General features: G+C 66.7%; 48 protein-coding genes, 2 pseudogenes and 2 riboswitches (1 of these 52 running past the window's edge). Of the genes and pseudogenes, 27 read left to right on the top strand and 23 right to left on the bottom strand.

Going from position 1 to position 57671, the window contains the following annotated elements; translation table 11 throughout:
- Positions 1–88, top strand: partial view of an alkaline phosphatase family protein gene (locus ACO6D6_RS09500; RefSeq protein ID WP_484785019.1) — the 3' portion only. It extends 932 nt beyond the left edge of the window; the window shows 88 of its 1020 coding nt (coding positions 933–1020); its start codon lies beyond the left edge, outside the window; the stop codon is at positions 86–88.
- Positions 82–1413: a glycoside hydrolase family 125 protein gene (locus ACO6D6_RS09495; RefSeq protein WP_484785018.1), complete on the top strand. Its 1332-nt coding sequence runs from the start codon at positions 82–84 to the stop codon at positions 1411–1413. The genes ACO6D6_RS09500 and ACO6D6_RS09495 overlap by 7 nt, the downstream gene beginning before the upstream one ends.
- Here ACO6D6_RS09495 and ACO6D6_RS09490 read toward each other — a convergent pair.
- The 5 genes from ACO6D6_RS09490 to ACO6D6_RS09470 all read right to left on the bottom strand — a co-directional run bounded on the left by ACO6D6_RS09490 (position 1397) and on the right by ACO6D6_RS09470 (position 6415).
- Positions 1397–2788 carry a right-handed parallel beta-helix repeat-containing protein gene (locus ACO6D6_RS09490; RefSeq protein ID WP_484785017.1) on the bottom strand — a complete coding sequence of 464 codons (1392 nt, stop codon included), beginning with the start codon at positions 2786–2788 and terminating at the stop codon, positions 1397–1399. The genes ACO6D6_RS09495 and ACO6D6_RS09490 overlap by 17 nt on opposite strands.
- A gap of 259 nt (positions 2789–3047) precedes the next feature.
- Positions 3048–4637 (bottom strand): chaperonin GroEL, encoded by a 1590-nt coding sequence (gene groL / locus ACO6D6_RS09485; protein WP_484785016.1) that lies wholly within the window; start codon positions 4635–4637, stop codon positions 3048–3050.
- Between the two features lie 15 nt (positions 4638–4652).
- Positions 4653–4949: a co-chaperone GroES gene (gene groES / locus ACO6D6_RS09480; RefSeq protein ID WP_014847141.1), complete on the bottom strand. Its 297-nt coding sequence runs from the start codon at positions 4947–4949 to the stop codon at positions 4653–4655.
- 178 nt (positions 4950–5127) lie between these two features.
- Positions 5128–5274, bottom strand: coding sequence for a hypothetical protein (locus tag ACO6D6_RS09475; protein ID WP_484785015.1), 147 nt, complete (start codon positions 5272–5274; stop codon positions 5128–5130).
- Positions 5275–5287: 13 nt separating this feature from the next.
- Complete coding sequence (locus ACO6D6_RS09470; protein ID WP_484785014.1) at positions 5288–6415, bottom strand: class I SAM-dependent methyltransferase; 1128 nt, start codon at positions 6413–6415, stop codon at positions 5288–5290.
- A 175-nt stretch (positions 6416–6590) separates the two neighbouring features.
- Between ACO6D6_RS09470 and ACO6D6_RS09465 the strand changes: the two genes are divergently transcribed.
- Positions 6591–6950, top strand: a complete 360-nt coding sequence (locus ACO6D6_RS09465) for an RNA-binding S4 domain-containing protein (protein WP_484785013.1) — start codon at positions 6591–6593, stop codon at positions 6948–6950.
- A gap of 39 nt (positions 6951–6989) precedes the next feature.
- Here ACO6D6_RS09465 and ACO6D6_RS09460 read toward each other — a convergent pair whose 3' ends face one another.
- The 9 genes from ACO6D6_RS09460 to ACO6D6_RS09420 form a co-directional block, all read right to left on the bottom strand.
- On the bottom strand, positions 6990–8750 hold the full coding sequence (locus ACO6D6_RS09460) for an ABC transporter ATP-binding protein (protein ID WP_484785012.1): 1761 nt from the start codon (positions 8748–8750) through the stop codon (positions 6990–6992).
- A 14-nt stretch (positions 8751–8764) separates the two neighbouring features.
- Positions 8765–9793, bottom strand: a complete 1029-nt coding sequence (locus ACO6D6_RS09455) for an ABC transporter permease (protein ID WP_484785011.1) — start codon at positions 9791–9793, stop codon at positions 8765–8767.
- Positions 9790–11310 (bottom strand): ABC transporter permease, encoded by a 1521-nt coding sequence (locus tag ACO6D6_RS09450; protein ID WP_484785010.1) that lies wholly within the window; start codon positions 11308–11310, stop codon positions 9790–9792. The genes ACO6D6_RS09455 and ACO6D6_RS09450 overlap by 4 nt, the downstream gene beginning before the upstream one ends.
- A gap of 196 nt (positions 11311–11506) precedes the next feature.
- On the bottom strand, positions 11507–13333 hold the full coding sequence (locus ACO6D6_RS09445; RefSeq protein WP_484785009.1) for an ABC transporter substrate-binding protein: 1827 nt from the start codon (positions 13331–13333) through the stop codon (positions 11507–11509).
- Between the two features lie 142 nt (positions 13334–13475).
- Positions 13476–14519 carry a tRNA (adenosine(37)-N6)-threonylcarbamoyltransferase complex transferase subunit TsaD gene (gene tsaD, locus ACO6D6_RS09440; protein WP_484785008.1) on the bottom strand — a complete coding sequence of 348 codons (1044 nt, stop codon included), beginning with the start codon at positions 14517–14519 and terminating at the stop codon, positions 13476–13478.
- Entirely contained in the window at positions 14516–14971 is a 456-nt protein-coding gene (locus ACO6D6_RS09435; protein ID WP_484785007.1) for a GNAT family N-acetyltransferase, read from the bottom strand. The genes tsaD and ACO6D6_RS09435 overlap by 4 nt, the downstream gene beginning before the upstream one ends.
- Positions 14968–15588: a tRNA (adenosine(37)-N6)-threonylcarbamoyltransferase complex dimerization subunit type 1 TsaB gene (tsaB, locus tag ACO6D6_RS09430; protein ID WP_484785006.1), complete on the bottom strand. Its 621-nt coding sequence runs from the start codon at positions 15586–15588 to the stop codon at positions 14968–14970. Before tsaB ends, ACO6D6_RS09435 begins: the two co-directional genes overlap by 4 nt.
- Positions 15585–16502 (bottom strand): tRNA (adenosine(37)-N6)-threonylcarbamoyltransferase complex ATPase subunit type 1 TsaE, encoded by a 918-nt coding sequence (gene tsaE, locus ACO6D6_RS09425; protein WP_484785005.1) that lies wholly within the window; start codon positions 16500–16502, stop codon positions 15585–15587. The genes tsaB and tsaE overlap by 4 nt, the downstream gene beginning before the upstream one ends.
- 12 nt (positions 16503–16514) lie before the next feature.
- The gene (locus tag ACO6D6_RS09420) at positions 16515–17864 is read right to left on the bottom strand and encodes a DEAD/DEAH box helicase (RefSeq protein WP_484785138.1); all 1350 of its coding nucleotides are present in this window, start codon (positions 17862–17864) and stop codon (positions 16515–16517) included.
- A 1524-nt stretch (positions 17865–19388) separates the two neighbouring features.
- On the opposite strand from ACO6D6_RS09420, the gene ACO6D6_RS09415 reads away from it, so the two are divergent.
- The 5 genes and pseudogenes from ACO6D6_RS09415 (at position 19389) to ACO6D6_RS09395 (ending at position 23864) form a co-directional block, all read left to right on the top strand.
- Positions 19389–20378 carry a Gfo/Idh/MocA family oxidoreductase gene (locus tag ACO6D6_RS09415; RefSeq protein ID WP_484785004.1) on the top strand — a complete coding sequence of 330 codons (990 nt, stop codon included), beginning with the start codon at positions 19389–19391 and terminating at the stop codon, positions 20376–20378.
- Positions 20375–21040: pseudogene (locus ACO6D6_RS09410) on the top strand (thioesterase II family protein); the annotation flags it as partial. The gene ACO6D6_RS09415 and the pseudogene ACO6D6_RS09410, both read left to right, overlap by 4 nt.
- Positions 21041–21221: 181 nt before the next feature.
- Positions 21222–21800 (top strand): MptD family putative ECF transporter S component, encoded by a 579-nt coding sequence (locus ACO6D6_RS09405; RefSeq protein ID WP_484785003.1) that lies wholly within the window; start codon positions 21222–21224, stop codon positions 21798–21800.
- Positions 21793–22485, top strand: coding sequence for an energy-coupling factor transporter transmembrane component T (locus ACO6D6_RS09400; protein WP_484785002.1), 693 nt, complete (start codon positions 21793–21795; stop codon positions 22483–22485). The genes ACO6D6_RS09405 and ACO6D6_RS09400 overlap by 8 nt, the downstream gene beginning before the upstream one ends.
- The gene (locus tag ACO6D6_RS09395; protein WP_484785000.1) at positions 22482–23864 is read left to right on the top strand and encodes an ABC transporter ATP-binding protein; all 1383 of its coding nucleotides are present in this window, start codon (positions 22482–22484) and stop codon (positions 23862–23864) included. The genes ACO6D6_RS09400 and ACO6D6_RS09395 overlap by 4 nt, the downstream gene beginning before the upstream one ends.
- Before the next feature lie 60 nt (positions 23865–23924).
- On the opposite strand, the gene ACO6D6_RS09390 is transcribed toward ACO6D6_RS09395, so the two are convergent.
- On the bottom strand, positions 23925–24590 hold the full coding sequence (locus tag ACO6D6_RS09390; protein ID WP_484784999.1) for a TetR/AcrR family transcriptional regulator: 666 nt from the start codon (positions 24588–24590) through the stop codon (positions 23925–23927).
- The gene (locus tag ACO6D6_RS09385; RefSeq protein ID WP_484784998.1) at positions 24590–25843 is read right to left on the bottom strand and encodes an MFS transporter; all 1254 of its coding nucleotides are present in this window, start codon (positions 25841–25843) and stop codon (positions 24590–24592) included. The genes ACO6D6_RS09390 and ACO6D6_RS09385 overlap by 1 nt, the downstream gene beginning before the upstream one ends.
- A 719-nt stretch (positions 25844–26562) precedes the next feature.
- On the opposite strand from ACO6D6_RS09385, the gene ACO6D6_RS09380 reads away from it, so the two are divergent.
- Positions 26563–27108 (top strand): DUF2087 domain-containing protein, encoded by a 546-nt coding sequence (locus ACO6D6_RS09380; protein WP_484784997.1) that lies wholly within the window; start codon positions 26563–26565, stop codon positions 27106–27108.
- 144 nt (positions 27109–27252) lie between these two features.
- On the opposite strand, the pseudogene ACO6D6_RS09375 reads toward ACO6D6_RS09380, so the two are convergent.
- The 3 genes and pseudogenes from ACO6D6_RS09375 to glmS form a co-directional block, all read right to left on the bottom strand.
- Positions 27253–28014, bottom strand: a pseudogene (locus tag ACO6D6_RS09375) (ADP-dependent NAD(P)H-hydrate dehydratase); the annotation flags it as partial.
- A 20-nt stretch (positions 28015–28034) separates the two neighbouring features.
- Positions 28035–28385, bottom strand: coding sequence for a holo-ACP synthase (locus ACO6D6_RS09370; protein WP_484784996.1), 351 nt, complete (start codon positions 28383–28385; stop codon positions 28035–28037).
- Positions 28386–28399: 14 nt separating this feature from the next.
- Complete coding sequence (gene glmS / locus ACO6D6_RS09365) at positions 28400–30229, bottom strand: glutamine--fructose-6-phosphate transaminase (isomerizing) (protein ID WP_484784995.1); 1830 nt, start codon at positions 30227–30229, stop codon at positions 28400–28402.
- Positions 30230–30415: 186 nt separating this feature from the next.
- Between glmS and ACO6D6_RS09360 the strand changes: the two genes are divergently transcribed.
- The gene (locus ACO6D6_RS09360) at positions 30416–32476 is read left to right on the top strand and encodes an NAD(+) synthase (protein WP_484784994.1); all 2061 of its coding nucleotides are present in this window, start codon (positions 30416–30418) and stop codon (positions 32474–32476) included.
- A 75-nt stretch (positions 32477–32551) separates the two neighbouring features.
- On the top strand, positions 32552–33484 hold the full coding sequence (gene coaA / locus ACO6D6_RS09355; protein WP_484784993.1) for a type I pantothenate kinase: 933 nt from the start codon (positions 32552–32554) through the stop codon (positions 33482–33484).
- Positions 33485–33494: 10 nt separating this feature from the next.
- On the opposite strand, the gene glmM is transcribed toward coaA, so the two are convergent.
- The 4 genes from glmM to ACO6D6_RS09335 form a co-directional block, all read right to left on the bottom strand.
- On the bottom strand, positions 33495–34847 hold the full coding sequence (gene glmM / locus ACO6D6_RS09350; protein WP_484784992.1) for a phosphoglucosamine mutase: 1353 nt from the start codon (positions 34845–34847) through the stop codon (positions 33495–33497).
- A 157-nt stretch (positions 34848–35004) separates the two neighbouring features.
- Entirely contained in the window at positions 35005–36354 is a 1350-nt protein-coding gene (locus tag ACO6D6_RS09345) for an ABC transporter permease (RefSeq protein ID WP_484784991.1), read from the bottom strand.
- Between the two features lie 3 nt (positions 36355–36357).
- Positions 36358–37485 carry a COG1361 family protein gene (locus ACO6D6_RS09340; RefSeq protein WP_484784990.1) on the bottom strand — a complete coding sequence of 376 codons (1128 nt, stop codon included), beginning with the start codon at positions 37483–37485 and terminating at the stop codon, positions 36358–36360.
- A complete protein-coding gene (locus ACO6D6_RS09335; RefSeq protein ID WP_484784989.1) occupies positions 37482–38213 on the bottom strand; it encodes an ABC transporter ATP-binding protein in 732 nt (243 codons plus the stop codon). Before ACO6D6_RS09335 ends, ACO6D6_RS09340 begins: the two co-directional genes overlap by 4 nt.
- 278 nt (positions 38214–38491) lie before the next feature.
- A riboswitch (cobalamin riboswitch) is annotated at positions 38492–38645 on the top strand.
- A gap of 1185 nt (positions 38646–39830) precedes the next feature.
- Between ACO6D6_RS09335 and ACO6D6_RS09330 the strand changes: the two genes are divergently transcribed.
- The 16 genes from ACO6D6_RS09330 to ACO6D6_RS09255 all read left to right on the top strand — a co-directional run bounded on the left by ACO6D6_RS09330 (position 39831) and on the right by ACO6D6_RS09255 (position 57567).
- Positions 39831–40763, top strand: a complete 933-nt coding sequence (locus ACO6D6_RS09330; RefSeq protein WP_484784988.1) for a hypothetical protein — start codon at positions 39831–39833, stop codon at positions 40761–40763.
- Positions 40760–41536, top strand: a complete 777-nt coding sequence (locus ACO6D6_RS09325; protein ID WP_484784987.1) for a hypothetical protein — start codon at positions 40760–40762, stop codon at positions 41534–41536. Before ACO6D6_RS09330 ends, ACO6D6_RS09325 begins: the two co-directional genes overlap by 4 nt.
- Positions 41529–42938 (top strand): ATP-binding cassette domain-containing protein, encoded by a 1410-nt coding sequence (locus ACO6D6_RS09320; protein ID WP_484784986.1) that lies wholly within the window; start codon positions 41529–41531, stop codon positions 42936–42938. The genes ACO6D6_RS09325 and ACO6D6_RS09320 overlap by 8 nt, the downstream gene beginning before the upstream one ends.
- Positions 42935–43825 (top strand): hypothetical protein, encoded by an 891-nt coding sequence (locus ACO6D6_RS09315; RefSeq protein WP_484784985.1) that lies wholly within the window; start codon positions 42935–42937, stop codon positions 43823–43825. Before ACO6D6_RS09320 ends, ACO6D6_RS09315 begins: the two co-directional genes overlap by 4 nt.
- Entirely contained in the window at positions 43822–44811 is a 990-nt protein-coding gene (locus ACO6D6_RS09310; protein WP_484784984.1) for an AAA family ATPase, read from the top strand. Before ACO6D6_RS09315 ends, ACO6D6_RS09310 begins: the two co-directional genes overlap by 4 nt.
- On the top strand, positions 44811–45692 hold the full coding sequence (locus ACO6D6_RS09305; protein WP_126378799.1) for a DUF58 domain-containing protein: 882 nt from the start codon (positions 44811–44813) through the stop codon (positions 45690–45692). The genes ACO6D6_RS09310 and ACO6D6_RS09305 overlap by 1 nt, the downstream gene beginning before the upstream one ends.
- Complete coding sequence (locus ACO6D6_RS09300) at positions 45682–46140, top strand: hypothetical protein (protein WP_484784983.1); 459 nt, start codon at positions 45682–45684, stop codon at positions 46138–46140. The genes ACO6D6_RS09305 and ACO6D6_RS09300 overlap by 11 nt, the downstream gene beginning before the upstream one ends.
- Positions 46131–47099, top strand: a complete 969-nt coding sequence (locus ACO6D6_RS09295; protein WP_126378803.1) for a vWA domain-containing protein — start codon at positions 46131–46133, stop codon at positions 47097–47099. Before ACO6D6_RS09300 ends, ACO6D6_RS09295 begins: the two co-directional genes overlap by 10 nt.
- Positions 47096–48040 (top strand): vWA domain-containing protein, encoded by a 945-nt coding sequence (locus ACO6D6_RS09290; protein WP_484784982.1) that lies wholly within the window; start codon positions 47096–47098, stop codon positions 48038–48040. The genes ACO6D6_RS09295 and ACO6D6_RS09290 overlap by 4 nt, the downstream gene beginning before the upstream one ends.
- Positions 48037–48693: a hypothetical protein gene (locus ACO6D6_RS09285; RefSeq protein ID WP_484784981.1), complete on the top strand. Its 657-nt coding sequence runs from the start codon at positions 48037–48039 to the stop codon at positions 48691–48693. The genes ACO6D6_RS09290 and ACO6D6_RS09285 overlap by 4 nt, the downstream gene beginning before the upstream one ends.
- Before the next feature lie 41 nt (positions 48694–48734).
- Positions 48735–48866: riboswitch (cobalamin riboswitch) on the top strand.
- A 77-nt stretch (positions 48867–48943) separates the two neighbouring features.
- Positions 48944–51727 (top strand): hypothetical protein, encoded by a 2784-nt coding sequence (locus ACO6D6_RS09280; RefSeq protein ID WP_484784980.1) that lies wholly within the window; start codon positions 48944–48946, stop codon positions 51725–51727.
- 599 nt (positions 51728–52326) lie between these two features.
- Positions 52327–53313: a prenyltransferase/squalene oxidase repeat-containing protein gene (locus tag ACO6D6_RS09275; protein ID WP_484784979.1), complete on the top strand. Its 987-nt coding sequence runs from the start codon at positions 52327–52329 to the stop codon at positions 53311–53313.
- Positions 53314–53445: 132 nt separating this feature from the next.
- Positions 53446–54153, top strand: coding sequence for a hypothetical protein (locus ACO6D6_RS09270; RefSeq protein ID WP_484784978.1), 708 nt, complete (start codon positions 53446–53448; stop codon positions 54151–54153).
- Entirely contained in the window at positions 54153–55226 is a 1074-nt protein-coding gene (locus tag ACO6D6_RS09265) for an energy-coupling factor transporter transmembrane component T family protein (protein WP_484784977.1), read from the top strand. Before ACO6D6_RS09270 ends, ACO6D6_RS09265 begins: the two co-directional genes overlap by 1 nt.
- The gene (locus tag ACO6D6_RS09260; protein WP_484784976.1) at positions 55223–56824 is read left to right on the top strand and encodes an ABC transporter ATP-binding protein; all 1602 of its coding nucleotides are present in this window, start codon (positions 55223–55225) and stop codon (positions 56822–56824) included. The genes ACO6D6_RS09265 and ACO6D6_RS09260 overlap by 4 nt, the downstream gene beginning before the upstream one ends.
- Complete coding sequence (locus tag ACO6D6_RS09255; protein ID WP_428839638.1) at positions 56794–57567, top strand: ECF transporter S component; 774 nt, start codon at positions 56794–56796, stop codon at positions 57565–57567. Before ACO6D6_RS09260 ends, ACO6D6_RS09255 begins: the two co-directional genes overlap by 31 nt.
- The last annotated feature ends 104 nt before the right edge of the window (positions 57568–57671 follow it).

The raw sequence follows: 57671 nt of genomic DNA, 5'->3' as shown, positions 1-57671 counted from the left end.
CGGTTCGTGGCGGCCGGAACACGAGGTGGGGCTCGCCGCCGACATCCCCTCGGCAGGCCCGACGAGGAACCCGGCCTTCGAGTGGTGACCTGGGGTGCGCCCGTCGGGGAACCGACACGGCACCCGCTGGTGTTGCCCGGATGGCTGCTCACCGAGGTCCGGGAGCAGGTCTCGGACGCGGCAGGCGAGGACCGCGCGGGCGAGATGACCGCCCGGCTGCTGGTCAACATCGCCACCACCACGATCGATCTGGGCGAGGATGGCGAGGAGACCTGGGTGATCACCGGCGACATCCCCGCCATGTGGTTGCGGGATTCCTGTCTGCAGCTGACCCCGCTGCTGCGCCTCGCCCCGCGTCACCCGGAACTGATCGGGGTGGCCGCCGGTCTGCTCCGGCGCCACTGGCGGATGATCCTGCTCGATCCCTACGCCAACGCCTTCAACCGGCGGCCGAACGGCAACCGCTGGGACGAGGACGTACCGCGGCAGGGGCCGTGGGTGTGGGAACGCAAGTGGGAACTCGACTCGCTGACCTTTCCCCTCCACCTGGCGCTCCGCCTGGCCGGGCTCGGTTGCCGAGACTGGCTGAACACCGACTTCCACGACGCCCTGGACGTCATCCTCACCGTCGCAGGCACCGAGCAGCAACATGAGACGCTGAGCCCCTACCGGTTCACCCGTCCCGGGGCGCCCGCCTCGGACACCCTGACACGCGCCGGGCGCGGCCCGGAGACCCGGGAGTGCGGGTTGGTCTTCCAGGCTTTCCGGCCCAGCGACGACGCCTGCCGGTTCGGCTTCAACATTCCCGGGAACGCCTTCTTCGCCAGCACCCTGCGCCGCCTGGCGCCTCTCCTGGAAGGCGACCGGCGCGCCCGGGCGGAACACCTGGCCGCCGGGATCGAGGAGGGCATCCGCTGTTTCGGGGTGATCGAGGACCCGGAACCCCACCTGGCCTACGAGGTGGACGGCATGGGTGGCCGGTTGTTCATGGACGACGCGAACCTGCCGTCGCTGCTCGGGCTGCCCTATCTGGGGGTGTTGGCGGCCGACGATCCCGTGTACCTGGCCACCCGCCGCAGGGTCCTGTCAACCGCGAATCCGTGTTTCGTCGACGGCACCCGGCTGCGCGGCGTCGGTTCCCCGCACACCCCACCCGGCCACGTCTGGCCGATCGCGGTCGCGGTCGCTGGCCTGACCGCGACCGGCCGGGCGGAGAAACTGGCCTGTCTGCGCATGCTGATGGACGGCACCGGAGGCACCGGGTGGATGCACGAAGGGGTCGACGCCGATGATCCGTCGCGTTTCACCCGCCCCTGGTTCTCCTGGGCGAACGCGATGTTCTGCGAGCTGGCGCTGGCGATCGCGTCCCTCCCAGGAGACGATTCCGGGGAACCAGTCAGTCGGCGACGGTGAAGGTGCTGTTCGCGTCGAACCCGGTGGCCTGCGACCATGCCGCGTGCTGTTCGATGGCCTCGGAACGCTGCTGCTGGAGTTTCTGGCCCGCGGCGAGCTGGATCACGTTCCGGTCGATCGCAATACGGGACCTGTGCTCCGGGGAACGGTACATGTAGGCGTTCTTCGCTTTGATGAACTGGTTACCGGTGATGGACAGTTCGATGGGCAGGTTCTCGGCGTAGGACAGCAGGTGCACGCCCCCTTCCTCCGGGTTGGGACGCACTTCCTGACCCCAGCTGCCGATGCCGGCGTCCTCGCAGTGGTTGTCGGTGAAGGAGCAATTGCGGACCCCGGCCTCCGCGCTGGTGGTATCGGCCCAGCTCTCGCCCTCGGGACCCGAAACCCAGATCTCGAAGGACTGGCTGCAGCGGGTGATGTAGTTCTTCCTGAAGTGCACGTTGCTGCTGCCGAGGCGAAGCACCGGTGCCTCCCCGCTGGTTCTCAGGACCTGATTTCCCTGGATGGTGGCCGCCACGTCGTAGACGTCGTGGATGATGTTGTCCTCCACCAGCACGTCGCTGCCACCGAGATACACCTCGACGCCATTGCCGTAACGGGTGGTTCCATAGAGGGTGCTGCCCCCGATGTGGCGGATACGGTTGCGGAGCACCTCCACATCGGTGACGTCGCGGACCTGGATGCCGTGTCCACCGCACCCGATGAGGTCGAGGTCCTTGATGGTCATGTTCGAGACGGCCTGGAAGATCCGTCCGTTCACGGCGATCCGCAGATCACCACGGGTGGACGGGTTTGCCTCGCTGCAGACGGTGAGCACCCTGCTCCCCTCATCAGCTTGGAACTCCAGGTCATTGCCCAGCTCGCCGACCGAGAACTTCTTCACCCCGTGGAATACGCCGTCGAGGAGAAGGAAACCGACGTTCGCGTCCTCCGTGGACGTGTTTCCGGTGTAATTTCCCTCGACCAGTTTGATCTGCCACCGGTTACCGCCGATGTTCTTCCAGGCCTCGGGTCTGTCGAGGACCTGGTATCCCATGATCCTGGGTTTCTCGCCGCTCCCGTAGGCGCCGAAGGTGATCCGCCCCTCACCCTGCAGACCCGACAGGTCGGTGAACTGCCCGTAGAAGGTCTGGCCGCACTTGAACAAGATGGTGTCCCCCCGGACGACCTGCCCGGCGTTGATGGCCGCGATGACCTTGTTGACGGACTGCCAGGGTGCGCTCTCGGATGTCCCCGAGGCCTTGTCGTCACCGTCCTCGGCAATGTAGTAGGTCGTTCCCGTGGCGGCGAAGGCGTCGTGGACACCCCCCAGGAGTGTCACTGCGGGAAGGGCTGCGACGGCCGTTGCGAGGACGGCGCGACGACTGATGGACATTCTATGCTCCGCTCAGTTGAAGAAAGATGCTGCCAACTTGCGACAGGGCCGCATATCGGCTAGTCAGAGCAAACTTATGGCCACCTTCTCGCGCCACAAAGTCGTCCGGATGGCCGACGGAAATTCCCGGAGCCGATCCCCTTCAGCGGGCTGTCCCGGATTTCACCGTCCCCACCCGCTCCCGGGCGCCGCTTCACTTCCCACACATGATGAGGAGCCCCGGAACCGTGTGGTCCCGGGGCTCCTCGCGTGAGTCAGCTCACTTGTCCTCTTCGTCTTCCTTCTTCTCCACCACGAGGGTTTCGGTGGTGAGCAGCAGGGAGGCGATGGATGCGGCGTTGGCCAGCGCGGAGCGGGTGACCTTCACCGGGTCGATGACGCCGGCCTCGATGAGGTTCTCGTAGGCACCGGTGCGGGCGTTGTAGCCGTGGCCCGGCTCCAGGTCAGCGACCTTGGAGGTGATGACGTAGCCCGCCTCGCCGCCGTTCTCGGCGATCCAGCGCAGCGGCTCCACCACCGACTTGCGGACGATGGCCACACCGACGCGCTCGTCGCCGGCCAGGCCCAGGTCGCCGTCGAGCACCTTGGCGGCGTGGATGAGGGCCGAGCCGCCACCGGCGACGATGCCCTCCTCGATGGCCGCGCGGGTGGCCGAGACGGCGTCCTCGATGCGGTGCTTCTTCTCCTTCAGCTCCACCTCGGTGGCGGCACCGACCTTGATGACGCACACGCCACCGGCGAGTTTCGCGACCCGCTCCTGGAGCTTCTCGCGATCCCAGTCGGAATCGGTGCGCTCGATCTCGGCGCGCAGCTGGGCGACGCGGCCCGCAACCTCGGACTGCTCACCAGCGCCGTCGACGATGGTGGTGTTGTCCTTGGTGACGACGATGCGACGGGCGCGGCCGAGGACCTCAAGGCCGACCTGGTCCAGTTTGAGACCCACCTCGGGGGCGACGACCTGGCCGCCGGTGAGGATGGCGATGTCCTCGAGCATGGCCTTGCGGCGGTCACCGAAGGCGGGGGCCTTGACGGCCACGGAGGTGAAGGTGCCACGGATCTTGTTGACGACCAGCGTGGACAGGGCCTCACCGTCGACGTCCTCCGCCACCACGAACAGGGTGCCCTTGGCGGCGATGACCTTCTCCAGCAGCGGGAGCAGGTCGTTCATGGAGGAGATCTTGCCGGAGTTGATGAGGATGTAGGGATCCTCCAGGACGGCCTCCATGCGGTCGGCGTCCGTGACGAAGTAGGGCGACAGGTAGCCCTTGTCGAACTGCATGCCCTCGGTGAACTCCAGCTCGGTGCCGAAGGTCTGGGACTCGTCGACGGTGATGACACCGTCCTTGCCGACCTTGTCGAAGGCCTCGGCGATCAGCTCACCGATCTGCTCGTCGCGCGAGGAGATGGTGGCAACGTTGGCCATGTCGGCGGTGGTGTCGACGGAACGGGAGTTCTCGTGGAGCCGCTCGACGACGGCCTCAACGGCCTTGTCGATGCCGCGCTTCAACCCGACGGGATTGGCCCCGGAGGCCACGGCGCGCAGGCCCTCGTGAACCAGCGCCTGGGCCAGCACCGTGGCGGTGGTGGTGCCGTCGCCGGCGACGTCGTTGGTCTTGGTGGCGACCTCCTTGGCGAGCTGGGCGCCGAGATCCTCGTAGGGATCCTCGAGCTCGACCTCCTTGGCGACGGTCACGCCGTCGTTGGTGATGGTGGGGGCGCCCCATTTCTTGTCGAGCACGACGTAGCGGCCCTTGGGGCCGAGGGTCACCTTGACGGTGTTGGCGAGGGTGTCGACGCCGCGCTCAAGCGAACGCCGCGCCTCCTCGTTGAACTGCAGAGTCTTTGCCATGGGTCACGCCTCGATTCAGCGGGAGACGACGGCGAGGATGTCGCGGGCGTTGAGCAGCAGGTACTCGGAGCCGTCGTACTTGACCTCGGTGCCCCCGTACTTGCTGAAGATGACGACATCGCCCTCGGCGACGTCGAGCGGGACGCGGTTGCCCTTGTCGTCGATGCGGCCGGGACCGGTGGCCACGACGCGGCCCTCCTGCGGCTTCTCCTTGGCGGTGTCGGGGATGACCAGCCCGGAAGCGGTGGTCTGCTCGGCCTCGAGCGGCTGGACGAGGACGCGGTCCTCGAGCGGCTTGATCGTGGTTGCCACGACAAACCCCTTTCTGTAGTTGTCCGGCGAGAGCCGGATTCAGTTCGGTGTCCGGTCCGGGCGTCGTCGCGGGTGCCACCCGGGTTGGCACCCGGGCCTACCGAGTGCCAGAAAAAGGCTATACCCCCGTTAGCACTCAATCAAGCCGAGTGCCAAGAAAGTGTCGGATCCTAACACCTCACAGCGGGACCGCCTCCTCCAGCACCCGCTGCCTGAGGCCAGGGCGCAGCGTGCTTTCAGGAACCAGATCCACTTCGGCGTCCACGAGCTCGGCGATGCGCGCATCCAGACACCCAGGAGCGGACAGTCCCAGCGGCCGCCTCATCTCGAAAAGCAGGTCAGCCCACCCGTTCGACCACGCAGGCCCGGGCTCCGTCGACGGTCCGGGCCAGCAGCAGGGTCGCCGACCCGTCGCCCCTCGGCTTCAGCTGTCTCCGCAGGGCGGCGGGATCGACGTCGATGGCTCGGCGTTTGATCTCCAAGCTCCCGACCCTGTGGGTCTTCACCCAGCGTTTGAGGATGGGCAGGTCGTAGTCGAGGACCTCGAGAACCCGGAAGTCGGTCACGAAGGGACTGGCGATCGGGGCATCGGAGGTTACGTAGGCGACCCCCGGGGCCAGGAGTCGGGCGGCGGGGGCGGCTTCCGCGACGAGCCCCGCCCGGATCACCGCGTTGTCCGGTTCGTGGATCCAGTCCCCCAGCGACCCCACCGGCAGCGGATCTGCCCCGGACCTCAGGGTGTGCACCATACCGCTGTGCATCACGACGGCTCGGGGCCCGGCTTCCAGGAAGTTCCACAGCGATGCCTCGACGACGTCACCGTCCACCGAGACCCACGCCGCCGCCACATGCTCCGGGATGAGTTCCTTCGGCAGGCCCGGGCCGAGCTTGACCGCGGTGCGCCAATCGCCGCGCAGATGGTTCTCCACCAGGGACCAGGGCGGGGTGAACTGGTTCACGTCCCAGGTGCGCCCCCGGGTGGTGCGGCGGGCGGGGTCGAGGAAGATTCCCGCCCCGGGCGGCACCTCGACGTCCTCGGCGCGCCCCTCGACGACCCTGGCATCCAGTTCGCGGAGGTTTGCCGTCGCGAAGGCGGCGGTCGTCGGGTCGGCCTCGACGGCATGCACCCTCAGCCCTGCCTGGGCGAAGGCCATCGCATCCACCCCCAGGCCGCAGCCCAGGTCCCACAGCTCAGTGACCCCGGCCTCCTTGAACAGGGCGGCCCGCCACTGGGCCACCACCCAGCGGGTCGTCTGCTCCAGACCGTCGGGGGTGAAGAACATCCGGTCCGCCATCGGCAGCTTTCCCCGGGCCCGTCGCCTCAGGGCCACCTGGGTCAGGGCGGCGGCGGCCAGCTCCGGCGGGAAACGCCGCCGCATCCGCTCGGCGGCACCGAGCGAATCCGGATCGGCCTCCGCGGCCGCCATCTCCAGGGCCAGGGCGCCGTCGTCGCTCAGAATGTCCACGAGTGCAGCCTAGAGGCTCCCCACCCGAAGCCGGTTGAACCGGCCTGCGAGCGCACCCTCCCCAAAGTTGGTTGAGCCGGCCTGCGAGCGTCAGCGAGCAGGCCGTGTCGAAACCACCCGGTTCGCGGAAAGCCTGTCGGTCGGTGCTCATCCGCGAGCCTCCTAGAATCTCCGCATGACCCGAATCGACGTGTGGTTGTGGAGCGTCCGGCTTTTCAAGACCCGTTCGCTGGCGACGAAGGCCGTCTCCGGAGGGCACGTCCGGCTCAACGGCGACCCCGTCAAACCGGCGCACGCGGTCAGGCCCGGGGATCGCGTCACCGTGAAGGAGCCCGGCTGGACGCGGGAGTTCGAGGTGGTGGAGTTGCTGAACAAACGCGTCGGCGCTCCCATCGCGCGGAAGGCCTACGTGGACCACTCCCCCGAACGTCCAGCGTTCCTCAACGTCCCGGTGGCCAAACGCGACCGGGGCGCCGGTCGCCCGACGAAGAAGGACCGCAGGGCCATCGACAAGCTGATGGGCTCGGGGGGCTGAGGGTCTCCCCCGAGCCGACCGGCCCGGACCGGGAAACCCCTACTGATCCAGTTCGCGGGTGTCGAGTTCCACGACCTCGTCGCCCAGCGCCTTCAGCAGGCGATGACGTTCCTCGCGGCGCCTGCGCTGCTCGATCGGGTCCGGGACGGGCGCGGCCGCCAGGAGACGCTTGGTGTACTCCTCCTGCGGATCGAGCAGCACCTGCTGCCGGGCTCCCTTCTCGACGATCTTTCCGTGCTGCATCACGACGACCCGGTGGGCGAGGGAGTCGATCACGGCCAGGTCGTGGCTGATGAACAGGCACGCGAAGCCGAAGTCGCGCTGCAGGTCGGTCAGCATTCCCAGCACCTGGGCCTGCACCGAGACGTCGAGGGCCGAGGTGGGCTCGTCAGCGACCAGCAGGTCCGGGCCCAGTGAAAGCGCGCGGGCGATCGAGACGCGCTGCCGCTGACCGCCGGACAGCTCGTGCGGGTAGCGGTTGAAGGCGCTCCTCGGGAGCTCGACGGCCTCCAGCAGCTCGTAGACCCGCTTCTGCCGCGACGCCTTGTTGCCGATCCTGTGCACCTCCAGGGGTTCGGAGATCACGTCGCCGATGGGCAGCCGCGGGTTGAGGGATGCGGCAGGGTCCTGGAAGATCACCCCGACGCGGCGCCGCAGACCCTTCAGGCCCTTGCCCCGCGAGGCTCTCCTGCGACCGTGTCCCTTGACCAGTTCCTGGCCGAGCACCTTCACGTTTCCCCCGGCCGACGGGATCAACCCCAGCAGGGCCCGGCCGATGGTCGACTTGCCGGAACCCGACTCGCCCACCAGGCCGACGATCTCGCCGCGTTTCACGTCGAAGGTGACGCCGTCGACGGCCCGGAACGGTCTGCGGCCCGCGCGTTTGTACTCCACCACCAGTTCGTTGACCTCAAGGGCCGATTCGGCATCCTCGGCCACGTCGTGCGGGGCGGAGCCGAACTGGCCGTGCCCCGACCCGAGGTGGGGAACCGCGGCCAGCAGTTTCTTCGTGTAGGGGTGCTGCGGCTTGAGCAGCACCTCCTCCACGGTGCCGCGCTCGACGATGTTGCCCTTGAACATCACCGCGACCCGGTCCGCCATGTCAGCCACCACACCCATGTTGTGGGTGATGAGCAGGATTCCGGTGTTCAGCTTGTCCTTCAGCGACCGCAGCAGGTCCAGGATGTCGGCCTGCACGGTGACGTCGAGGGCCGTGGTGGGTTCGTCGGCGATGATCACCTCGGGATCGCAGGCCAGCGCCATGGCGATCACCACGCGCTGCCGCATGCCGCCCGACAGCTCGTGGGGGTACTGCTTGACGCGCCGCTCCGCGTTCGGGATGCCGACGGCGTTGAGCAGGTCGATGGCCTTCTGCCACGCCTCCGCGCCGTGGGCGACGTTGTGCACCTCCATTGACTCGGTGAGTTGTTCACCGATCTTGATGACCGGGTTGAGGGCGGTCATCGGTTCCTGGAAGACCATGGCCACACGGTTGCCGCGCAGGCCACGCAGCTGCCGCGGGCTGAGTTTCGAGATGGCCTTGTCGGCCACCATCGTTTCTCCCGTGATACGGGCGGTCTTCGGCAGCAGCCCGAGGGCCGTGGTCGCGGTGACCGACTTGCCGGAACCGGATTCACCCACCAGGGCGACCACCTCGCCGGGCTTGACCGCCAGGGTGACGCCCTTGACTGCGTGGACCCGCCCGAACTCGGTACGGAAGTTGACATCCAGTTCCTTGAACTGGAGCACCGACTCGGTTTCCTGGGTGGGGGGGATTGTCTCGTTCACTTCAGTGCTCATTTGTTTCTTTCCCCTCAATCCATCTGCTGCCGCGGGTCGAAGGCGTCACGCAGACCGTCGCCGATGAAGTTGACGCACAGGGCGATGGTCAGGATGAACAGGCCCGGCCACCAGAACAGCCAGGGCCGGGTGTCCATGGCCTCCTGGTTCTGGGAGATCAGCAGACCCAGCGACGACTCCGGGGCCCGCACACCGAATCCCAGGTAGGACAGCGCGGTCTCCAGCAGAATCGCCGAGGCGATCAGCAGCGTCGAGTTCACCACGATGGTGCCGATGCAGTTCGGCAGGATGTGCCGGAAGATGATGCGCCAGTCGGATGTGCCGATGGCCTTGGCGGCGTGCACGAACTCGCGTTCGCGCAGCGATAGCACCTCGCCGCGCACCAGGCGCGCCATGCCGGTCCACACCACGACACCCAGCACCCCGGCGAGGACGTAGATGTTGGCCCCGTCGACCATGCGTCCCAGCACCGCGGCCAGCACCAGCAGCGGAATGATGATCACCAGGTCGGTGGCCCGCATCAGGATGGACTCGATGCGGCCCCGGAAATAACCGGCCGCACCGCCGATGAGGGTTCCGATCACGGTGGCGATCAGACCGACCATGAAGGCGATGATCACGGATTTCTGGGTGCCCTGCATCACCAGGGCGAAGTAGTCCTTGCCGATGGTGTTCTGCCCGAAGGGATGCTCGCCCAGGGTGAACGGCCAGAACCGCAAGGTGGGTTCTCCGTTGGGGCTGCCCTGGGGGAAGGGGTAGAGGTCGACGTGGTTCTTCGGCCACCATCCCGGCAGGGAACCCACACCCATGGAGGTGAAGGCCAGCAGGATCACCAGGATCAGGATGGCGCTGGCGACCATCGCTCCCTTGTGGTGCAGGAAGCGGCGCCACACCAGCGAGCCCTGCGAATAGGACTTACCACCCGCTTTGTCGAGGTCCTCGTCGAGGTCGTAGTTGGCCGTTTCCGGGGCGTTCTGCTCCGGGGTGGTCTGCTCGGACGTGGTCTGATCGGACATTTTTTCCTCGGATTCTTTGGCGCTCATCGGGAGATCCTCGGGTCGAGGAAGGCATAGGCGAGGTCGGCCAGCATGTTCATCACCACGGCGGCCGTTCCGGTGACCAGGAAGAAGCCCATCACCCGCATCGGGTCGGCTGCCTGCAGGCCCTCCTTGAACAGGGTGCCCATGCCCTGCCAGGCGAAGACCGTCTCCGTGATGACGGCGCCGCCGATGAGGTTGGCGAAGTCGAAGGCCACGATGGTGGCGAGCGGGATCAGGGCATTGCGCAGCGCGTGCCGGGTGATGACCTTGCGTTCGGAAACGCCCTTGGAACGCGCGGTGCGGATGTAGTCCTGGTTCAGGACCTCCAGCATCGAGGCCCGCGTGTAACGGGTGTAAGAGGCGATCGATATCAGGGTCAGGGCGATGGTGGGCAGCAGCAGGTGGGTGAGGCCGTCGATCGTCTCACCCCACCACGTGGTTTCCAGGTTCGGCGTGGACGCCCCGATGGTCGAGATCGGGCGACTCACCTTGGCCAGGTAGGCCGCCCAGTTGCTGAGCAGGAGATCAATCAACGCCGCCAGGGATGCGAGCAGCCCCGTGATCGCCGAGGCGAAACTGGCCTGGCGCTTGGAGAAACCTCCCAACAGTTGGCCCGCCACGATCCCGACCACGATGGCGACGGCCAGCAGGCCGAGCAGCAGCGGAATGGAGGGAGTCTTCATCAGGACCCCACGCAGCACGGAATAGCCGACGATGCTCACCAGGGCGGTGGCTCCCACCGAGTTGCGCACCTTCTTGTTCTCGAAACCGCTGGTGAGCACGATCATCAGGGCACCGATGCCGATCACCAACAGGATGTAGACCGGGATGCCGACCGCGGGGCGGCGGAACCAGCGCACCGCGTCGAAGTAGACCATGATTCCGGCGAAGCTCACGGCCAGGATCCCGAAGGTGATCAGGCGCCGCTTCCACGCACCGCCGACGATCGCTGCGATGATGAAGGCCAGCACCAGGGCTGTGACCACTATCGCCAACGGCGTGAAGCGAGCCTTCTCTATCCAGTTGTTGAACTCGATGGCGGCGTACTGCTTCAGCAGCACCGCGAACCAGAACACCGGGAGGGAGAAGAACACGAAGGCCATCATCGTGATGGCGTAGTCGAATCCGCTGTACTGCCGGATCGCGGTCAGGATACCCAGGGTGACACCGGTGACGATGGCCAGGCAGGTGGCCAGGATCACCAACCGGACCGAGACCCCGGCCGCCGAGGCGATCAGGGCGTTGACGGATTGACCGTTCGACGCGGTGCCGAGGTCGCACTGCCCGTACAGGCACTTGGCGGCTCCTCCGAGCCAGTTCAGGTAGCGCTCGTACCAGGGTTTGTCGAGCCCCAGCAGGAGCGTGCGCTGACGAATCAGGTTGTCCCTGTTGGGCGAGTTCGATTCACGCAGGTCCGCCAGCGGGTCGCCGGCGTTGATCACCAGGATGAACATCAACAAGGAGCCCAGCAGGAGAACCAACAACGAGATTCCCAAGCGTTTGGCAATGTACTTGATCACGAGAGTTCCTTTTCAGGAGGCTGCCGGGCCAACGCCTGGCTGACCCATAGCGCCAGATAATAGAGCACTTCCGGGCAACCCCGCTCAGGTCGCGGTCCAGGTTTTGGGACACTCAGTCCCGCTTCAACGGCCGAGGGGGTGGATGGCCGCGGCCATCCACCCCCTCGGTTCAGGTTCGGGGCAGATCAGTTCTGCATCAGCGCATCTGCCACTGGAAGGCGTTCCAGGACACCGTGGACTGGGTCGCGGTGACCCTCACGTTGCGCACCTTGGAGTTCCACGCCACCACCCCGGGGTGGGAGTAGAGCGGGATGTTGAACATCGTGTCCCAGAGCTCCTTCTCAATGACCGTGACCTGTTCCACCTGCTCCTTGGCATCGAGGGTGCTGGTCAGCTTGTTCCAGGCCTCGTCGACCTTTTCGTTGGAGTACTGGCCGTAGTTCTGGGGCCTGCCGGTGGCCTGGATGTTCTGACCGGTGGTGATGAGACCGGAACCGGCCCAGGCGTACAGCGCGACCTCGTAGTCGCCCTTCACGATCGCGTTCTCGAAGAAGTCCTGGGCGGCTGCGTCCACAATCTCGAAACCGGCGTCCTTGCAGGAGGACTGGATGGCCGCGACGGTTTCCGTGCGCCGCTGGTTGCCGGCCTTGTAGCCGATGCGGACCTTGATCGGGGTCTGGATGCCGCTCTCCGCGACCAGCTGCTTGGCCTTCTCGATGTCGACCTGGTCGAAGCGACCGTCGTAGGTCTTGGAGGTGACCTCCTGGTAGTTCTTCTGGAAGGGCAGGACCTCGCGGGCGTTCATCAGCTGCGCGTCCTCCTTGATCGGCTTGATGAGCCGGTCGAGGATGGTCTGGCGCGGCACGCAGTAGGCGAAGGCCTCACGCAGCTTCTTGCCGCCCTGGGCGTCGGAGAAGACGTTGGTGTCGCGGAAGTTGAAGTCCAGGTGCTCCCAGGTCATCTCCGAGGTGGTCGCCACCTGGACGGAGGAACCGATCCCCTGCAACCGTTTGACGGTGTCGACGGTGGCCTGCGGGCGAATCACATCCAGGTCGCCGTTCTGCAGCGACTGGGACATCTGGTTGTCGGCCACGTAGGAGAACACCAGGTTCTTGGTTCCGGCCGGGGTACCCCAGTAGTTCGGGTTCGCCTCGAGGGTGAGGGTGGTGTCCTTCCAGCCACCCTGCTTCAGCTGGTAGCGGTTCGAGGACGGGATGAGGGAGGCATCGGGAAGCTGACCGGGCTGGAAGATCCATCCCTCGTTCCAGAACTTGGCCGCCTTTTTAACGGTCTCCACGTCACGGTTCAGGATGGCATTGGCCAGGGCGTCGGGCTCCAGCCCGGACTGCTTGGCCACGATGTGCGCCGGAAGGGGGCCGGACAGGGCCGCCTTGTAGTCCGGGTACTGCCCCTTGAACTTGATGGTGAACGTCTTGGAACCCACCTCACCCTGCGGTCCCTCGGGGACATGCTCGGAGAAGGTCGTGGAGACGTGGTTGAACACGGCTTCCGCGTCCTTGTTCTGACCGTTCGCCAGGCCCGGTACGAGGAACTCGGGGTTCTGGGCCGCCCAGTCCAGCAGGTAGTCGTTGATGGTGATCGGGGTGCCGTCGGACCACTTCGCGTTGTCGGCGATGGTGTACTTCACCTCGAGCGGATCCTGGCTCACCACCTCGGATGTGCCGAATTCCTTGTCCTCGCAGACGGTGCCGTCGGTTCCGAAGTACCAGAAATTGCCGAACATCTGGTCGGCGACCACCAAGTTGTAGGTGGAGTAGGTGGCGTTGGTTACGTTGTTGTACCCGCTCCAGTTGCCGGGACCGGGGCTGTAGACCACCTGGCCGTCGGCGGTTTCCTTGATGCCCGCGTCGCGAATGCAGGGGTCACCGCCTCCGACGACGGTCTCGGCTGCTCCGGGGGCGCTGTTCTCGGCATCGGGATCCTCGCCGCTGGTGCAGGCGCCGAGCATCAGTGCTCCGCTCACCAGCACAGCCAGGGCCGCCTTGGTTCCCCTGAACTTCATGTTTTCTCCTTGTCGTGAGCCGACACCTGGTCCCACCATGGGACCAGTTGGCATCGGACCTTAGTAGTAGCCGAAGCCGCTGAAAACCCCGGGGTGCAGTTGTGAGACGGATTGTTACCTATCTGATACGTGGGAGCTCCCGTCAGACCACGATCCGATTGACGGGCAGCCCAGTCAGCGCGGAGAAGTCCAGCGACGACGGGGGCAGTCCCGCGCGCACGGCCGTCAACCCGACGGCGGCGATCATCGCTCCGTTGTCGGTGCACAACCCCGGTCTCGGGCGCCGCACCGCGACACCCTCGTCGGCGGCCCGTTCCTCCAGCAGCCCACGCAGCCGCGAGTTGGCGGCCACTCCCCCACCGAGCAGGATCGTCCCCACACCGATCTCCCGGGCGGCGTCGAGGGTCTTGGCCACCAGCACGTCGGCGACGGCCTCCTGGAAGCTGGCGCACACGTCACCCACGGGAACCTCCCGGCCCTCCAACCGGGCGGTCTCCACCCAGCGCGCCACCGCCGTCTTCAAACCGGAGAAGGAGAAATCGAAGCGGTGCTTCTCGAGGTCGTGGCGCGCCGTCAGGCCACGCGGGAAACGAATGGCCGCGGGGTCACCGCCGGCCGCGGCGCGGTCGATGACGGGACCGCCCGGATAGGGCAGGCCGAGCAGCCGCGCCACCTTGTCGTAAGCCTCACCCGCGGCGTCGTCGATGGTGGAGCCCAGTTCCTTGATGTCACGGGCCAGGTCGCGGACGTGCAGCAGGGAGGTGTGGCCTCCGGAGACCAGCAGGGCCAGGGCGGGCATCGGGAGGGGACCGTGGTCGAGGAGGTCGACGGCAATGTGCCCGACGAGGTGGTTCACCCCGTACAGCGGTTTGCCGAGGTACGCGGCGAGGGCCTTGGCGGCCGAGATTCCCACCAGCAGCGCCCCCATCAGGCCGGGCCCCGCGGTGACGGCGATGGCGTCGACCTCGGTCAGGTCCACATCGGCCGCGGCGACGGCGCGTTGCAGGGTGGGGACGAAGGCCGACAGGTGCGCCCGGGATGCGATCTCCGGCACCACTCCCCCGAAACGCACGTGGAGGTCGACGGAGCTTGCGACCTCGTTGGCCAGCAGCTGATCGCCACGGATGATGCCGACGCCCGTTTCGTCGCAGGAGGACTCGATTCCCAGGATCAGCGGTTCGCTCATTGACTCTCCTCCACCTTCATCCTCTTCTCCATGACCACGGCGTCGACGCCCCGCCCGTAGTAGTTCCCGCGCCGGTTCACCGGGACGAATCCGTTCGCGGCGTAAAATTCGATGGCCGCGATGTTGTCGGAGGCCACCTCCAGCAGCACGTTTCCGGACCGCTTTCCCAAGGCCCAGGCGATCCCGCGCCCCAGCAGTCTTCCCGCGATGCCCCGGCGGCGGTGCTCCCCCGCGACGACGATCCGGTCCAGGTCGGCGGTGTCGCCCGCGTGACGCCAGGACGCACAGGCGATCACTCCATCGACCGCAGTCTCGGCCACCTCCACGAGGCGGCCGTCAGCGCCGATCTCCTCCAGCCAGGAGGCCTCCGACCAGCGTTGCCGCGCCGGGAAAACCTGTTCCAGCCGGGCCAGCGCGGGGGCGTCGGCGGGCACGGCGGTGCGGATGATCATCGGGGTGCCCTGATGCGGGGCAGCGCCGACTTGCGGGTCCTAGGCACCGCGGCATCCGCGGCCCGCAGGTAGAAGGGTTCCCCGTCGACGGCCGGCAGATCGGCCCAGCGTGCCGCCAGCACCGCCGCGTCCAAGAAACGCGGCCCGGCCGGGTCGTCGAGGACCGGGCCGGCCGCGGGCAGGTCCGGGATGGCCCCGGGGGCGCTCACCCGGGGTTCGCCGACGCGGATCCCGTCGCGGTAGAGCGCCCAGTAGAACTCCTTGCGCCGGGCGTCGGAGACCACCACGAACTCGTCCGGCGCGTCCTGCCACTGGGCGGCGATCACGTCGAGGGAACACACCCCGTGCAGGGCTCTGCCCGCCACCGCGGCCAAGGTGCGGGCGGTCACGATCCCGACTCGCAACCCCGTGAACGGTCCCGGTCCCATGCCGACGGCGTAGGCCTCGATCCCGGTCATGGCAATCCCGGCCGAGGCGCACAGACGCTGGATCAGCGGGGTCAGGGTCTCGCCGTGGGCGCGGGTGTCGGCCACCACCTCGGATGCGACGGGCTCCCCGTCGCGGGCAAGACCGACGGCCACGTGGTGGGAGGTGTCGATCCCCAATATCCAGGTCATGGGTTCCTCCTCAAGGATTCCAGGGCACCGGCCCAGCGGGGCCCGGTGCCGGTCAGGGTCACACGCCGGGCCTCGTCACCGACCTCTCGGTCGATGTCGATCTCCAACCGATCGTCGGAGAGCCACTCGGCGATCCCCTCACCCCATTCGACGAGGGTCACCGCCCCGGGCAGCGTGGCGTCGAGGTCGATGTCGGCCAGCTCGTCGGCGCCGGCCATGCGGTAGGCGTCCACGTGCACCAGGTCCGGGCCGTCGCCGCGGGAGGGGTGGATGCGCGAGAGCACGAAGGTGGGTGAGATCACGGGACCCTCGACGTCGAGTCCCTCCCCGATGCCCCGGGCCAGGGTGGTCTTGCCGGCCCCGAGCTCCCCGGTGGCGATGATCACGTCGCCCGCGCGGAGCAGACCCGCCAGCTCCACACCCAGCGAGTGCATCGCACCCGGGGTGGGGACGGTGACGGCCACGGGCAGGTCGCGGCCGAGCACGATCCCGGAGACGTTCTCCCGGAGCGGAGCGAAACCGTGTTTCCCCCACCAGCCCGCGAGCTCGGGGAACTCGCGGCGGCACAGCACCTCGACCCGTTTCAGACCCGCGTCCACCGCGAGCGAGACGGCCCCGCCGATCATGGCCTTCGCGATCCCCCGCCGGATCTCGGTGGGCAGCACGGAGACCCGGCGCAGCGTGGCGGCCTCCCCGTCGTGGGCGACCAGCAGACAGCCGACCATGCGGTCGCCGTCGAGGGCGCACACCCCCCAGCCCTCGGCCAGGGCACGCTCCACATCGGCGAGGGTGTCGGAAAGGGCCTCGGCGGGCGGGTCGACGGGGCGGCGAGCGGCGAAAGCGGTCCGGCTGACGCGCAGCATCCCGGGGGCGTCTGCTGCGGTGGCCAGCCGCACCTGGATGGTCTCGGTCATGGCGGGCAGATTCTAACCCCGCTCCCCCCGGTGGCCGCGATCCCGGCGATCGCCACGCCGCCAGGGACCGCGACCACGACCTCCGCCGGGACGGCGCCGCTGCTGGGGCCTGGGGGCGATCAACGCCTGGTAGTCGGTCTCCGTAACGGGAGCACCCAGGCAGGGACGGGCACCCGTGAGCGCAGCGAGTTCGTCGCTGCCCGCGGTCACCTCGACCGGTTCGGTCCTGACCCCGGCCTGACCCACGATCCGGCGCATCTGTTTGCGCTGGTGTGGCAGGACGATGCTGACCACGGCCCCCTCCTCGCCGGCGCGGGCGGTGCGTCCGGCGCGGTGGAGGTAGTCCTTGTTGGTCTTGGGCGGATCCACCTGGAGCACCAGGGAGATGTCGTCGACGTGGATGCCGCGAGCGGCGACGTCGGTGGCGACCAGCACGGGCACCTCTCCGCGCTTGAAGGCCGCGAGGATGCGGGCGCGGGCGCCCTGGGTGAGGCCTCCGTGCAGTGCCCCGGCCATCACCCCGGCCTCGCGCAGCTGCCTCGCGATGCGGTCGGTTCCCATCTGGGTGCGGGCGAAGACCACGGTCCTGCCCTCCCGGTTCGCGATCTCGGCCGTGACCTGGTTCTTGTGGTGCGGGACCACGTGCAGCACGTGATGGGTCATGGTGGTCACCGACGCCTTGCCGGAGTCCACCTCATGGGTGACCGGATCGGCGAGGTAGCGCCTGACCAGTTCGTCCACCGCGCCGTCGAGGGTGGCGGAGAACAGGAGCCGTTGCCCGTCCGCGGGAACGGCGTCGAGGATGGTGGTGACGGCCGGGAGGAACCCGAGATCGCTCATGTGGTCGGCCTCGTCGAGAACCACCACCTCCACCCGGCTGAGGTCGGCCACCCCCTGCTCCAGGAGGTCGATCAGCCTGCCGGGCGTGGCCACCGCCACGTCCACGCCGCGTTCGAAGGCCTTGATCTGGGGGCCGTAGGCCATGCCGCCCGCCACCAGGTGCAAGCGGAGTCCCATCACGGTTGCCAGCGGGGACAGGTTGTCGGCGATCTGCAGGGCCAGCTCGCGGGTGGGGGTCAGTATCACTGCGCGCGGGGTGCCGGTGGGCTCGTCAACGGCCAGGCGGGTCAGCAGCGGCAACCCGAATGCCAGGGTCTTGCCGGAGCCGGTGCGGCCACGGCCGAGCACGTCGCGACCGGCGATGGCGTCGGCGATGGTGGCTCGCTGGATCGGGAACGGCTCCGTGATGCCCTGCTTCTTCAGGGCCGCCACCATGGGGGTGGCCACGCCGAGTTCGGCGAAACCGGAGCTCGCGTCGTCACTGGTGACCTCCACCTCGACGGTGGCGGCCTCCCAGCTCATCTGATCCTGCTCGACGGGATCGAAATCACGGGATTCCCGGAAGTGGCCGCGTCCCTCCCCGGATCGGTGGTCGTAGTGGCCGCGACGCTCGCGGTCGCGACGGCCGTACGGATGCTCCTGGCGGTCCCGCCGGGAGCCGCGGAAACCCCTCGGACGGTCGTCGCGACGGAAGTCCCGGTCGAAGTCGCGGTCTCGGCGCCTCCGGTCCTGCCTGCCGTCACGGTCGTCACGGCGATGTTCACCGTCGCGGCCACGGAAATCGTCACGGCGACGCGCGAACCGGTCTTCCCGGTCTCCGCCCCACCCCCGTGAATCGTCCCGGTCCTCACGCCACCCGTAACGCGAACGGGAACCTCCCCACCGCTGCTCGGACCCGCGGTCATCACGCCAACCGCGGTCATCACGGCGACCGCGATCCCTGTCGCGGTTCCCCTCACGACCGAAACCACGGTCCTCGTACCCCGGGCCGCGGTCGTCACGACCCCGGGCGCGATCGTCCCGGTCGAAACGACCGGAGCGTGCCTCCGGGTTGCGCACCCCACCCGAGCGGCGGGGTTTGTGGCCGCGGGCGGCGCGCTCGGCGGCGCTCCAGCGTTTCTTGGGGGTGCCGTCCGACTTGAACGACTTGGGTTTCTTCCTGGGCATGGCCATGGCAGGTCCTGTTCACGGTGCTCGTCTCGGGCCCGGCGGATGATCCCGCGGGCAGCGGCGCGTCTCGTCACATACGAAAAGATCCGGAACACAAGACGGCCGTTGGCGCGCTCGGCGCGAAGCTGACAGCCGGGAAATCCGGCGTCGGGGAACCGGAGATGGGTCAGCGACATTCCCCGGGGAAGCCTTTGCGGCTAGCGCGTCATCTTATCCCAAAACCCCAGAGGCGGCAATTACGCGGGGCGTCGCGCACGAAGGACCCGGCAGGACGGGGTCCCGGTAAACGCCCGGCGCGGTTTCCCGGTTGCAAGCAGGCCCTCCGACCAGCCCCCGAGCGGATCCGGACCCGCTCAGTTTTCACGTTTTCGGTGAAGCATCACCATGGCCCACAAGATCTCCTGTCACGAGATTCTCCGCACGTCACTCACACACCAACCGTTTCATCTTCGCCCCGGAGACAAAGAAACTTTTTGGCGAGCACATCGGAGACCCGATATGATAAGAACTATACTTATCATATTGGCTAGGCTGACCTTAATTTAGATCAGTAGCATGAGGAGCTCTGGCACGGCTCCCGGCGGGGAGTGGTTCCGAGTCCGATGCCCTGGCGGCCGTCGCCGAGGATCTGCGGAACCGGGAACCCTGTTTCCGTATCGAGGTCGAGGCGTGGAACGGGGACGAATGCACCCGGCTCGGAGTCGCAACCACGGATTGCTACGACCTGACGGCTCGGATACTGGCGCAGGCGGCGGAGCTCGCGGTTGCAGGCACCCCCGGAGCGTTGTTCGCCTCCGGTATCGGGGTCTCCCCGGAGACCTGGCTGACCGGACTGCTGGGAGCGGCCGAGATCACCTGGGACGAGGAGGGAGAGCTGTGAACAGCAAACCACGCGCCGTGGTGGTGGGGGGTGGCTTCGGAAGGAACTATGCGAGGGCCCTCGCACATCCCGGTTCTCCGGTGGAGCTGGCGGCGATCGTCGGCCGGGGCGGTCCCCGCAGCACCGCCCTGGCCCAGGAACTCGGGGTCCCGGTCTGGTCCTCCGCGGAGTTGGAGAACCAGCCCCTCGACCTGGCCGTGGTGGCCGTGCGTTCCGCAATCATCGGAGGCATGGGGGAATCGATCTCGGCATCGTTGTTGTCGCGGGGGGTAGCGGTCATTCAGGAACTGCCAATACACTCGACTTCCGTGATCGAGCTGCTTCGGCAAGCACGACGGGGAACAACAGTGTTCCACCCGAGCGCTTTCTACGATCGCCTCGCCACCACACGCAGGTTCACCAGCCACGCGATCGATCTGCGGAAGCGAGTCGGTTTCGAGAACGTACGGGTGCGAACCTGCTGCCAGACCCTGCACGACGCCCTGCTGGTCCTGTCCGGATTCATGGCGGGACCTCCTCCGAGAGATGCCCGGGTAACCAATCGTCGCGGTCACGCCCGTGTCGACCTCGACTGGGCGGGGGTCCCCGTCGACATCCAGGTCGGGAACCGGATGGACACCCGAGATCCTGACGCCCATTCCCAGCCGCTCATGGCGTTCGTCGTCTCGACATCGGAGGGAGAACTGGAGTTGGGGCACGTGCACGGGCTCACCGTGTTCATGCCGATGGTGCCCTCCACCACCGATGGCCTGGATCCTGATGCGCCCGTCGCAGTGGTCCACGGTGAGGAACTGCTCACCGGACAGCTCCTCGGGAAGCTGTGGCCGGAGGCCATTCATTCAACCGTCAAGGAACTGCTGGCGGGAAAGCAGAGTTTCGGTCAGCGGGAATTGGCGACGCTGAAGTTGTGGGAGAAGATCTCACCTCAGCTGGCATCACCTCTCAGGATCGGGTCGGACGAAACCGCCTCGGGGAATCTCCCATGAGTTTGCTCCAGAACCTCAGCCGTGGGGACGCGGCCACCACCCGCGCGGTAGTGGTGTTCCCGCACGCGGGTGGCTGCCCCCGGTTCTACCGGCACTGGGCCGACGAGTTCCCGGAACACCGGATCATCGGTGTGATGTACGCGGGCCGGGAACAACGTCTGCAGGTTCCGCTTCCTGACAGCGTCACGGAGATCGCCCGGGAAGCGGCTCACGCACTGGCCCCACGGGCGGAGGAACTGACTTTTTTCGGCCACTCCTTCGGCGCCCTGGTGGCCTATCAGACGGCGGTGGAGCTGGCCCGTTTGGGACGGCCACCCGGGCTGTTGGTGATCTCGGGTCATGACGCCCCCCTGACCGGTCCACCACCCGATGTGGGATATCTCACCGAGAACTACGTGCTGAGGGATTTGATACGGCTGGATCCCCGGAACCGTGAGGTGTTCAGCGACCCCTGGCTGAGGGAAATCTACCTGCCCGCCATCTGCAACGACTACCGGCTGGCCAATCGTTACCGCAGATTCACCGGGAATCCTCTCCTGCCCAGGATCGCCGTCGTCAACGGTTCCGAGGACGGGGAGGTCACCGAGCGGGGTTCCATGGCGTGGTGTGAACTCACCCACCGGTTCTCCGGAGTGACACGGGTTCCCGGCGGTCATTTCCACCTGGCCGCGCCGAACGTGGCCTGCGCCCATGTCGTACGCGACATGATCGACGGGTCTCGAGAATGCACCGATCCACAACTGGTACATGCCGTCGCCCCTGCGAGTTCAGGTGACGGATGCACCAACACGGTGCCGTCGACGGTCGACGGCACCGCAACCAAAACCACGAAGGAGCCACGAGATGCGAATCACGACAAAGGATCTGATCCAAACCGGTATCTTCACCGCGGTTTATGCCGTGGTGTACATGATTTTCAACATGACCGGGGCGATCGCCCCGGTACTCCAGGTAATCCTGGGTCCCGTCTCGATTGTGATCAACGGCATCACGTTCATGCTGTTCCTGTCACGTGTGCGCACCCCCTTCGGTCCCCTGCTGATGGTCGGCCTGCTCAGTGTGCTCCTGGTGGTGATGGGGCACCACTTCATCACGCTCATCACGGGGCTCTTCGCAGGAGCCATGGCTTCCTGGCTGGCGGCGATCTGGCCACCCGAGAAGACCGCGAAATCGGTTTGGGCCTATGCCTTCTTCTCCCTGTGGCCGATCGGCGGCTTCCTGCCGCTGCTGTTCATGCGCGATTCCATGATTGCGGACATCACCTCGCAGATGGGTCCCGAATGGGCGGGGGCGTTCAATCAGCTGATGTCAACACCCATGCTCGTGCTGTTCTCGGTTCTGTGTTTCGTTGCCGGAGCGCTGGGCGGGCTGCTGGGTCGCAAGGTGCTGAGCGGAACCTTCAAGAAGGCCGGCATTGCCTGAGGCCAGCTTCGACCCCCGGGTGCTGCTTCCCTGCTGCGTCGTGATGGTGTCGCTACTGCTCTCAAGCACCCCCCATGAGCTGGAACTGGCGGGGCTGGTGTTGTTGCTGGTGCTGCTCGTGCTGCTTCGTCGCTGGGGATCGCTGGTCGGCGCGATCACGGGCGCGTTGTTCATGCTGGGCCTGAGCCAAGCCGTGAATTCGTCCGGCTGGTCGGGACTGGCTGCGCTGTTCGCCGGTTTGAGGTTCCTGTGGAGGTATTTGCTGGCCGGGCTCTTCGGAATGGTCCTGGTGACCGCCCTGGTCCCGGCCCAGCTGTTGGCGGCGCTGCGGCGCATGCACGTGCCGAGCGCGTTCACCGTCCCGCTCATGGTGATGATCCGCTACCTTCCGACCCTCGCCGAGAACGCCCGTGCAATCGGCGATGCCATGCGGATCAGGGGTTACCTGCGGGGACCATCCGATCTGCTGCTGCGCCCCGTCAGCGTCGGCCGCTACCTCGTGGTGCCGCTCCTGGCGGGAGCGATCCGCGGAGGCGATGACCTGACGGCGGCGGCGCTGACCCGCGGCCTGGCCGTGCAGAACTCCCCGACCACGATCACCGAGCTACGGCTGACCGTGTGGGATGCGCTGCTGCTTGCCGGTACGGTGGCTGCTGTCGGTTACGGATTCGGGGTGCTGGGATGAGCAATTCCATGATCGAGGTGGCGGATCTGGAGGTCACGTACCAGTCCCGTGAGAAACCCTGCCTGCGAGACATCGGCCTGGTCGTCGAACCCGGCGAGAGCGTGTTGCTGACGGGAGGTTCCGGAAGCGGGAAATCCACCCTGCTGCGCTGCTTCAACGCTCTGATCCCGCACCTGCACCCCGCGTCGATCAAGGGTAAGGTACGCGTCGCGGGGCTGGAACCGGCCGCTGAAGGGCTCGCCGCCGTCGGCAGACGGGTTTCATCGGTGCTGCAGAATCCACGAACCCAGTTCTTCTGCTCCGATCCCCGTTCCGAAATGGCCTTCGCCAGCGAGAACTACGGCAGACCCGTCGAGGAGATCCGCGAACGCATCGCAGCGGCCGAGCGGGCCCTTTCCTTGAAACCCCTGATGGGAACGTCGATGCACCACATGTCGGGGGGGCAACGGCAACGGATAGCGGTGGGGGCGGCTCACGTGAACCGCCCCCAGCTGTATCTGCTCGATGAACCCACCTCAGGGCTGGACCGTGACAGCATCGACAAGCTGAACGACATGATCGGCACGCTGCGCGAGGAGGGGGCGACGATCCTGGTGGCGGATCATCGGCTGGCTTGGCTGGCGGGCAGAGTGGACCGGGTGCTGATGCTGAAGCGGGGTTGCCTCACCGAGGAGTGGGGTGCCGACGACTTCTTCGCCCTCGATGAGGACAGCAGACTCCGCCTGGGGCTGCGTAGACTGCACCGCACGGCTTCCCCCGGCCTGCCCTCCGCCCCCGATGAAGCCGATGGGCTACGCCTGGAGAACATACAGTTCTCCTACCGGCGCGGCACTCCGGTGCTGGACATCCCCCACGCCGTGCTTCCCCGGGGCGCCATCACGGTGGTGAGCGGGCCGAACGGGGCTGGGAAGAGCACCTTGGCGCGCGCCCTGACGGGCCTGATAAAGCCCCGGGGTGACATGGTCATGGACGGGACGAAACTTTCGGCGAAAACACGCCGCCACCGCTGTTTCCTGGTGATGCAGGACGTCAATCTCCAGCTTTTTGCGGATTCCGTACGCGAAGAGATCAGCTCGGGAAAAACGGCGCAGGAACCGACGGACCTGTTGGAACGGATGCGCCTGTCCGGGTTGGAGGAGCGCCACCCGCTCTCGCTGTCCGGCGGGCAGCAGCAACGAACCGTGGTCGCGGCCGCTCTGAACCAGCGCCGCGACATCTACGTCTTCGACGAACCATCGTCGGGCCTGGATCACGCCTCGATGCTCGCCACCGCTGATCAGTTGCGTTCCTTGGCCGACTCCGGGGCGGTGGTGGTGCTCATCACTCACGACGACGAACTCGTGGCCGCCTGCGGGGATCATGAACTGCGGCTCAACTGAGAGCTGACGCTGACCAGCGCGGGCGCCGGTCCCGGGCGTTGCCGTCCCCGCCGCCCTCTTCTAGGCAGGGGCCAGAGACGCTGCCACCCCGTCGAGGATCACCTCCAGTTTCTTCATGAACCAATCGAAGGGCGGCAGGTTGACCGCCTCAAGCTTGGCCTGGCGGATCTTCTCCCAGCCGGGGACGGGGTTCTCGTCCGGTTCATCCGGTACCCATTGCCTTTTCATGTCGTCGCGTTCTGGACCGGTTTCGGCCAGCAACCCGTCCATGTGTTCCACCCCGCGACGGTTGTCCACCACCATGTCGAAGACCAGGTCGCAGGTCAGCAGGGCGTTGCGAGCCGTGAAACCGCATTCCATCAGGAAGGAGCACAGTTCATCGGAAAGCTGCACCATCACGCGGGTGAAAACCCCTCGCGACACCTCGGTAGCCGAACCGGGATGGGCCTCCCAGAAGTGCCAGGCGAAGACGGCGTAGTCGGTGAGCACCTGCCGCCACGGCCCCTGCCGCGGGGGCATCTCCACCGACTCCATCGCCAGGCCGAGCCCCAGACGCACCAATTCGTCGCGGTCAGGCGCATAGCGGAACAAGGTGCTCTCCCCCACCCCGAGGCGTTCCCGGACTGCGGTGAAGGTCAACTGCGGGAACCCCACATCGAGCACCGCCCTGGCCACGGCCTCCCTTGTGAGGCACGGCGGACGGCCACGCCGCGTTCCTTCAGCCATCAGACCCCCTCCTTCACTGCGATCTCCGAGCTGGGACGGAAGTTGCGGAAGGCGGGATGCACCAGGACGAACACCGCAACGATTCCCAGGACCACGACGGAAACGATGACGGGCAGCGGCCGCCACCAGCCGTAGAAGAGGGTGCTGAGTGTCGGGGCGAGAACGTAGGTGAGACCGTTGGTGGCGCCGATCACCCCGGCGAGCCCGCCCTGTTCGTCGTGCTCGACCAGCATGGTGGGGCCGGAGGTGTAGCCGGGCATCGCTATGCCGATTCCCAGACCGATCAGCAGGGCCGATACGAACATCACCCAGAGTTCCGCCTCAGGCAGCATCACCACGAACCCGATGGTGCCGACCACCGCACCGACGCGCAGCAGCATCGGCGGCGCCCACTTGGTGACGGGCACGACGACGGCCTGGGCAATGATCATGCCGACCCCGATCGCCAACATGACGACACCGGACAGCTGACCGCCCGCGACCTCATCCAGATGGAACCTGTCCATGATGATGAAGCTGGCCGTGTTCTGAATGAAACCAAGGGCGGTGAAGGTGCCGAAACCCGCCACCAGGAAGGGCAGAACCCGCTTGTCCATGGGGCTCACCCGGATCGGGCTCTCCACGAGCCGACTGCCCGCCCCGCCGTGCAGGCAGGCCAGCACGAGCAGCATGGCGATCCCGATCAGCACGGGCACGACGATTATGGGGGTCAGCAGGCCGAATCCGGCCAGGGCTCCACCCACGATCGCCCCGAGGATGCTGGCGATTCCCTGCACCGCACCGACCCCGGCCATTCCCTTGACGCGGGCCGGACCCTCGGGCGTGAACTCGGCTATGTAGGCCTGGGCCGTGGGCGGCACAGCTGCGATAGCGGTCCCGAAACCGATTCCTCGCAGCAGCACGAACAGCAGGAACAAAACGGTGCCCGTGAGCAGCCCCTGCATGCCGGCGGCGGCCAGCCCGGAGAACAGGATCATGGTCACGATGCCGAGCGCCAGGGCCGCCAGGAGCACGGGTTTGAATCCCTTCGATTGGGCTCTTCGCCCCCAGAACCCGGAGGTGAGCACCACCATGACGGCGGCGGCCGAGATGGTCACGCCCAACTGCCATTCGGGCATGCCAAGCCTGCGGGAAAGGGGGGCGATGATCGGGCTGAGGGTCATCTGACCCACGTAAACGATGAGCACGGTCCCGAGCAGCAGAGGGATCTGGGACTTCGACGTCCCCTGTGGTTTGGCTTCGTTGGTTGTCACAAGGTCAACCTACATCATTTTGGAGGCGAACCGCCATAATTTGAGGATCCGCCACGAGCAGGCCGACCAGGATCATGGCGCTCCGCGCTTGCCGGGCCGGACCCGCCCGCATGAAACCATCCCTGGCGCCACCGAGCAGGGTTCCCCGAGCCCCACGGTTTCGACGCAACCGGCTCGTTGACGTTCGCGGGTCGAAACAGCCGGTCTTGACGGGGCCCGATCCGCGCCTCGCCTTCCCCCATCACACCGCGGGATCGCGAGGTTAACTTTCGGTCAGGGTTTGGATTGGTTTTGGTCAGGGTCTGGATTGACCGTCGGGCTTGAGAATGCTGAGGCTTATTCACAGGCGACGTGTCGACTAGCGAAACCCCTACTCAGAGCGCGCTTGAGGATGGCCGTGAATAAGCCTCAATGGCGAGAGAACATCTCATCACCCAACACCGGAAACGTACAGCTTAGCCAGCCTAGATGAAAGTTAACTATCATTCGATGACCTCAGTTCCCGGGGAAAATACGTGAGACGCGGAGCCTATCCGCGCGGGGCCATGTGTGAGTCTCGTCGAGGCCTTGTGTCATCCCCCAAGGACTGGTAGCGTGCAATTAATTAGCCCAACAACTTGAAGCTTGGGATGCTTCCACATCCGAACTGGCCTCCGAAGTCAACTAGTTGAAAATTGTGGGATGTGTCCCACCGTCCGGGGCGCATCCCACTTCCACCAATGATGAAGAAACTGACCCCCGAATCCTTGCTCAAAGCCCTGTCGAGCAGAGAACTGCTTGAAGTGCTTACGCAAGCCTCACGAGTGATTTCGGACCGCGACACCTGTGAATCTGTCGGGCTTCACGAAAGCTCATCAGTGGGGCTGAAGAGCAAGGCGCAGCTCTTGGCCATGGGACTCATAGTCGAACGCCACGAGAGCACGTGTATCTGTCACGACACCTTCGCAAGTGCTTACGACTTGTTCGAGAGGAATTCGCCAGTCCTTTCCGCCCTGAAACAGTACCCGACTTGCAAGGCGTTCGTTTCAGGCAGTCTCATTTCTGGCTTGCCGACCTCTCCGCGCCGATTCAAAGAGTTCTGCCAATTCGTCTTGAAAGTCCTGCCTGACAGATCAACGTTTCATGAAGAAGCGCTGAATGCATATCTCGACAGAGCCACAACATCAAGGGTTGATATTGTGGAAATCAGGAGAATGATGGTGGATGAAGGTGTCCTTCAAAGGGGCGCCGGTTCTAGAATATACAGGAGGGTTGATCAGCTATGATTGGAGTCGGCGTCACATCTCACTATCACGACTCGTCTTGCGCATTGATGGTGGATGACCAAGTTGTATTCGCTCTACAGTGAGGAGCGCCTGAGCCGTATACGCTTTGACTCGAGACTGGGCGGTTTCAACCGGTGTCTGTAGTCATTGCTGATCGGGAGCCAGGAGCCCCCAGACCACCTCGGGGAAACGCGACGCCTGCACATCGGGCGGGTACGGCCCGGGGAAACGCGACGCGGTGAGCGCCTGGAGACTGGCGGCCATCAGCCCTGCCCGCCCAGCGGGCAGACCTGCGGCCAGCAGGGTGCCGCAGGCCCCGGCCAGCACGTCGCCGGAACCGGCCTGCGCCGTCCACGCGGGGCCGGGCAGGGCCAGTCGCGCGGAGCCATCGGGTGAGGCCACCGGCTGGACCGCCCCCTTGAGGAGCACCGTCGCCTTGAACCGACCTGCGGCAAGGACCGCGGCGGCCACCGGGTCGGCCTCGATCTCGCCGCGCTCCACCCCGAGGAGCCGGGCCAGTTCACCCGCGTGGGGGGTCAGGAGGGTTTCGGCGGGCAGGTCGGCGGGCAGCAACCTGAGCGCGTCCGCGTCGATCACCAGCGGCACCCGCCGCTCCAACGCATCCCGGAGGCGGGCCGCGGCATCGGCCAGGGCACCCCAACCCGATCCTGCGACCACGGCCTGGACCTGCCCATCGGCGAGCACGACGCTCGGAAACCGCCCCACCACGAGGTCGCGGGGAGCGGACCCGAGATAGCGCACCATCCCGGGACCGGTCCCGAGCGCGCCCGCGATCGCCAGCAACGCGGCCCCCGGGTACTGCGGCGACCCGGCGTCGATTCCGACCACGCCGCGCGTGTACTTGTGGCTCTCCGCCCCCGGGACCGGCCACCAGGCCGCGATCTCCCCGGCGGTCACGACACCGGTCACGCCTCGCACACCACCGTCGCGGTGGCGAACCCGCCGTCGTGGGAGATGCTGAGGTGGATTCGGGTGACGCCCAGTTCCGCCACCCGTTCGGCCACGGTTCCGGTCACCACGAACGAGGGCGCCCCGGCCTCGGACCTGATCACCTCCACATCCAGCCAGTTCATGCCGCCGGGGCTGCCGAGCGCCTTGGCGAGAGCCTCCTTCGCCGCGAACCGTGCGGCCTGCGACTGCACGGGAAACGCCCGCTCCCCAGACGTCAGGATGCGCTCGGCGATCCCGGGGCGACGCCTCAGCATCGCCTCGAACCGCTCGATGACGCACAGGTCCGTGCCGATGCCGACGATCATGGCCCCGCCCTGGGTTACTCCACCGTCACCGACTTGGCCAGGTTGCGGGGCTGGTCGACGTCGTGGCCGCGGAGGGTGGCGACCTCGCAGGCGAACAGCTGCAGCGGCACGATGGCGGGCAGCGGCTGCAGCAGCGTGGAGACGTGCGGCAGCTCGATGAAGTGATCGGCGTGGGCGCGGGCGTCGGCGTCGTTGGCCTCCGCCAGCACGATGGTGCGGGCGCCCCGGGCGCGCACCTCCGCGATGTTGGAGATCACCTTGTCGCGCAGCTGGTCGCGGCTGTGCGGGGGCACCACGACGAACATCGGCAGGCCCTCGCTGATCAGGGCGATCGGGCCGTGTTTCAACTCGCCGGCGGCGAAACCCTCGGCGTGGATGTAGGCCAGCTCCTTGAGTTTCAGGGCACCCTCAAGGGCGACGGGATAGCCGACGTGGCGTCCCAGGAACAGGATCGAGGGTTCGTCCTTCAGCTCGGCCGCCAGGTTGAGGACGTTCTCCTGGGCGTCCAGGAGCTGCTGCAGCTCCTCGGGCATCCGTTCCAGCTCCTTCAGCACCCCGCCGATCTCGTCGGCGTATTTCGTGCCCCGCACCTGCGCCAGGTAGAGGCCGAGGAGGTAGCAGGCGATGAGCTGGGTGGTGAAACCCTTGGTGGAGGCCACCCCGATCTCCGGTCCGGCGTGGGTGTAGATGACCGCGTCGGATTCGCGCGGAATGGTGGCGCCGTTGGTGTTGCAGATCGCGACCACCTTGGCGTGCTGCTCGCGGGCGTGCCGGATCGCCATGAGGGTGTCGGCGGTCTCCCCGGACTGGGAGATCGTCACCACCAGGGTCGTGGGGTCGATGATGGGGTCGCGGTAGCGGAATTCGCTGGCCAGTTCCACCTCGCAGGGGATGCGGGTCCAGTGCTCGATGGCGTACTTCGCCACCAGTCCCGCGTAGAAAGCGGTGCCGCAGGCCACGACGACGATCTTGTTGATGCTTCTCAGCTCCTCGGGGCTGATGCGGATCTCGTCGAGGACGATCTCGCCGAGCTCGTTGGTGCGCCCGAGCAGGGTGTCGGCCACCGCGCGGGGCTGCTCGAAGATCTCCTTGCGCATGAACCAGTCGTAGCCCTGCTTCTGGGCCGCGCTGAGATCCCAGTCGACGTGGAAACTGCGGGTGTCGGCGGGGGTGCCGTCGAAGTTCGTGACGACCACTCCGCCTCGGGTGAGCTCGACGATCTGGTCCTGCCCCAGTTCCACGGCGTCGCGGGTGTGTTCGATGAAGGCGGCGACGTCGGAGGCGAGGAAGTACTCGCCGTCACCGATGCCCACCACGAGCGGCGAGTTGCGGCGGGCCGCGACGATCCGGTCCGGGTCGGCGGCGTCGACCGCCACCAGCGTGAACGCGCCTTCCAGGCGGGCCACGACCGCCTGCATGGCGGAAACCAGGTCGGCCCCGGCCGCGACCTCGCGGGACAGCAGTTGGGCCGCCACCTCGGAGTCGGTCTCGGATACGAACTCGACATCCAGGTCCTCCCTCAGGACCGTGTGGTTCTCGATGATGCCGTTGTGCACGATGGCGATCCGGCCCGCCATGTGCGGGTGGGAGTTCGCATCGGTGGGCGCCCCGTGGGTGGCCCAGCGGGTGTGGCCGATGGCCGTTCCCGATTCCGGCAGCGGGTTGGCCTCGATGGCGGCCGCCAGGTTCGCGATCTTGCCCGCTTTCTTGCGGGTGTAGAGTTCACCACCGGCAACGACGGCGATGCCAGCCGAGTCGTAGCCGCGGTATTCGAGTCGACGAAGCCCGTCGATGACGATCTGCCGCCCGTCGCGGCTTCCGAGGTATCCAACGATTCCACACACGTTGGCAAACTGTACATCAAAACTGCACGTTTCTTGACCCTCACCTTCGCGCCACCCATTAACCACCATCGTCGAGATTTCATTGACGATTGGCCGGGCGAGACCCCGCGCGGCCTCGGGACGGTCCGCGGCGGCAGCGGCTCACTGGGCCGGTGGGGCCACGACCCGTGCCTCTATGCTTCCCGTATGGACTTCTTCAACCTCTACGCCCAGGGGTTCGCGCGGGTCGCCGCCGCAACACTGCCCGTCGCCGACTTCGACCCGGCCAGCAACGCGGAACGCACCATCGCCGCCGTACGGCAGGCCCACGACCAGGGCGTGGCGGCCCTGGTGTTCCCGGAACTCTCACTCAGCGGCTACGCCATTGACGACCTGCTGCTCAACGACTCGCTGCTCGACGCCGTCGTCGAGGCGGTGGCCCGGATCGCCGCCGAGACAGCGGAACTCGGCCCACTGTTCGCCGTCGGGGCACCGGTGAGGCTGCGACACCGGCTGTACAACTGCGCGGTGGTGATCCACCGGGGCCGGGTGCTGGGTGTGGTGCCGAAGAACTACCTGGCGAACTACCGCGAGTTCTATGAGAAACGACAGTTCGCCTCCGGTGAGGGGAGCCCCGGCGACTCCGTGCTGATCCCCGAGTGGAGCGACGAACCGATCCCGTTCGGCGGCGAACTGCTCTTCTCCGCCACGGACCTGCCGGACCTGAAGATCCACTTCGAGATCTGCGAGGACCTGTGGGTGCCGATCCCACCCAGCCACGAGGCGGCCCTGGGGGGAGCGACGGTGCTGATGAACCTGTCCGCCTCCCCCATCACGATCGGCCGGGCCGCCGACCGGCGGGCCTTGGCAGCCGCGGCGGCCAAGCGCTGCCTCGGGGCCTACGTGTACGCCGCGGCGATGTTCGGGGAGTCGACGACCGATCTGGCCTGGGACGGCCACACCATGATCCACGAGATGGGTTCCCTTCTCGCCGAGGGCGAGCGTTTTCCCCACGAGGCGCAGCTCACCGTCGCGGATGTGGACCTGGACCGGATCCGGCAGGAACGGATGCGGCAGGGCTCCTTCGACGACAACCGGCAACGGTTCAGCAGCTTCTTCTCCACCATCGAGTTCGAGGCCGTCCCGCCGAGCGGGGACCTCGGTCTGCTGCGGCCCCTGGACCGCTTCCCCTTCGTCCCCAACGACCCCGACCGCCTGGAGCAGGACTGCTACGAGGGCTACAACATCCAGGTCTCGGGTCTGGAGCGGCGGATGCTGGCCATCGGTGGCGGGGACCCGGCGCGGGCGCCGAAACTCTGCATCGGCGTCTCGGGGGGCCTTGATTCCACCCACGCGTTGATCGTCGCGGCGAAGGCCTGCGACCGGCTGGGCCTGCCCCGCACCCACATTCTGGCCTGGACGATGCCGGGGTTCGCCACGACCGAGCACACCCGCAGCAACGCGCAGGCCCTCTCGGAGGCTCTGGGGGTGAGTTTCGCCACAGTCGACATCCGCCCCCTGGCCACGCAGATGCTCGCGGACCTCGGGCACCCTTACGCCGAGGGCGCCGACACCTACGACATCACCTTCGAGAACGTCCAGGCGGGGATCCGCTACGACTTCCTGTTCCGCGCCGCCAACCATCACGGCGGGATCGTCGTCGGCACGGGTGACCTGTCGGAGCTGGCCCTGGGATGGTGCACCTACGGTGTGGGCGACCACATGAGCCACTACGGGGTCAACGCGGGTGTGCCGAAGACCCTCATCCAGCACCTGATCCGCTGGGTCATCGCTTCCGGCCAGTTCGACGAGCAGGTGAACGAGGTGCTCGACTCCGTGCTGGGCACCGAGATCACCCCTGAACTGATCCCCACGAAGCCGGGTGAGGTTCCGCAGTCCACCCAGGCGACGATCGGCCCCTACGAGTTGCAGGACTTCACTCTGTACCACCTGCTGCGCCACGGCCTGCGTCCCCGGAAGATCGCGTTCCTGGCCCATCACGCATGGCGCGACGCGGCCGCAGGACACTGGCCGGCAGGGCTTCCCGAGGAGGATCGTCACTCCTACGACCTGGCGGCGATCCGTCACTGGCTGGAGGTTTTCGTGCGGCGTTTCACCACGAACCAGTTCAAGCGCAGCACCCTCCCGAACGGCCCGAAGGTGGTTCCCGGCGGTTCCCTGTCGCCGCGCGGCGACTGGCGGATGCCCTCCGACGTCGGGCCGCGCATCTGGCTCGACGAGATCGCCCGCGATGTTCCGCAGGCCTGACCCCTTGGTCCGACCAACTTGGCGACGCCCTGCTAGCATTTTGGGCGACTCGGCCCATCCCGATGGAGTGAAGAAGTGTCCCGACCCTACGTGGTGTTGCGACGAGGCGCCTGGGCCTCGCTGGCGAACAACACCGAGATCGACCTCGACGAAGCCACTCTCGAGCGGCTGCGGGGTCTAGGCGATCCGACCTCCGCCGAGGACGTGGCCGAGATCTACCGTCCCCTGACGCAGCTGCTGCACCTCTACATCGCCAATGCCGGCCGGCTGCGCGAGGAGTCGAACCGGTTCCTGAACCTGAAGGTGCGCCGCACGCCTTTCGTGATCGGGGTCGCCGGTTCCGTGGCGGTCGGGAAGTCGACGACGGCGCGCCTGCTGCGGGAGCTGCTGCGGCGCGCCCCGGGAAACCCGAAGGTGGACCTGATCACCACCGACGGTTTCCTGCTGCCGTCGGCGGAACTGGATAAACGGGGCCTGATGGCCCGCAAGGGATTCCCCGAATCCTACGACCGCCGGGCGTTGCTGCAGTTCGTGATCGACGTGAAGTCCGGGGAGCCCCGCGTGACGGCCCCGGTCTACAGCCACATCATCTACGACATCGTCCCGGACGAACAGACGGTGATAGAAAACCCCGACATCCTGATAGTCGAGGGCCTCAACGTGCTGCAGCCCGCCCGCGCGGACGCACAGGGCCGTTCGGGCGCCACCGTGAGTGACTTCTTCGACTTCTCGGTCTACGTGGACGCCGACGAGGCCGACATCAAACGATGGTTCCTGGAACGTTTCATGGTGCTGCGGGACACCGCCTTCCACGACCCCCAGAGCTTCTTCAAACGCTTCACCCAGCTGAGCCGCGCGGAGGCGCTGCAGTTCGGCAGCCACATCTGGAACACCATCAACGGGCCGAACCTGCGCGAGAACATCGAAACCACCCGGGACCGGGCCACCGCAATTCTCCGCAAGGGCCCGGATCACCGGGTGCAGACCATCGCAATCCGGAAGGTGTGATGCTCGCCGTTCAGACGGCGAGACGTTTCTTGACGAGGGCCGCCAGCCGTTCGGCCACCTCACGGGCCTGGGCATCGGTCGGGGCCTCGACCATGACCCGCACCACCGGTTCGGTGCCGGAGGGCCGCAGCAGGACGCGCCCCGATTTTCCGAGTTCGTGGCTGGCGTCGGCGACGGCGGCGGTGATCTCGTTGTCGATCCCGGCGCGGAGCTTGTCGACGCCACGGACGTTGATGACCACCTGGGGAAGTTTCGTCATCACCGAGGCCAGTTCCTTCAGGGACTTGCCGGTGGTCGCGACCCGCTTGGCCAGGTGAAGGCCGGTCAGGACCCCGTCGCCGGTGGTCGCGAACTCGTTCATGATCACGTGCCCGGACTGCTCCCCACCGAGGGAGAAGCCGTTGGCGCTCATGGACTCCAGCACGTAGCGGTCACCGACCTTGGTCTGGTCGATGCGGATGTCGTGTTCGGCGAGGGCCAGTTTCAACCCGAGATTGCTCATCACGGTGACGACGACGGTGTTGGAGGCCAATCTGTGGTCCTCCTGCAGGGCCAGGGCGAGGATCGCGAGGATCTGGTCGCCGTCGATGAGGTTGCCCTCGTGGTCCACCGCGAGACACCTGTCGGCGTCACCGTCGAAGGCCAGGCCGAGGTCCGCCGACGACGAGAGCACCGCCTTCTGCAGGTCCTCGGGATGGGTGGAGCCGCAGCCAGCGTTGATGTTGATGCCGTCCGGGGACGCATGGATGGCGGTCACCGATGCCCCAGCCGCCTCGAAGGCAGCGACGGCGGTCTCGTAGGAGGCACCGTTTGCGCAGTCGAGCACGATGGTCAGGCCTGCCAGGGGTTTGTCGGCCCGCAGCGACTTCACCAGGTGGGCGAGGTAGGACTCGACGGCCTGGTGCTGGTCGATGATGCGCCCCACCTTGTCGCCGATGGGCCGCCGCCACTCCTCCCCCATCCGTTCCTCGATGGCGTCCTCCAGGGAGTCGTCGAGTTTCACGCCGCCGCGGGCGAAGAACTTGATGCCGTTGTCGGGCATGTCGTTGTGGGATGCGGAGATCATCACCCCGAGGTCGGTGCGGTACTCGCCCACCAGGTAGGCGGCCGCCGGGGTGGGAACCACCCCTACGCGCAGCACGTCGACGCCGGCGCTGGCCAGCCCCGCACAAACCGCGGCCTCCAGGAACTCACCGGAGGCGCGGGGATCGCGGGCCACCAGCGCGGTCGGTTGACGCCGCCCGAAAACCCCGGCCTCGCCGAGGATGTGGGCGGCCGCCACCGACAGGTTGAGGGCCAGTTCAGCGGTAAGTTCCTGATTCGCGACGCCGCGCACGCCGTCGGTTCCGAAGAGTCGAGCCATGCAGGCAAGCTTAGAGGCTCCACGAATGGGCACAGATCACCGCTCCAGTTCGAGGTGGGATCCTTGCCGCATGGCCACCCCCGCAAGACGCGCGGCACTCCACGACGCTTCGCAGACCGCGCTGTTGGGGCCCGTCGTCGCAGCGTCCCGAGGGAGGTCACCGGGCCCGGATTGCCTTGAGAGCATTCAGTTTCGTGGCCCGCTGGGCCGCCGGGAAACCCGCGACCACACCGGTCAACGTGGCGAACACCACCGCCGAGAGCAGCAGCCAGAACGGGATTACCGAGATCGCGGTGGCCTCGCCCGGGGCGAGGATACGATCCGTCAACGAACTTCCCAGGGTTTCGTTCAGCACATGTGGCAGCAACAAACTGGCGCCTGCGGCGAACAGCCCTCCCAGCAGCCCTGCGCCCGCCGCTTCCAGCAGGAAGAGCCTCCGGATGTCGCGCCGCGTCGCGCCCAGCATTTTCATCACCCCGATCTCGCGGGTACGTTCGTAAACGCTCATCGTCATCGTGTTGGCGATGCCAACGGCGGCCGCCAGCAACGAGACGGCACCGACTCCTCCGAAGATCGCCTGGACAAACACTGGCCGCTCCTGTGCCTGCCTGATCATTTCGATGGGGGCGCTGGCCTCGTAGCCGCTCTCCCGCAGGTGCTTCAGCAAAACTTCCGCCTCCCGCACCGAACCGGCCTCAAGCACGAAACCCGAGTACAGGAAAGTACCCTTCGCCCTGCCCTCGGGGATGGTTTCCTGCCCCGGCAGCACCTTGCCGGAAAGGGTCTTCTTCAAGACCTTGACCGTCTGGTCGAGATTAGCCCAGGCAATGTTGGCGTTCGTCTCGGGGGCCACCTTTTGGCCTTTGAGCACTCCGGTGATGGTGGCGTTGAGTTTCTGCCGCGGCGCAGCGGAGGGAGAAACCCCGGTTCCTTCCCGGCCCGACACCGGGGTCGTTCCACCTGCGATGTCCAGTTTCACCGTTCTTCCGGTGAGCGGCATCCCGTCAACCGTGGGGCTCCCGCTTGTTCCAGAGTTGGCGAATGCGCCGTAGAACTTGTGCCCGACCGCGATCTGCAGTTGGCTTCCCGCCCCCGGCAGCTTCCCTTCCGCGATCTCGAACCCCTGATGGTCCATCGCGTAGGCGGGAATCGCCCGGATCCGAACGGAACCGTCGACGCCGCCGATTCGCACGGAGGCTTTAATGTCATAGAAAGGCCAGGCCCGTTCCACGCCCGGGATACGACGGAGTTCGAGCAGCGTCGCCTCGTCCATCCGCTGCTTCTGGCCACGGGAGGCGCCCTGCGGCACCCCGGTCACCTCCACCTGTCGCAGGTTCGCCTGCTTTTCGATGAAACCGTCCTGGACCGCGGCGAGCCCGATCCCGAGAGAAATCATCGCCACCATCGCGGTGATACCGATCAGCACTCCCAGCACCGTGAGCGATGCCTGAGATTTCCGCCGCCACAGCGCCATCAACGCCGTGGACAGCAGATCCGGGAAACGCATGGTTCAGCGTCCCAGGTCGACCAGCGGGTCGTTGCCGAGGAGATCGGGGTCCGAAGTTTCTCCCCGACGGCTCCTTCTCCGCAGCAAACTGATGGTGACGATCAACGCGGCGATCCCGACAACAACCGCCCCGCCAACCCAGTAGACCCATGGTTCGACCACGATGCCCTTCTCCTCCTGCTCCGGCGGGGACACACTCTCCGGGTTGGACTGCTGAGGCGCCGGCACTGGATTCACCGTGAGGTTGATCTCCTTCTCCAGGGTGGTGGCATTACCGAACTCGTCCTCGTAGGTGATGACGGCCTTGACGGGACCGGCGTGCTCCACGGTGCCGATCAGCGACAACTCCACGTTTCCGGCCGCCCCCGGCTCGATGGAGCCTATGAACTGGTCCCTGGCCTCCACTCCCTGTCCCTCGGCGACGGAAACACGGGTGTTGTACAGCTTGGTCTTACCCAGGTTGTTCACGCTGAACGTGGCGATGGCTTCCTGTCCCGGGATGACGGACTCGGGTGAGACGGTGGATGAGCTCACGTCGGCCCGCGACGGCTGCGCGACCATCACGGAGATGGTTTCGCTGGTGGAGAACGCGTTGGATTCGGTGTCCTCGTACTCAACGGTGAGGGTCATGGCGTAGGGGCGGTTCTCCAGCGTCGGGAGGGCGTGAAAGGTCATCTTCTGTTCGTTGGTTCCCCCCGCCTTGATGGTTGGGACGTACAGCGACGACGACCCTTCGGCGGGCAGGAAGGCCCCCTCCGCCTGGGAGAGCGACACCTTCAAATTGTTGACGCGCGCCTTCTTGGACATGTTGACCAGAGAGAAGGACAGCGTGAACGACCCGCCCGCGGGCACGGATTGAGGCGCCGTTGCGAGACTCTTCAGCATCACCCTGGGAACCGAGACTCCCGTCCGGGCTCCGGAGGGGGTTCCTCCGGCCTCGCCCGATCTGTTGGAACTCCTGGGGCTGGATTCCGCACCGGGCTGACCGGATGTCGTGGCCTTGGGCACTGAGGAGGTCTTGTTCTCCTCGGCGACGGTGTCTCCCGGCCCATCCGCCCGTGCGGCACCGGGCACCAGGAAAACTCCGAACAGCATCGCCAACAGAAGGGCGAGAAGGCTGGCTTTTTTCATGCAGGCCCCCGGAGGTCATCGTGTTCAAGGTGGGTGATGTCGGTGATGCGGCCGTCACTGATGGAGACGACGGTGTCGGCGAAACCGGCCAGGTGCGGGTCGTGAGTGGCCATCAGCCAGGTCTGTCCCGACTGGTGGATCAAACGCCTGAACAGCAGCAGCGTCCGTTCCGCGGTTGACGAGTCCAGATTGCCGGTCGGCTCGTCGGCGAGCACCAGCTCGGGTCCGGTCACCATGGCCCTGGCGATCGCGACTCGCTGCCGCTGGTCGCCCGACAACCGGCCGGGCCTGTGGTCCAGGTGATCCTCCAACCCCAGCGCAGTCAGCAGCTCCCGCGCCTTGGCGTCGCGGCGTGCTCTGGGCTGCCCCAGGAGGGACAGGGGGAGGGCGACGTTCTGCGTCGCGGTCAGGGATGGCAGCAGGTTGGAGAACCGGAAGAGCAGCCCGACCTGTTCCCGCCGGTGGGTGGCCAGCTGGTTCTCGTTGAATCGGTGCACTGGTCGGCCGTTGATCCAGATCTCCCCCGCGGTGGGTTTCTCCAGTCCGGCAAGCATGTTCAGCAGAGTCGACTTGCCTGCTCCGGAGGCGCCGGAAACGGCCGTGAAACCGCCGCGGGGAATCTCCAGGTTCACATGACTCAAGGCGGTTACGCATGATTCACCGACCCGGTAGGACTTGCCCAGGTCCCGGGTTCTCACCAGCGGCCCTGCCGGTTCAGCGGTAACCATTCCGCTCCCTTCTTGCTTGACGTACGTTAACTGCCCTTGGTGCCTGATGGCAAGCTCTCCGGAACACCGGTTCAGGGATTCCAATCAATAAGGCTTGTCAGCTGCGGTCATCGCCGCTGACGAGCCGGTTTCATTGTTCTCCGGATACGCGATCCAAAACGGTCTTCGACAGCCCAGTATCAGGACGAGGACGGATGCCGGCATGGACAGCTCCAACCCCCACGACCCGCTCCACCCGGCAGCGGAACCGCACCCCCACCCGATCCGCCTCACCACCCCTGTCCTACACTGGCCCTGCCTGCCCCATGCAGGCTCGGCCGCAAGGACGGGGAAGCCGGTGAGAATCCGACACTGACCCGCAACCGTGACGCCCCAGGGGCGAAGTCGGAGCACCGTCGCAGCCGGGAAACCCGTCAACGCCGTGGACTGCGTTGGGTGCAAGACCACCCCACCGGGCCACTGTAGCTCCGGAGGGGAGTTGAATCGCAAGCTTGCCGTCTCCTTGGCCGCCGCGATCGCGGCGGTGAATCTCTGCGCCCTGTCCTCCCCCGCCTGGGCCACCTACCGGGACGGCTGGTGCCGCGAGGGCGAGGGGCAGACGGTGGTGGTGGACTGGACCCCGGTGGGCGGAAGCGGCTCGGAGGCCACCACCTTGGTGCGCTGCATAGCACTTGTTGAGGGGGGCGGCTATCCCGTGGATGAAGGAGATTGGCGCACCAGTCCATTGTCATCCGCGGGGATTCCTTGGGATGCAACCGGCAGCCTGGTAGTGACCATAAACGGCATCACCGCCCATCTCCCCGAATACTGGCACTATTCGGCAGGTAAAGTGGAAAATGGCAAGGGGGCTTGGGGTAATGCGTCCCCCGATCCCGTGGTCAATTCCTTTGTAGGAATTCGCTTGGCCAGAGGGCCTGCATATCCTGTTCCGCTGCCCAGATTCGAACCCGAAGAACCTCCGACCCCATCACCCACACCCCCCACTCCCGACCCATCCGGTGAACCCACCCCACCGGGTCCCGGCCCATCCGGTGAACCCCCGCCGCCGAGTCCCGGCCCATCCGGCGAACCCACACCACCAGGCCCCGGACCAACCGGCGAACCCACACCACCAGGCCCCGGACCAACCGGCGAACCCACACCACCAGGGCAGCCCGGGGATCCCGATCCGGACCCCGATCCCGATCCGGACCCCGATCCCGATCCGGACCCCGATCCCGATCCGGACCCGGACCCCGATCCGGACCCCGATCCGACGGGTGGCGCCGGCGACCCGACACCGAACCGTCCCACGAGGCAACCGGGCAATGATGCCTCAGAGCCAACCGAAGAACCCACGAGTCCCCCGTCGCCCTCGGCAACGCAGTCGCCGTCCAATTCACCAACCCCCACCCCCACGGCTTCGAACAACCCCGCCGCTCCCAGTCCCTCGCCCAGCCGACTCTGGGGACGTGAGACCAGCGGGCGCGGAGGCTCCACGGCGGGTCCACAGCCGGAGAACTCCACCCCGTGGGCGGCATTCGCGGCAGTCGTGGCTGGGCTGGTGCTGCTGGGCGGGCTCGGTTCGGGCTTCGCGAGTAGCCTGCACGAACCCCCGGGCTCTGACTGGGAGGACGAATGAAACACCGGATCGCCTCCGTCCTGACGGCAACGGCCCTCACCCTTCTCGCCCCCGTGGCGCCGGCCCGCGCCGAACCACCCGCCCAGGCGAGTGCGCTCTGCGCCGGAGCCCCCAACGGTTGCTCCATCCAGGCCCGCGGCTGGCTGCGGGAAGGAGCCACCACGGAGGTCACGGTGATCGGCAACCCACATGTCCGGGTGCAGCTGATGGTCTACGAAGCCGCGGTTGCCAACGGGCAGCTGACCGCCCTCGAACCAGTCAGCAGAAACGCCGAGGTGTTCACCAACGCCTCCGGGGTGGCGCACGCCAATGTGACCATTCCTGCACGCACAACAGGCTCTTCGGTGGGGTGGGCCCTCCTCAGCGTCGGGGGTTTGACCGGCACCGACGTCTCCACGACGGTGGGGCAGTTCATGCCTTACGGAGCCCGGGTCCCAACCCTGCTCGGCGATGGGTTCGCCGCGGCCGGCAAACCTGTGGGACAGACTGTCGAGATGCAACTGGTGGGGGCGGTACCAGGAACCGGTTTCGCCGTCGACTACGCCGACGAGGCGGGCAATTGGAAGGAGATCACCGCCGACGGCGGCACGACGGCAACCTCCCCGGATCAGATCAGCACCGTCCACTACACGGTGCCGCGGGGTCTGCTCATCAAGGCCTACAAGTTCCGGCTGCGCAACATCTCGGACTCCGCCACCTCGCCTCTGTGGCTCGGCACCCCCCACCAGGACGGTATCCCCGAAACCCGCACCTCCCTGTTCGTGCCGCCTCCTGTGGGGCAGGCACTGACAGGCACCTTCCTGAACAGCGCACATCCGGAACAGGCCATCACCTGGGCGGCCTGGGGACTCGGCGGTGTGACCCTGGCTTGGGTGGCCGGTTCTCTGCTGTTCCGGATTTCACGTCGTCCCCGATGGGAGACGGCGTGACCGAGGGGCATCCGATCGTGTGGTTGTGGACGGTATTGACTGTAACCGTCGTGGCGCTGAACACCGCCGACTTGATTTCCCTGACAATCCTGGCCGTGTGCTTGGTGGTGACAGGGTTGCTGGCAGGAGGACCGCGACGCGCCAGCCTGACAGCCGCCCTCGGGCTCGCCCTGGCCAGTTCTCTGTGGTGGGTGTTGGCCACGCTCGCCCTTCCATCCGGCGGCGGCCAAGTCATCGCCCGGCTGCCGCAGTACTCCCCCGGCCCGGGAGTGATCTTCGGCGGCAACCTCACCTTGGAGGGAGTCATGACCGGGCTCCGGCATGCGTTGTGTGCGGTTGTGGTGCTCCTGGTCCTGGGCGTGGCGGGCCAGGTGGTCAGTTCCCGGGGCTGGCTCTCGCTGGCACGCGCCGTTCTGGGACCGGCGGCCCCCGTCATCGCGCCGCTGTGCTGCCTCGGGGAGGCCTGCTCCGAAAGGATGGCGGCTGAGCGCGCGGACCGACGCCGTGGCGTCCCCCGGAACGGTTTTGGAACCCGGTTGGGTTCCTTCCTACGAGCAGTTTCGGCCCTGGCCCGTTGGGGCGGGGATCGCGCCCGACCCGGTTGGCTTCTGAACTGGCGATCCAATGACTTCCTGCAGCTCCTGGCGCCCGTCGCGCTGACGATTGTCCTGGTGCTGGATCTCCTGATCCGAGACTCAGCCGGCCAGGTCATCACATGGGGGCTGGTGGGGTCAGCCTTGTTGCTGCCCGTCGGGGTGATGCGTCGTGCTTGAGATCAACAACCTGACCATCGAGCTGCCCCGGCGCGGCCGGGTGCTCGACCACGTGAACCTCACCGCCGTCCCCGGCCAGGTGACGGCGGTCGTGGGTCGCAGCGGCTCAGGGGCCACGACGCTGCTGCGCTGCCTGGCCCGGGCCCTGCCCGCAGGGACGCAGGGCCTGGGCCGGTTGCTCTGGCGGGGGCGCGACCTGTCCGCCCACGACACCCGCGGCCTGCTCGTGGTCGCGGACTGGGCCATCACCCCGGTGACGGTTGCCGTTCACCTGCGTTCCCTGACCTCCAAGGTGCTCGACACCGCGCAGCGGCTCGGCCTGGCCGAGGTTCTGGGGCAGCGCCTGTCGCAGCTTCCCGCGGACCTGCTGGCCAGGATCCATCTGGCCTCCCTGGCGCTGGCTCCCGCAGCCGGTTTGGTGCTCGTGGACTCGGTGTCGACCGCCGCCACCGGGGATGACAGACAAGCCATCGCCTCCGCGTTGCGGCGCCGCGCCGAGGCCGGGGCCGTGGTGCTCTGGGCGGATCACGACCTCGACTCCGTCTGGGAGCACGCCGACCGGCTCGTGGAACTGGACGACGGCCTGGTCCACCACGACGGCTCCCCCGAGGACTGGTTTCCGCATCGTCTCCCCGAGCCCACCCTCCTGGCCCTGGCGCGAACCCTCGGGTTTCCCCCGGGACGATGTCGAGATGTGGCTGGGGCAGCTGAATTCTTCCACCGGCAGGGTTGCCGACCAGCTCCACTGCCCACCGGACGCGAGCCCCGCCGGGGCGACGCCGTGCCGGTGGCTTCCAAGGCCTTGGGTTTGCAGGGTGAGGACCTGACCCTGGGTGGCCGGGAATGCGTCGGGCTGGTCGACCGGGCGGGACGCTCCGAGCCCTTGGCCCGGGCCTTGGCGCGGCAGCTGCGGGGCGCCGCGCTGGTCACGGGACACCTGCCGGTGGAAGCCACCCCTCGCCGAATTTCCCGGGCCTGGGAGCGGCGCCACGCCCTACCCGATGGTTCAGTGCTGGAAACCGCGCCCTCACTCAGACCGGATCAACCACTGGTCTCGCACGGCTCCGGTGACCTCGCCAAGCTGCGCGCCGCCCTCGCGGCGGGGCCCGAGTGCCCGCTGTGGCTGCCTCATCCGCAGGCCGGGCTGGACGCCCACGACGCCCGGCGATTGGCCGCCGAACTCCGTTCGGGCCCTCCCGGACCGCGTTTGGTAACCAGCCGGGACGTCGAGTTCCTGGTGCGGGCCTGTCACCGCATTCTCGTCGTCGAGGCCGGGAAGGTGGTGGCCTTCGGCACCCCGAACGCGGTGGCAGCGGTCCTTCCGGATCCACCGCTGGTGTCCCAAACCGTTGGATCGCCCCGTCATGTGCGGCTGACCGAGGTTCTGGAGGCGGCACCATGAGGCGGATCCGTTGCGGCACCAACCCCGGCGCGGTTTCCAAGGCCATCACCTGGGTGATCGTCGCTCTGGGGCTGGGCTGGCTGACCTGGCCGATCTGGGGTTCCCTGACCGCTCCGGACCGCGAAACCGTTGCCGCTGAGACCCCCGCGCTGCTGTTCGCCCTGGCCGGGCTGGTCGTGCTGCTGGCGTGGGGTGTGTGGCATGACTGCGGATACCATGCCCCGGCCCTGGCGCCTGTCACGCTGTTGGTGGTCGTCGACAGCGCCGTGCGCTTGTTGCTCTCCCCGGGAAGTTCCGGTGTGGAACCAACATTTGCTCTCCCGCTCCTGGCGGGAGCAACCCTGGGAGGCCCAGCGGGGTTCCTCACCGGGGCACTCGCCGCGATGACCTCATCCATACCGCTCGGCCTGGTGCAGCCTCCACTGGTGGGTCAGACCCTCGTGTGGGGGCTGTGGGGGCTGGCCGGGGGCGGATTACGGTCGTTGAGGACCCGTACCGCGTGGTTCGTGGGCATCCTGGCCTGTCTGCCGCTCGGTATCGTTTCGGGTCTGCTGCTGAACCTCATCGGCTGGACCGGGGAGACCGCCGCCACGACAGGGGCTTTTCTCCCCGGGCTGCCGCCACTGGCCTCCGCCACGAGGCTCTGGGAATACACCTGGGCCACGTCCTTTGCCTACGACGCCAGCCGCGCCATCACCAATGCGGCCCTGCTGCTCCTGGTCGGCCTCCCGCTGCTGCACGGCATGCGGGCCGCGTGGGGTGTTGCTCCCGGCCCCACCGACCAGCCGGCGCGCAATCTGCGCGTGAGCTCCGCCGCCCGGGAGCGGCGCGCCCGCAGCAGCACCCTGAACCAGCTCTGGAACCTCGATGAAGGAGGCACCGAATGACCATCCCCACTCTCGACCCCGCTGAGTTGGCCTGGGCCACGACCAAGTTGAACGACCTGATCGCAGGGTTCGACGCGGTCGTCGTCGGGCAGCCCCGGTTGCGTACCGCGCTGCTCACGACCCTTCTCGCCCGCGGTCACGTACTGTTGGAATCCGTACCGGGTCTGGCCAAAACCTTGGCCGCCAGCACCCTGGCCCGCGCGGTGGCCGGTAGTTTCGCCCGCATCCAGTGCACCCCCGACCTGCTTCCGAGCGACATCATCGGCACCGAGGTTTTCGATCCCGCGACCACCCGTTTCCGCACCGAACTCGGACCGGTTCACTCCAATTTCGTTCTGCTCGACGAGATCAACCGCTCAAGCGCGAAGACGCAGTCGGCGATGCTGGAGGCCATGCAGGAACGACAGACCTCCATAGGGGGCGTCACGCACACGCTGCCGGATCCGTTCCTGGTGCTGGCCACCCAGAACCCCATCGAGGAGGAGGGCACCTATGTGCTGCCCCAGGCCCAGATGGACCGATTCCTGCTGAAAGAGGTCATCGACTACCCCACCGCCGAGGCCGAGCTGGAAGTGTTGAACCGGGTGGAGTCGGGAGTTTTCGACGTCACCGGACCTGCGATCGCCTCCATCAACGACGTGCTTCGCCTGCAACGCATCTGCGCCTCCGTACATGTCGACGAAACCCTGAAGCGCTACATGGTGGAGCTGGTGAACGTGACGCGCCGCCCCAGCTCCTACCTGGACGGGGATCAGGCACGCTGGATCGAGTTCGGCGCCAGCCCCCGCGCCTCCATCGCATTCATGCAGGTGGCCCGCGCCGCCGCCCTGCTGGCTGGGCGTGGCCACGCCCTGCCCGACGACATCGTCGGAATGCGTCACGCGGTGCTGAGGCACCGGTTGGTGCTGACCTTCGAGGCCGTCGCGGAACGAGTCAGCGTCGAAAACCTGATCGACGCGGTGTTCAAGGCGGTGCCCACTCCCTGATGGCTCTGCTGACCCGCTACCGGAACCAGGTTTCCCTCGCGCTGCGCCGCCCCATCGTGGGGCTCTTCGACGGCGTCCACCAAGCGGTGAACGCCGGGCGCAGCCTGGACTTCAACGACCTGCGCGAATACGTACGTGGCGACGATGTCGCGGACATCGACTGGAAGGCCTCCGCCCGCAACGGTGAACTGCTGGTGAAGCGACACGTTGCGGAACGGCGGGCGACGCTGCTGCTGGCTGTCGCAACGGGCCGGGACCTGGCAGGCATGGCCTCTCCCCGCGAATCGAAGCTGCGGGTGGCGATCGGCGTGGCAGCCACCCTGGGCAGCCTGGCGGTGGCCCACGGTGACTACGTCGGACTACTGCGCAGCTCGGGTCCCAAGGTGCACCTGACCCGCCCCTCGACCCGCCCGGTCGCATTGGAACGAATGCTGGGTGAGATCGTGCGCACGGTCTCACCTCACTCCCCTGAAGCCGATCTGGACCGGCTGCTGGAGGTCACGGCCGGATCCATCCGGCGCCGTGGAATGGTGGCGGTGATCTGCGGGGACATCGACATCGATCCGTCGCTGGAGGCGAGACTGCGTCGCCTGAGCCGCCAGCACGACGTGTTGTTGATCAGCATCGGCGACCTCGACCCGACCGTTCCCGCCCTGAACGGGCGCATGGTTCTCGGCCTCGACGACAGGCGCATCCTGCCGGAGGAACTGCGTCGGGATCCGGAACTGGCCACGCAGCTGCGCGCGGAACGACAGGCCCGGCTCGAGCGGCGATCCTCGGTGCTGACGGGGCTTCGCATCTCGCAGCTCTCCTTGGAGAGCGATGAGAACGTGGTGCCGCGGGTACTCGATCTGGTCAGGAGGCATAGTCGTGCCCGGTGAACTTCTGGAGTTGCAACCCCCCGTCGCTCTTGCCTGGTGGTGGTGGCTCGTCGTCGCGGGCCTCGTTCTGGTGGCGGCTGCGCTGGGTTTCCTCGCCTTCCGGCTGCGGCCGACCCCCCGCATCGCGGCTGCTCCCGACGACTCGCTGGCCGAGGTACGTTCCCAGGCGCTGGAGGCCATCTCATCGGCCCTGGAGGCCCCGGCACCTCATTTGGCCTGCCAGCGGGTGGTTGCCGCTGTGAAGGGTTTCATCGGAACCGTCACGGACGGGGACACCGACTATTCCAGCCTCGCCCAGCTCAACTGGGCGGCCCGTCGTGACCCACGCCTGGAACGAGTCGCGGCCTTCGTGGCCGGAACCCAGGCCGCCTGCTTCGACCCGGCGGTCTCGCCGGACGCCGAATCCGTTGCGGAACAGGGCCGGGAGGTGATCCTGACATGGCGTTGATGTTGCCCTGGGCCGGGCTGGTGGTGGCGGTGGCGGGGATTGCGCTGCTCGTCGCTGCCAGGTGGTGGCCGCTCCGGCTCCGCCGCAGGGGAAAGGCGGTGCCGTTCGCGGCCGCCCAGAGATTCCGGGCCCTGCCGCGTTTCCGACAGCTCGCCAAGCAGCAGCTGCGCTGGCTGCTGTTGGAGACGATCTCCATGGTTCTCGCGGTGGCGGGGATCGCGATGCTGATTGCGCGCCCCGTCGAGGCCCGTTCCTGGGCCTCGGCCAAGGGCAATCGGGACATCATGCTGTGCCTTGACGTTTCGGGGTCCATGGCCGGGGTGGACAAGAATGTGTTGCGGGCCTTCTCGCAGCTGGCGGGACAGCTGGAGGGGGAACGCATCGGGTTGATGATGTTCGATTCCACCGGGGTGGTGGTCTTTCCGCTGACCGATGACGCCTCCTACATCCAGGAACAGCTGGCCGCCGCCGAGCAGGAAATCGGAGACAACAACACGGTGGTCGGCACCCGGGCCGTCGACACCGGCACTTCACTGATAGCGGACGGGCTGATGGGCTGCCTGGAGCGCTTCGACCACCGGGACCAACGCCGCTCCCGCACCGTTGTCCTGGCCACCGACAACCAGCTCTCGGGTGAGCCGCTGTACAGCCTGGAGGAGTCATTCGCTCGGGCCCGGCGCGATGAGGTCCTGGTTTTCGGGGTGATGCCCGTTGACAATTCCGCATCCGTGACTCAGGAACTCACCCGGGCAACCCGGGAAACGGGCGGCGACACCATGCTGCTCGCCGAGACCGTCGACGTCGCCAGCATCTCCGATGCCGTCGCCAGAACCCAACGAGCGGCCCTGGCGCAACGGAATCGACTGGAGTCCGAGGAGTTCACGTGGCCCTGGGTGGGGTTGGTCCTGGTGGGTCTCGTCGCCGCCGCCACCGCCCGGAATCGGAGGGAACGGAAATGACGATCAACCCGAACTGGCTGCTGCTGGCGGCCTGTGTGGTGGCGGGGATGCTGCTGGTGTGGCTGGACTGGCGCCGGTTGTCCTTGACATCGCTGGGCCGCAGGTTGGGTGTGGTGCTGTTGCTGGCATTGGTGGCCCTGCAACCCCGCCTGTCCGGAAGCGACTCCTCCACTCCCCCGACCGCCGTTGACGTGCTGCTGGTGATCGATAGAACCACTTCAATGGGCGCCACGGACTGGAGCGGCACCCAGCCGAGGTTGACGGGGGTGGCGGAGGACGTGGCCGCACTGGTGGCGACCATGCCAGCGGCACGGTTCTGCGTCGTGGCCATCGACAACGAAGCGCGTGTGGTGACGCCCTGGACCACGGACGGCGCTTCCGTGGAAACCCTGGCCCGCACCATAGGTTGGCGTGAGGAAGGATACGGCACCGGATCGGACATCTCGGTGGGCAACGACCTGATCCACGGTCTGTTGACCAGGACCGCCGCCGAACGCCCCCAGGCCTCGCGCTACCTGGTCTATTTCGGTGACGGCGAGCAGACCGCCGCGAAACCTGCTGCCTCCTTCGAGTCGTTGCGGCCGCTGCTGACTGACTCCCTGGTGCTGGGCTACGGAACCGATGCGGGGGCGACCATGGCCATCAGGCCCGGGACCGACGAACTGGTGAAACGGGACGGCGTCGCGCAGCGTTCCCGGCTGGACGAGGCCGCGCTGCGCCGGATGGCGGGTGAACTGGGCGGCACCTATGAGCACCGGACCTCCCCGGGCGGGCTGACATTCTGGCCTACGACGGGCGCAGGTCTGGGAGACGTGAGCGGACCTGCGACGGGCCTGCCACCCGGCTGGTGGCCGGGTCTGGGGGCCGCCGCCTTGTTGCTGGCGGACCTGTCCCTGACCGCGCGCGGGGCGGCCCGGATGCGTTCGGAGCTCCGGCCATGAGCCGGCGCGGCTGGGCGGTGACTGCGCTCTTGGCGACGGTTGTCGCGCTGACGGCGGCGGGACTCCTGGCGGCGCAGTTGCTGCTCGTCACCACCGGGTTGCGGCATTGGGAATCGGACCGGCCGGATGAGGCCGAGAATGCCTGGTCACAAGCAGATGCGGTGTCCGTGCTCAACCGCTGGATACCGCTGTTCAACCGTGGAACCGCCCGATATTCCCTGGCCCGTTGGGACGCCGCGGCAGAGGACTTCGAGGCCGCCGCCCGGATAGCTCCTGAGGATGCACAGTGCCAGATCCGCCTGAACTGGTCGCTGGCATTGGAAGCGGGTGGCGACGGGCTGCGCGAGAATGACCCGGCCTCTGCCCTGGCCCGCTATCAGGAAGCGCAACTCGTGCTCGCACAGACCTCCTGCCCGGACGCCCCGGCCGCCAATGGCCAAGGGTCGCTCTCGGAACAGCAGAACGATTCCCAAAGCCGTCTCGATGGCAAGCGGAACGCGTCTCCGGCGCAGCAGCCCACCCCGCAGGAAACCGACCCCGATTCCCGCAGCAAGCGTCTCGAGGCCCGGGAGAAGCAGGCCGCGGAGCAGCGGGCCCGCGCCGGGGAGAGCGGCTCCCCCACCCCTGCGGGGAAGGACGAGAAGACCTGGTAGCCCAGCCCTGGGATCTTCAAGGGTGGGGTCCCCATCGATCTTTGCGGGAGATGTGTTAGGGTGCTCGCGACAGCGAGATCGGGGGAATCCGGTGTGACTCCGGAACTGACCCGCAACCGTGAGGGAACGTGACGTCCCGCAGTCGGAGTGCCCGCTCACAGTCGAAGCGAAATTCACCGTCGTGGACTGCGGTGAATCGGTCACCGATGTTGGGACCGGGCTCCGCAGCCCAGAAGTCGAGGACAACATCGTGACACGCACGCGTAGATTCCTGACGGCCCTGCTGGCCATGTTCCTGGCCATCGCCGCCGTCACGATGCAACCAGCCCGGGCGGATGACAGCAATGCGGCCAGCGTCAAGGCCGCCGCCGACTGGATCGCCAGCACTTGGAAAAACACCCCGGAAGAGTTCGTCGATGCGAGCTACGGGATCATAGCTCTCAGCGCCGCCGGGGCCCATCCCGAGACCGTCAAGGATATGCTGGCCAAGCAGCAAAATGATTCCGGCCAAGTCCCCAATCTAGTTGATCTGGCGCTGCTCCTCGTGGCCGCCGATGCGGCGGGGCAGAATCCCCGCACCTTCTTCGGCTGCGAACGCGATCTCGTCGCCGAACTGAAGACAATGATGGATGCTGACCGGGCAAAAGCCACCGAGGACTGGGGACCGTACCTGATCGCCATTGCCCTGTCCCGCTCCGGTGAGCCTGTCCCGGACTGGATCTTCAAGGCCATGACCGACAATCAGCAGGGCGGCTTCGGCCCCAATTCGGATGGCAGTTTCACTGCCGAACCCGAATACACGGGCCTGGGTATTTCCGCCATGAACTTGGTGTCGAAGAACTCGGCCAACTCGCAATCAACCCGCGATGCGGCCAAGAAGAGCCTCGCCGACGCCATAGCCTGGGCCAAGGATACCGCCAACCAGAAAACCGATGAGGACGGTAATCACTACTGGAGCAACTCCGAGGATAGTCCAATAGATTCAACCGGAATCTTGTCAAGTGCCTTGGCGGAGGTCGGCGAGAACATTGATTCCCCCGTCGCCTACCTCAAGTCCCAGCAGGCAAAGACCGGGGTCGGCGCCTGGCCCATTGAACACGATGGCACCCAAGCCGACGCGGGGGCGACAGCTTGGGCCATCTTGGCTCCCGCGGGCAAAGGTTTGGGCACTGTCCGCAGCACCCAGGTGCCGGAACTCCAACACTGCAATGATCCCAGCCCCACACCGACACCCACGCCGACACCCACACCGACACCCACGCCGCCCCCCATTGATGACAGCAATGCGGCCAGCGTCAAGGCCGCCGCCGATTGGATCGCCGACACCTGGAGGAATTCTCCGAGCAGCTTCTCCGGCGCCGGCTCCGTGGCAGACGGGATCATCGCCCTCAGCGCCGCAAACGCCCATCCCGACGTGGTGAAATCCATGATCACCAAGCTTCAGGAAATCGGCCCCAAGTACGTCGAGGGCAATCCTGCTGGCCTGGCCAAGATCATCATGACCGCCGATGCGGCGGGGCAGAATCCCCGCACCTTCTTCGGCTGTGAACGCGATCTCGTCGCCGAACTGAAGACAGCGATGGACGCCGACCACGCAAAAGCATCCGAGTACTGGGCTCCCTACCTGATCGCCATCGCCCTGTCCCGCGCACAGGAACCCGTACCGGACTGGATCCTCAAGGCCATGACCGACAATCAGCAGGGCGGATTCGGCTACCATTCGGACGGCGCTTTCATCGCTGACCCCGACACCACCGGCATCGGCATTTCCGCCATGAACCTGGTGTCGAAGAACTCGGCCAACTCGCAATCGACCCGCGATGCGGCCAAGAAGAGCCTCGCTGATGCCGTGGCCTGGGCCCAGGATTCCGCCAACCAGAAGACCGACACGGCTGGCAACCATTACTGGGCTGGCTTCTCTTCAACCAGTTCGACCGGCATTGTGGCGAGTGCTTTGGCAGAGGCCGGCGAGAACATTGAATCTCACGCCGCCTACCTCAAGTCCCAGCAGGCAAAGACCGGAGTTGGCGCCTGGCCCTCCAAGCACGATGAAACTGACGCCTCCCTGTTGGCCACCGTTCAAGCCATCATGGGGCCCGCGGGCAAGGGCTATGGAACCATCCGCAGCACCCAGGTGCCCGAACTCCAACACTGCAGTGATCCAACCCCGACACCCACACCGACACCGACACCCACACCGACACCCACACCCACACCGACACCCACACCGACACCGACACCCACACCCACACCCACACCGACACCCACACCGACACCCACACCCACACCGACACCCACACCCACACCGACACCCACACCGACACCCACACCCACACCGACACCGACACCCACACCGACACCCACGCCCACACCTTCCCAGGACACCAGCTATGCCGGGCCCTGCAAGGACAACGAGGGCGTCACCGTGGTCATCGACTTCCAGAAGCTCGGCGGCGAGCCACAGGTCCGCTGCGCCACCGGCACCGTGAAGACCGGTATCGAGGCCATCCGCGGCGCCGGATTCACCATGGAAGGCGTGCAGCGCTGGGGCGACTCCTTCGTCTGCCGACTGCAGGGACGCCCCGCCCCCGACGAAGTCATTCCGATAGAAGGAAAACCGGGCTACACCGAGAAGTGCATCGACATCCCGCCCGCGGGCGGCTACTGGTCTTACTGGCATTCCAGCGACCAAGGCAAAACCTGGACATACTCGAGCGCCGGCGCGTCGTCCTACAAACCTTCGCAGGGCGAATGGGAGGGCTGGTCCTATTCCTTGAATGCCACCAGCACCACCAATCCGGAGCCACGAACCCAGCTGACTCTCGAAACCTGGTGCAAGACGCTGCCGGATCCGGCTCAGCGCCCCGAGTGCAAGTCCTTCATCCCAACCCCCACGCCCACACCAACCCCCACGGTTACACCCACGGGACATCCTTCCACCAAGACCCTGGCCCCCACCGGCAGGTCAACATCCAAAACCCCTACCACCAACAAAACCCCCGTCCAGCCCGGCCTGCCGAAGACCGGCGGGTGACCGGTTGATGGAAACCTGGGTGGGGCACGCCTTGACCGGGCGCGCCCCACACCATGTTTTAGAAACCCCTTTCGGGAAAACCGGGAACCCCGGGAAGATACAGCAACCAGCGATGAACGCGGCCCGGAAAGTTTTCTCACACAGACACACGGTCCGGTGAAACTTTTCACAGGAAGACAAGCATGATCGGACACGCCCCCATTCGACAAAACCCCTCGCAAATCCACAATTGCAGGTAATCGCAAACCATTCCCGGGATGGTTAACTTTCGGCAGGACTTCGGAAAAGCCTCCAAGAAATCATCGGCTTTCCCCAGCCGCGAACCCAAAATCCAAACATTACCCGGATTCTCATCAATGACAATCAGGGAGTCAATGAAAACAGCGAGGCTCGCACGAAGCCAGCACATGATCGATTCGAGCGGCGGCAGCACCCCACGAACACAGTCCAGCAAAACAAATTCAAAGTTTCACACGGAAATCCCTCTTCAATCCAAGCCGACCCAGGCGTTCAGCATTCAAGTCAGTTCACCGTCGCGGATGATCGCCCACGGATCCCGGGAGCGGCATTCGCGGCCCATCCTTTTGAGGAGAAACATCATGACACTCACTCGTAGATTCCTGACAGCCCTGCTGGCCATGCTCCTGGCCGTCACCACCGTCACCACGCTGCCCGCTCGGGCGGATGACAGCAATGCGGCCAGCGTCAAGGCAGCCGCCGATTGGATCGCCGACACCTGGAGGAATTCTCCGAACAGCTTCTCCGGCGCCGGCTCCGTGGCAGACGGGATCATCGCTCTCAGCGCCGCAAACGCCCACCCCGACGTGGTGAACTCCATGATCACCAAGCTTCAGGAAATCGGCCCCAAGTACGTCGAGGGCAATCCTGCTGGCTTGGCCAAGGTCATCATGACCGCCGATGCGGCCGGACAGAATCCCCGCACCTTCTTCGGCTGTGAACGCGATCTCGTCGCCGAACTGAAAACAATGATGAACGCCGACCACGCAAAAGCATCCGAGTACTGGGCTCCTTACCTGATCGCCATCGCCCTGTCCCGCGCACAGGAACCCGTACCCAGCTGGGTGGTCAAGGCCATGACCGACAATCAGCAGGGCGGATTCGGCTACTACTCGGACGGCACCTTCAACGCCGACCCCGACTACACCGGAATTGGTATTTCCGCCATGAATTTGGTAAAGGGAAGCAATCAGAACAATTCGATCGTGAGAACGAGGGCGATCCGCAGCATGAACAAAGCCATTGCCTGGGCAGAGAATCCCGCAAATCAGAAGACCGATGCCTCCGGAAATCACTACTGGGTAACCGACCCCAGCATTTACTCCTCCGCCAACTCCACCGGCATGGTTGCCAGCGCCCTCGCGGAGACCGGCAGGAACGTCGAATCACCCGTCGCCTATCTCAAATCCCAGCAGTCAAAGACCGGGGTGGGGGCCTGGGCGAGCAAGCACGATGGCACCAGCGCCGACCTGATGGCCACCACCCAGGCCATCATGGCGCCCGCGGGCAAGGGCTACGGAACCATCCGCAGCACCCAGGTGTCCGAACTCCAGCCCTGCGCGCGCTGAGGTGTTCTGACCCCTTGGGTCGATCCAGCACGAGAACCGGTGATTGAACCGGTAGTGCACCGGGTGGGGTGCGCCATGACATCAGGTGCACCCCACCTCTCACTATCCCGGGGGGCCTAGGAAGATGTAGCCATGCGACGTGTCCTCACAGTTTTCCTGGCGTGCCTGGTCCTGCTCGGACCACCGCCGCCCGTCGCAAGGGCGGATGACCCGGCGCCTCTACCGCAGCCGAGCGCTGCGGGTTCCAACGCCATCGGCGCCTGTCTAGCGGCCGGGCAGGTGTGGGTGGTGGTGGTTGACGAAACGGGTCAGGTACACGCCAACCAGTGCGTCGGTACCCCCAGCAGCGGAGAGCAGGCCTTGGCGGATGCGGGGATGCGCCTGGAGTTCGGACGTTCCCGCCTGATCTGCACCATAGACACCCACCCCGCGAGCTGTCCCGGCAGGTTCACGGGCCAGTACTGGCATTATTACCACGCCCTTCCGGGAGGGGGCTGGACCTATTCGCAGCAAGGAGCTGGTTCCCGCAAACCGCCCCCCGGGAGCATCGAGGGCTGGTGCTACAACGCAAGCGACCAGGACAGTTGTTTTCCCCCGGAGCTTCTCATCACCCGCGACGGCGAGGTGATCGTCCCGCCGGGCGTGACCCAGACCGATCTGCTGGATCCTCCGGTGGTCGTCAAGGCCCCGGTCTCCCTGCCCATCGAGATACCTTGGGGTTTGGTCGCCGCAGGGGTGGGGCTGGCCGCGCTGGTGGCGGTGGCATGGTGGCTGCGTTGCCGCCGCCCGGACCCCGGCAGAAGCACGGATCCCGATGAGACCGAGCTGGGGGGTCGCTGATGGGACGGTTGTTGCCGCGCGTGGCGGACCCGGAACCCATCATCCCCGTCGCAACCCCCGACGACCACAGCGTGCATCCCTGGGCCTGGTGGTTGTGGGGCCTGGCAGCGGCGGCCGTCGCCAGCCTCACCGCCCAGTGGCCCGTGCTGCTGCTCACGGGGGCTGCGGTGGTGGTCGTTGTCAAGATGCGACGCCCCAGGGCACGGTTCGGCTTCCATCTGGGTCTGGCCTTCCTCGTGGTGGCCACCCGGTTGTTCTTCCGTATCCTGTTGGGTGGCCCGTCCAGCGGGACGGGGCTGTTCGTTCTTCCCCAGCTGGAGCTGCCGGACTGGGCGGCGGGTATCCAGCTCGGTGGGCCGGTGACCGCTGAGGAACTGCTGGCCGCCGCCACCGACGCCACCCGGCTGGGTGTGATCATCCTTGCCATCGGGGCCGCCAGTCTGCTGGCCGACCCGCGCGCCGCTCTGCGGTCGGTGCCGGCCGCCCTCCACGACCTCTCCACCGCAATCGTGATCACCTGCACGGTGCTGCCGCAGCTGGTGGCCGCGGCGGGTCGGGTGACCCGGGCACGGCGGTTGCGCGGTCACGGTGGCCGAGGACCACGGGCTGCTCTACGGGTGGTGGTCCCGGTGCTGGAGGACGCCGTCGAGGGTTCGCTGACCCTGTCCGCCTCAATGGAGGCACGGGGCTATGGTCGCACCCGGGGGTCGCGCCCCACCGGGAAGGGCACCACATGGGCCCTGTTGGTCTCCCTGCTGGCCCTGACCCTGGGGGTCTGTGCCCTGCTGGGACTTCCGCCCGGAAACGACCGTTGGTTTGGCCTGGCCCCGGAACACTGGCTTTCCGCAACCCTCATGGTCGGTGGTGCAGCAATCGGGTTGCTGTTTCTGGGAAGGGCCGGACGCCAACTGGCCGTGACCCGTTACCGCCCGGTCGGTTGGGGTTCCTCGGGTTGGGTACTGACCGCCGTGGCGCTGGGTTCGGTGGTTGCCTCGGCGCTGCCCGGAGAGCTCGCACCGTTGACCTGCCCCATCCTGGTGGCCATCCCGGTCCTGCTCAAGGAGCGGTCGTGATCCGCGCCACGTGTCTGGGAATCACTCCCCCCGGTGCGGAAACCCCCGTGGTCGTGGATGCCACGTTCGAGATTCCGGAGGGTGACCTGTGTCTGGTGGTCGGTGCCACGGGAACAGGGAAATCGACGCTGCTGCGGGCCCTCAACGGGCTGATTCCCCACGCCATCGGCGGACGGGTGACCGGGCTGCTGAATGTTGCCGGGCTGGATCCGTCGGCTCTTCGCCCCCGTGAACTCGCCGAACACGTCGGCTACGTGGCCCAGCATCCCGCTTCCGGATTCGTCACCGACCGGGTGGAGGACGAGATCGCCTTCGGCATGGAACAGCTGGGTTTGGCCCCATCGGTGATGCGCAAACGGGTGGAGGAGACCCTGGATCTGATGGGGATAGCGGATCTGCGGCGGCGGCCACTGATGGAGCTTTCGGGCGGACAGCAGCAGCGGGTCGCGATCGCCGCGGTGTTGGCCGCCCAGCCGCGACTGCTGCTGCTCGACGAACCAACATCGGCCCTCGACCCGACGGCCGCTCAGGATGTGCTGGCTTCCCTCACGACGCTCGTCCACGAGGTGGGGCTGACCGTCGTGCTGGCGGAGCATCGCTTGGAGCGGGTGATGCAGGTGGCCGATTCCGCGTTGTGGCTGCCGGGGGATTCCCGGGTGGTGGCGGGTCCGGCCGCGGATGTGCTGTCCCGGCTGGAGGAGGGACCTCCGCTGGTCGAATTGGCGCGGCACCTCGGCTGGGAAAGGACGCCGCTGAGCGTGCGCGATGCCCGTCGCAAGCTCGTCACCAAACCCGGGATTCCCGATGCCCCCCTGTTGACGGAGGCGCTTTCGTGGGCTCCCCGCGAGACCGTGGCCACCGTCGAGAGGCTGCAGGTGCGTTACGGGGAGGTCGCGGCCGTCTCGGACGTTTCCCTGGAGTTCGGGGCCGGGGAGGCGGTGACGGTGCTGGGCCGCAACGGTTCCGGGAAGTCATCGCTGCTGTGGGCCATCCAAGGGGCGGTACCCAGTTCGGGACGCATCGACGTGGCCGGGGAGGATCCGCGGCGCGTATCGGATGCCCGTGCCCGAGAGCTGGTGAGCCTCGTGCCGCAGTCACCCGCCGATCTGCTGTATCTGCCAACCGTGGCGGCGGAATGCGCCCAGGCGGATGAGGAGTCGGATGTGTCCGTCGGGACCACCGCCTCCCTGCTCACCGGGTTGGGTGTGGAACTGCCGATGGACCGCAATCCGCGTGACCTTTCCGAGGGGCAACGGCTGGCCCTGGTGCTGGCGATACAGCTCGCCGCACGTCCCCGGGTGATCTGCCTGGACGAGCCGACCCGGGGCCTCGATTACGCCATGAAACACAGACTCGCCCGCATCATCAAGGAACTCACCGGCTCCGGGATCGCCGTGGTGGTGGCGACCCATGACGTGGAGTTCGCGGCCACCACTTCGCAGCGCAGCATCGTGCTGGCCGAGGGACAGGTGATTGCCGACGGACCAACACGACTGGTGTGCTGTTCCTCGCCTGCCGTCGCACCGCAGCTGGCGAAGGTGTTTCACCCCGCCGACGTGGTGGCCGTATCGGATCTACCCGGGGGGTACCGGGGATGACCCGCTGGCGAACCCGGGCAGCCCTGGCGCTGGTGGCCGTACTGGCCTTGTCGGTGTTCTGCTGGCCCCTGCTGGTGGCTCCCGGAGCCGGGATGACCCAGGCCTCCCAGGGGCCGCTGCTGTTCGCTTTGCTGCTTCCGCTGGTGCTCGCACTGGTGGTTTCCGAGTTGTCGTCAAAGGGTTTGTCCCCGCAGACCTTGGCGATGCTGGGAGTGCTGTCGGCACTGGGCTGTCTGGCTCGTCCCCTGGGCGCCGGAACCGCGGGCCTGGAACTGACCTTCGTGCTGATCATTCTGGGGGGGCGCGTCTACGGCACCGGCTTCGGGTTCCTGTTGGGCAACACGACCCTGCTCGCATCGGCCCTGGTGACGGGCGGGGTGGGGCCGTGGCTGCCGTACCAGATGCTCGCCGCGGGATTCGTCGGTCTGGGGGCGGGCCTGCTTCCTCGGCGACCGCGTGGACGCCTGGAGGTGCTGATCGTCTGCTGCTACGGCGGGGTCAGTGCCTTCGCCTACGGCTGGCTGATGGATCTGGCGTTCTGGCCTTTCACGCTCGGACCGGGAACGGAGGCCAGCTATGTTCCAGGCGCTCCGTTGCTGGACAACCTGCATCACTTCGTGGTGTTCAACGTCCTGACCTCCATGGGGTGGAACCTGGGCAGGGCGGTTAGCAACATCGTGGTACTGGCCATCCTCGGCCCCTCGGTGCTGCGCATCCTGCGGCGCGTTGACCGCCGCGGCTGAACGCAGGAACGCCCCCGCGATTCGCGGGGGCGTTCCTGAAGAGCTGAGGATCAGCGCTTGGAGTACTGCGGGGCCTTGCGGGCCTTCTTGAGGCCGGCCTTCTT

This window comes from Arachnia sp., from assembly GCF_057238465.1.
This window is presented reverse-complemented; position numbering and strand designations above follow the sequence as displayed.

What these genes read in the sequence shown, in the direction of transcription:
- glmM (WP_484784992.1), bottom strand. Translation starts at nt 34,847, where the DNA reads ATGGCTCGACTCTTCGGAACCGACGGCGTGCGCGGCGTCGCGAATCAG.
- ACO6D6_RS09465 (WP_484785013.1), top strand. Translation starts at nt 6,591, where the DNA reads ATGACCCGAATCGACGTGTGGTTGTGGAGCGTCCGGCTTTTCAAGACC.
- ACO6D6_RS09490 (WP_484785017.1), bottom strand. Translation starts at nt 2,788, where the DNA reads ATGTCCATCAGTCGTCGCGCCGTCCTCGCAACGGCCGTCGCAGCCCTT.
- ACO6D6_RS09390 (WP_484784999.1), bottom strand. Translation starts at nt 24,590, where the DNA reads ATGGCTGAAGGAACGCGGCGTGGCCGTCCGCCGTGCCTCACAAGGGAG.
- ACO6D6_RS09445 (WP_484785009.1), bottom strand. Translation starts at nt 13,333, where the DNA reads ATGAAGTTCAGGGGAACCAAGGCGGCCCTGGCTGTGCTGGTGAGCGGA.
- ACO6D6_RS09475 (WP_484785015.1), bottom strand. Translation starts at nt 5,274, where the DNA reads ATGAGGCGGCCGCTGGGACTGTCCGCTCCTGGGTGTCTGGATGCGCGC.
- ACO6D6_RS09310 (WP_484784984.1), top strand. Translation starts at nt 43,822, where the DNA reads ATGACCATCCCCACTCTCGACCCCGCTGAGTTGGCCTGGGCCACGACC.
- ACO6D6_RS09360 (WP_484784994.1), top strand. Translation starts at nt 30,416, where the DNA reads ATGGACTTCTTCAACCTCTACGCCCAGGGGTTCGCGCGGGTCGCCGCC.
- ACO6D6_RS09295 (WP_126378803.1), top strand. Translation starts at nt 46,131, where the DNA reads ATGGCGTTGATGTTGCCCTGGGCCGGGCTGGTGGTGGCGGTGGCGGGG.
- ACO6D6_RS09305 (WP_126378799.1), top strand. Translation starts at nt 44,811, where the DNA reads ATGGCTCTGCTGACCCGCTACCGGAACCAGGTTTCCCTCGCGCTGCGC.
- groL (WP_484785016.1), bottom strand. Translation starts at nt 4,637, where the DNA reads ATGGCAAAGACTCTGCAGTTCAACGAGGAGGCGCGGCGTTCGCTTGAG.
- ACO6D6_RS09265 (WP_484784977.1), top strand. Translation starts at nt 54,153, where the DNA reads ATGGGACGGTTGTTGCCGCGCGTGGCGGACCCGGAACCCATCATCCCC.
- ACO6D6_RS09395 (WP_484785000.1), top strand. Translation starts at nt 22,482, where the DNA reads ATGAGCAATTCCATGATCGAGGTGGCGGATCTGGAGGTCACGTACCAG.
- ACO6D6_RS09340 (WP_484784990.1), bottom strand. Translation starts at nt 37,485, where the DNA reads ATGAAAAAAGCCAGCCTTCTCGCCCTTCTGTTGGCGATGCTGTTCGGA.
- ACO6D6_RS09420 (WP_484785138.1), bottom strand. Translation starts at nt 17,864, where the DNA reads ATGAGCTGGGAGGCCGCCACCGTCGAGGTGGAGGTCACCAGTGACGAC.
- ACO6D6_RS09455 (WP_484785011.1), bottom strand. Translation starts at nt 9,793, where the DNA reads ATGAGCGCCAAAGAATCCGAGGAAAAAATGTCCGATCAGACCACGTCC.
- ACO6D6_RS09345 (WP_484784991.1), bottom strand. Translation starts at nt 36,354, where the DNA reads ATGCGTTTCCCGGATCTGCTGTCCACGGCGTTGATGGCGCTGTGGCGG.
- ACO6D6_RS09380 (WP_484784997.1), top strand. Translation starts at nt 26,563, where the DNA reads ATGATGAAGAAACTGACCCCCGAATCCTTGCTCAAAGCCCTGTCGAGC.
- ACO6D6_RS09335 (WP_484784989.1), bottom strand. Translation starts at nt 38,213, where the DNA reads ATGGTTACCGCTGAACCGGCAGGGCCGCTGGTGAGAACCCGGGACCTG.
- tsaB (WP_484785006.1), bottom strand. Translation starts at nt 15,588, where the DNA reads ATGACCTGGATATTGGGGATCGACACCTCCCACCACGTGGCCGTCGGT.
- ACO6D6_RS09435 (WP_484785007.1), bottom strand. Translation starts at nt 14,971, where the DNA reads ATGATCATCCGCACCGCCGTGCCCGCCGACGCCCCCGCGCTGGCCCGG.
- ACO6D6_RS09315 (WP_484784985.1), top strand. Translation starts at nt 42,935, where the DNA reads ATGAGGCGGATCCGTTGCGGCACCAACCCCGGCGCGGTTTCCAAGGCC.
- ACO6D6_RS09460 (WP_484785012.1), bottom strand. Translation starts at nt 8,750, where the DNA reads ATGAGCACTGAAGTGAACGAGACAATCCCCCCCACCCAGGAAACCGAG.
- ACO6D6_RS09405 (WP_484785003.1), top strand. Translation starts at nt 21,222, where the DNA reads ATGCGAATCACGACAAAGGATCTGATCCAAACCGGTATCTTCACCGCG.
- ACO6D6_RS09275 (WP_484784979.1), top strand. Translation starts at nt 52,327, where the DNA reads ATGACACTCACTCGTAGATTCCTGACAGCCCTGCTGGCCATGCTCCTG.
- tsaD (WP_484785008.1), bottom strand. Translation starts at nt 14,519, where the DNA reads ATGAGCGAACCGCTGATCCTGGGAATCGAGTCCTCCTGCGACGAAACG.
- ACO6D6_RS09285 (WP_484784981.1), top strand. Translation starts at nt 48,037, where the DNA reads ATGAGCCGGCGCGGCTGGGCGGTGACTGCGCTCTTGGCGACGGTTGTC.
- ACO6D6_RS09270 (WP_484784978.1), top strand. Translation starts at nt 53,446, where the DNA reads ATGCGACGTGTCCTCACAGTTTTCCTGGCGTGCCTGGTCCTGCTCGGA.
- ACO6D6_RS09370 (WP_484784996.1), bottom strand. Translation starts at nt 28,385, where the DNA reads ATGATCGTCGGCATCGGCACGGACCTGTGCGTCATCGAGCGGTTCGAG.
- ACO6D6_RS09290 (WP_484784982.1), top strand. Translation starts at nt 47,096, where the DNA reads ATGACGATCAACCCGAACTGGCTGCTGCTGGCGGCCTGTGTGGTGGCG.
- ACO6D6_RS09330 (WP_484784988.1), top strand. Translation starts at nt 39,831, where the DNA reads ATGAAACACCGGATCGCCTCCGTCCTGACGGCAACGGCCCTCACCCTT.
- tsaE (WP_484785005.1), bottom strand. Translation starts at nt 16,502, where the DNA reads ATGACCGAGACCATCCAGGTGCGGCTGGCCACCGCAGCAGACGCCCCC.